General features: G+C 65.2%; 51 protein-coding genes (1 of these 51 running past the window's edge). 31 read left to right on the forward strand and 20 right to left on the reverse strand.

From position 1 onward, the window contains the following. A partial coding sequence (locus QCM77_RS29430; RefSeq protein ID WP_279685938.1) for a hypothetical protein occupies positions 1-495 on the forward strand: 495 nt, incomplete at its 5' end. A gap of 193 nt (positions 496-688) precedes the next feature. Here the strand turns inward: QCM77_RS29430 and QCM77_RS29435 are convergent. Beyond that, entirely contained in the window at positions 689-1,972 is a 1,284-nt protein-coding gene (locus QCM77_RS29435) for a flavin-dependent oxidoreductase (RefSeq protein WP_279685939.1), read from the reverse strand. Between the two features lie 126 nt (positions 1,973-2,098). Here QCM77_RS29435 and QCM77_RS29440 point away from each other — a divergent pair, with 126 nt between their 5' ends. After that, on the forward strand, positions 2,099-2,719 hold the full coding sequence (locus QCM77_RS29440; protein WP_279666709.1) for a glutathione S-transferase family protein: 621 nt from the start codon (positions 2,099-2,101) through the stop codon (positions 2,717-2,719). A gap of 42 nt (positions 2,720-2,761) precedes the next feature. Here the strand turns inward: QCM77_RS29440 and QCM77_RS29445 are convergent, their stop codons facing one another. After that, complete coding sequence (locus tag QCM77_RS29445) at positions 2,762-3,679, reverse strand: LysR family transcriptional regulator (protein ID WP_279685940.1); 918 nt, start codon at positions 3,677-3,679, stop codon at positions 2,762-2,764. A gap of 92 nt (positions 3,680-3,771) precedes the next feature. Here QCM77_RS29445 and QCM77_RS29450 point away from each other — a divergent pair, with 92 nt between their 5' ends. From QCM77_RS29450 to QCM77_RS29460, 3 genes are all read left to right on the forward strand, one after another. Then, entirely contained in the window at positions 3,772-4,215 is a 444-nt protein-coding gene (locus tag QCM77_RS29450; protein WP_279685942.1) for a nuclear transport factor 2 family protein, read from the forward strand. Between the two features lie 89 nt (positions 4,216-4,304). Next, positions 4,305-4,505, forward strand: coding sequence for a YjiS-like domain-containing protein (locus QCM77_RS29455; protein ID WP_279666745.1), 201 nt, complete (start codon positions 4,305-4,307; stop codon positions 4,503-4,505). Between the two features lie 290 nt (positions 4,506-4,795). Next, complete coding sequence (locus tag QCM77_RS29460) at positions 4,796-6,805, forward strand: methyl-accepting chemotaxis protein (RefSeq protein ID WP_279685943.1); 2,010 nt, start codon at positions 4,796-4,798, stop codon at positions 6,803-6,805. A 57-nt stretch (positions 6,806-6,862) separates the two neighbouring features. Here the strand turns inward: QCM77_RS29460 and QCM77_RS29465 are convergent, their stop codons facing one another. From QCM77_RS29465 to QCM77_RS29475, 3 genes are all read right to left on the reverse strand, one after another. Next, positions 6,863-7,549, reverse strand: coding sequence for a glutathione S-transferase family protein (locus tag QCM77_RS29465; RefSeq protein ID WP_279685944.1), 687 nt, complete (start codon positions 7,547-7,549; stop codon positions 6,863-6,865). Positions 7,550-7,669: 120 nt separating this feature from the next. Then, positions 7,670-7,996 (reverse strand): hypothetical protein, encoded by a 327-nt coding sequence (locus QCM77_RS29470; RefSeq protein ID WP_279666703.1) that lies wholly within the window; start codon positions 7,994-7,996, stop codon positions 7,670-7,672. 92 nt (positions 7,997-8,088) lie between these two features. Further along, positions 8,089-9,219: a site-specific DNA-methyltransferase gene (locus QCM77_RS29475; protein ID WP_279685945.1), complete on the reverse strand. Its 1,131-nt coding sequence runs from the start codon at positions 9,217-9,219 to the stop codon at positions 8,089-8,091. Between the two features lie 410 nt (positions 9,220-9,629). On the opposite strand from QCM77_RS29475, the gene ypfJ reads away from it, so the two are divergent. Next, positions 9,630-10,571 (forward strand): KPN_02809 family neutral zinc metallopeptidase, encoded by a 942-nt coding sequence (gene ypfJ, locus QCM77_RS29480; protein ID WP_279666700.1) that lies wholly within the window; start codon positions 9,630-9,632, stop codon positions 10,569-10,571. A gap of 198 nt (positions 10,572-10,769) precedes the next feature. Beyond that, on the forward strand, positions 10,770-11,333 hold the full coding sequence (moaB, locus tag QCM77_RS29485; protein WP_279666697.1) for a molybdenum cofactor biosynthesis protein B: 564 nt from the start codon (positions 10,770-10,772) through the stop codon (positions 11,331-11,333). Between the two features lie 230 nt (positions 11,334-11,563). On the opposite strand, the gene QCM77_RS29490 is transcribed toward moaB, so the two are convergent. Beyond that, positions 11,564-12,538 (reverse strand): bifunctional helix-turn-helix transcriptional regulator/GNAT family N-acetyltransferase, encoded by a 975-nt coding sequence (locus tag QCM77_RS29490; protein ID WP_279666695.1) that lies wholly within the window; start codon positions 12,536-12,538, stop codon positions 11,564-11,566. A 64-nt stretch (positions 12,539-12,602) separates the two neighbouring features. Continuing rightward, positions 12,603-13,178, reverse strand: coding sequence for a glycosyltransferase family protein (locus QCM77_RS29495; protein ID WP_279685947.1), 576 nt, complete (start codon positions 13,176-13,178; stop codon positions 12,603-12,605). A gap of 330 nt (positions 13,179-13,508) precedes the next feature. On the opposite strand from QCM77_RS29495, the gene QCM77_RS29500 reads away from it, so the two are divergent. Then, positions 13,509-14,348 carry an RMD1 family protein gene (locus QCM77_RS29500; RefSeq protein ID WP_279666692.1) on the forward strand — a complete coding sequence of 280 codons (840 nt, stop codon included), beginning with the start codon at positions 13,509-13,511 and terminating at the stop codon, positions 14,346-14,348. Between the two features lie 80 nt (positions 14,349-14,428). Here QCM77_RS29500 and QCM77_RS29505 read toward each other — a convergent pair whose 3' ends face one another. Together QCM77_RS29505 and QCM77_RS29510 are read right to left on the reverse strand one after the other, a co-directional pair. Next, positions 14,429-15,619, reverse strand: a complete 1,191-nt coding sequence (locus QCM77_RS29505; RefSeq protein ID WP_279666691.1) for an acetate/propionate family kinase — start codon at positions 15,617-15,619, stop codon at positions 14,429-14,431. 8 nt (positions 15,620-15,627) lie between these two features. Next, positions 15,628-18,042 carry a phosphoketolase family protein gene (locus QCM77_RS29510; protein ID WP_279685964.1) on the reverse strand — a complete coding sequence of 805 codons (2,415 nt, stop codon included), beginning with the start codon at positions 18,040-18,042 and terminating at the stop codon, positions 15,628-15,630. 210 nt (positions 18,043-18,252) lie between these two features. On the opposite strand from QCM77_RS29510, the gene QCM77_RS29515 reads away from it, so the two are divergent. From QCM77_RS29515 to QCM77_RS29530, 4 genes are all read left to right on the forward strand, one after another. Then, positions 18,253-19,428 (forward strand): PA0069 family radical SAM protein, encoded by a 1,176-nt coding sequence (locus tag QCM77_RS29515; RefSeq protein ID WP_279666690.1) that lies wholly within the window; start codon positions 18,253-18,255, stop codon positions 19,426-19,428. Between the two features lie 24 nt (positions 19,429-19,452). Beyond that, positions 19,453-19,908, forward strand: coding sequence for a VOC family protein (locus QCM77_RS29520; RefSeq protein ID WP_279666689.1), 456 nt, complete (start codon positions 19,453-19,455; stop codon positions 19,906-19,908). A 77-nt stretch (positions 19,909-19,985) separates the two neighbouring features. Next, positions 19,986-20,813, forward strand: a complete 828-nt coding sequence (rnhB, locus tag QCM77_RS29525) for a ribonuclease HII (protein WP_279685949.1) — start codon at positions 19,986-19,988, stop codon at positions 20,811-20,813. A gap of 98 nt (positions 20,814-20,911) precedes the next feature. Then, positions 20,912-22,420, forward strand: coding sequence for a glycosyltransferase family 39 protein (locus QCM77_RS29530; protein ID WP_279666685.1), 1,509 nt, complete (start codon positions 20,912-20,914; stop codon positions 22,418-22,420). Between the two features lie 166 nt (positions 22,421-22,586). Here the strand turns inward: QCM77_RS29530 and QCM77_RS29535 are convergent, their stop codons facing one another. Continuing rightward, on the reverse strand, positions 22,587-23,393 hold the full coding sequence (locus QCM77_RS29535; RefSeq protein WP_279666683.1) for a uracil-DNA glycosylase: 807 nt from the start codon (positions 23,391-23,393) through the stop codon (positions 22,587-22,589). Positions 23,394-23,528: 135 nt separating this feature from the next. Between QCM77_RS29535 and QCM77_RS29540 the strand changes: the two genes are divergently transcribed. From QCM77_RS29540 to QCM77_RS29550, 3 genes are all read left to right on the forward strand, one after another. Continuing rightward, positions 23,529-25,190 (forward strand): electron transfer flavoprotein-ubiquinone oxidoreductase, encoded by a 1,662-nt coding sequence (locus QCM77_RS29540; RefSeq protein ID WP_279666681.1) that lies wholly within the window; start codon positions 23,529-23,531, stop codon positions 25,188-25,190. Between the two features lie 338 nt (positions 25,191-25,528). Beyond that, complete coding sequence (locus QCM77_RS29545; RefSeq protein WP_279666679.1) at positions 25,529-27,331, forward strand: tetratricopeptide repeat protein; 1,803 nt, start codon at positions 25,529-25,531, stop codon at positions 27,329-27,331. An 86-nt stretch (positions 27,332-27,417) separates the two neighbouring features. Further along, positions 27,418-28,302: a 4-(cytidine 5'-diphospho)-2-C-methyl-D-erythritol kinase gene (locus QCM77_RS29550; protein WP_279666677.1), complete on the forward strand. Its 885-nt coding sequence runs from the start codon at positions 27,418-27,420 to the stop codon at positions 28,300-28,302. Positions 28,303-28,379: 77 nt separating this feature from the next. Here the strand turns inward: QCM77_RS29550 and QCM77_RS29555 are convergent, their stop codons facing one another. The 5 genes from QCM77_RS29555 to QCM77_RS29575 all read right to left on the reverse strand — a co-directional run bounded on the left by QCM77_RS29555 (position 28,380) and on the right by QCM77_RS29575 (position 33,038). Further along, entirely contained in the window at positions 28,380-29,252 is an 873-nt protein-coding gene (locus QCM77_RS29555; RefSeq protein WP_279666675.1) for an alpha/beta fold hydrolase, read from the reverse strand. A gap of 7 nt (positions 29,253-29,259) precedes the next feature. Further along, complete coding sequence (locus QCM77_RS29560; RefSeq protein WP_279666674.1) at positions 29,260-29,892, reverse strand: LysE family translocator; 633 nt, start codon at positions 29,890-29,892, stop codon at positions 29,260-29,262. Between the two features lie 44 nt (positions 29,893-29,936). Continuing rightward, entirely contained in the window at positions 29,937-31,199 is a 1,263-nt protein-coding gene (fabF, locus tag QCM77_RS29565; protein ID WP_279666672.1) for a beta-ketoacyl-ACP synthase II, read from the reverse strand. 1 nt (position 31,200) lies between these two features. Next, entirely contained in the window at positions 31,201-31,716 is a 516-nt protein-coding gene (locus QCM77_RS29570) for a winged helix-turn-helix transcriptional regulator (protein ID WP_279666670.1), read from the reverse strand. A 314-nt stretch (positions 31,717-32,030) separates the two neighbouring features. Continuing rightward, positions 32,031-33,038 (reverse strand): polyprenyl synthetase family protein, encoded by a 1,008-nt coding sequence (locus tag QCM77_RS29575; RefSeq protein WP_007594965.1) that lies wholly within the window; start codon positions 33,036-33,038, stop codon positions 32,031-32,033. 131 nt (positions 33,039-33,169) lie between these two features. On the opposite strand from QCM77_RS29575, the gene QCM77_RS29580 reads away from it, so the two are divergent. From QCM77_RS29580 to glyS, 6 genes are all read left to right on the forward strand, one after another. Then, positions 33,170-33,397, forward strand: coding sequence for a putative signal transducing protein (locus tag QCM77_RS29580; RefSeq protein WP_007594964.1), 228 nt, complete (start codon positions 33,170-33,172; stop codon positions 33,395-33,397). Further along, complete coding sequence (locus QCM77_RS29585) at positions 33,390-34,157, forward strand: tRNA1(Val) (adenine(37)-N6)-methyltransferase (RefSeq protein ID WP_279666664.1); 768 nt, start codon at positions 33,390-33,392, stop codon at positions 34,155-34,157. The genes QCM77_RS29580 and QCM77_RS29585 overlap by 8 nt, the downstream gene beginning before the upstream one ends. 214 nt (positions 34,158-34,371) lie before the next feature. Next, on the forward strand, positions 34,372-35,280 hold the full coding sequence (locus tag QCM77_RS29590) for a S49 family peptidase (protein ID WP_279666662.1): 909 nt from the start codon (positions 34,372-34,374) through the stop codon (positions 35,278-35,280). A gap of 116 nt (positions 35,281-35,396) precedes the next feature. After that, positions 35,397-35,588: a hypothetical protein gene (locus tag QCM77_RS29595; RefSeq protein ID WP_279666742.1), complete on the forward strand. Its 192-nt coding sequence runs from the start codon at positions 35,397-35,399 to the stop codon at positions 35,586-35,588. 264 nt (positions 35,589-35,852) lie between these two features. After that, the gene (locus tag QCM77_RS29600) at positions 35,853-36,800 is read left to right on the forward strand and encodes a glycine--tRNA ligase subunit alpha (RefSeq protein ID WP_279666661.1); all 948 of its coding nucleotides are present in this window, start codon (positions 35,853-35,855) and stop codon (positions 36,798-36,800) included. Beyond that, positions 36,800-38,899, forward strand: coding sequence for a glycine--tRNA ligase subunit beta (gene glyS, locus QCM77_RS29605; protein WP_279666659.1), 2,100 nt, complete (start codon positions 36,800-36,802; stop codon positions 38,897-38,899). Before QCM77_RS29600 ends, glyS begins: the two co-directional genes overlap by 1 nt. A 255-nt stretch (positions 38,900-39,154) precedes the next feature. Here the strand turns inward: glyS and QCM77_RS29610 are convergent, their stop codons facing one another. After that, positions 39,155-39,508 (reverse strand): DUF1236 domain-containing protein, encoded by a 354-nt coding sequence (locus QCM77_RS29610; protein ID WP_279666658.1) that lies wholly within the window; start codon positions 39,506-39,508, stop codon positions 39,155-39,157. Positions 39,509-39,732: 224 nt separating this feature from the next. On the opposite strand from QCM77_RS29610, the gene QCM77_RS29615 reads away from it, so the two are divergent. Beyond that, positions 39,733-39,888: a DUF3096 domain-containing protein gene (locus QCM77_RS29615; RefSeq protein WP_007594951.1), complete on the forward strand. Its 156-nt coding sequence runs from the start codon at positions 39,733-39,735 to the stop codon at positions 39,886-39,888. On the opposite strand, the gene QCM77_RS29620 is transcribed toward QCM77_RS29615, so the two are convergent. Next, complete coding sequence (locus QCM77_RS29620; protein ID WP_279666657.1) at positions 39,885-40,247, reverse strand: hypothetical protein; 363 nt, start codon at positions 40,245-40,247, stop codon at positions 39,885-39,887. The genes QCM77_RS29615 and QCM77_RS29620 overlap by 4 nt on opposite strands. Between QCM77_RS29620 and ppdK the strand changes: the two genes are divergently transcribed. From ppdK to QCM77_RS29635, 3 genes are all read left to right on the forward strand, one after another. Further along, a complete protein-coding gene (gene ppdK / locus QCM77_RS29625) occupies positions 40,228-42,978 on the forward strand; it encodes a pyruvate, phosphate dikinase (protein ID WP_279666656.1) in 2,751 nt (916 codons plus the stop codon). The genes QCM77_RS29620 and ppdK overlap by 20 nt on opposite strands. 21 nt (positions 42,979-42,999) lie before the next feature. After that, a complete protein-coding gene (locus tag QCM77_RS29630; protein ID WP_279666655.1) occupies positions 43,000-43,380 on the forward strand; it encodes a hypothetical protein in 381 nt (126 codons plus the stop codon). Between the two features lie 99 nt (positions 43,381-43,479). Continuing rightward, complete coding sequence (locus QCM77_RS29635) at positions 43,480-44,934, forward strand: cell wall hydrolase (protein WP_279685950.1); 1,455 nt, start codon at positions 43,480-43,482, stop codon at positions 44,932-44,934. 150 nt (positions 44,935-45,084) lie between these two features. On the opposite strand, the gene nadC is transcribed toward QCM77_RS29635, so the two are convergent. From nadC to nadA, 3 genes are all read right to left on the reverse strand, one after another. Next, positions 45,085-45,963, reverse strand: coding sequence for a carboxylating nicotinate-nucleotide diphosphorylase (nadC, locus tag QCM77_RS29640; protein WP_279663375.1), 879 nt, complete (start codon positions 45,961-45,963; stop codon positions 45,085-45,087). 11 nt (positions 45,964-45,974) lie between these two features. Then, on the reverse strand, positions 45,975-47,582 hold the full coding sequence (locus QCM77_RS29645; protein ID WP_279685951.1) for an L-aspartate oxidase: 1,608 nt from the start codon (positions 47,580-47,582) through the stop codon (positions 45,975-45,977). Between the two features lie 192 nt (positions 47,583-47,774). Then, positions 47,775-48,881 (reverse strand): quinolinate synthase NadA, encoded by a 1,107-nt coding sequence (nadA, locus tag QCM77_RS29650; protein ID WP_279685952.1) that lies wholly within the window; start codon positions 48,879-48,881, stop codon positions 47,775-47,777. A 331-nt stretch (positions 48,882-49,212) separates the two neighbouring features. Here nadA and QCM77_RS29655 point away from each other — a divergent pair, with 331 nt between their 5' ends. From QCM77_RS29655 to QCM77_RS29680, 6 genes are all read left to right on the forward strand, one after another. Next, a complete protein-coding gene (locus tag QCM77_RS29655; RefSeq protein ID WP_279685954.1) occupies positions 49,213-50,466 on the forward strand; it encodes an MFS transporter in 1,254 nt (417 codons plus the stop codon). A 40-nt stretch (positions 50,467-50,506) separates the two neighbouring features. Then, on the forward strand, positions 50,507-51,493 hold the full coding sequence (acuI, locus tag QCM77_RS29660) for an acrylyl-CoA reductase (NADPH) (RefSeq protein WP_279685955.1): 987 nt from the start codon (positions 50,507-50,509) through the stop codon (positions 51,491-51,493). A 112-nt stretch (positions 51,494-51,605) separates the two neighbouring features. Beyond that, positions 51,606-52,205 carry a hypothetical protein gene (locus QCM77_RS29665; RefSeq protein ID WP_279685956.1) on the forward strand — a complete coding sequence of 200 codons (600 nt, stop codon included), beginning with the start codon at positions 51,606-51,608 and terminating at the stop codon, positions 52,203-52,205. Between the two features lie 164 nt (positions 52,206-52,369). Next, positions 52,370-52,621 (forward strand): DUF6894 family protein, encoded by a 252-nt coding sequence (locus tag QCM77_RS29670; protein ID WP_279685957.1) that lies wholly within the window; start codon positions 52,370-52,372, stop codon positions 52,619-52,621. A 448-nt stretch (positions 52,622-53,069) separates the two neighbouring features. Next, a complete protein-coding gene (locus tag QCM77_RS29675; protein WP_279685958.1) occupies positions 53,070-55,226 on the forward strand; it encodes a methyl-accepting chemotaxis protein in 2,157 nt (718 codons plus the stop codon). A 284-nt stretch (positions 55,227-55,510) separates the two neighbouring features. Continuing rightward, a protein-coding gene (locus tag QCM77_RS29680; protein ID WP_279685959.1) for a methyl-accepting chemotaxis protein crosses the window boundary here: on the forward strand, positions 55,511-56,711 show its 5' portion. It continues 542 nt past the right edge of the window; only the first 1,201 of its 1,743 coding nucleotides appear in the window; the start codon lies at positions 55,511-55,513; its stop codon lies beyond the right edge, outside the window.

The raw sequence follows: 56,711 nt of genomic DNA on the forward strand, positions 1-56,711 counted from the left end.
CTCCACCACCAGCATCCCAACCTCGGCTTCCATGACTCGATGGAAGCCACTGTGGACCCTTATCCCGGGGTCCCGATTGGATGCCGATCACCCCGAAAACGGGGTCCTTATTCCATGCCGAAACACATATTCGACGATCACGCGCCATATGATTGCCTGCAGCTTACCGTCAGCGATGGGTCTGATTGTGCCTATGTCGTGGTGAAGCGCCGCATTCACCGGCTTGCAAGGAGACGGCTGGGGGTGCCGCTGCCAATCCCGTATTCGGACATCCTGCATTGCAGTGCGCCGGAGCTGCTCGCTCGGCATCTTGAGCACATCAAACTTGCGATCCTGTGGCGGCAGCGGACCGCGGCGCTGGTCGCAGACGCGCGACTCTTTCCGGTCCAGCCCCGGGGCTTACTTCTCCCAATGCCAACCTGCTATCGCTCCCGGCTGCCGGCGCCCGACAACCTCGACACGCTGTATTCGGAAATCGTACTTCTGCCCATCTGAGCCGAGCCGCAGAAGCTCCTCGACGGCTTATGAGGAACACGACCGCCGCGCCAACTTCTTCAGGAGTGCCGAGGCGGGCCACCGGCTCAGCTGATTTACCTTCGGCGGCGAGGCGCGTGCGGCAACTTACGGAAGCTCCTTATGCTGGTGGGCGAGATGAAGCGGAGCTTACGGCTCGATGATCAGCTAACTCTCAAGCGCTCGCGCGCTTTCCGTCCGCCTCCGATACGATCGCAGGTTTGGCATTCAGCGCCTCGACCTGGAACCCCGCGACGCGCTTGTAGTTCGCGGCGACATCTTCCAGCTCCTGCTGCGACAGCACGTCGGTGACGACGTCGTAGCCGTCGGGCGCGCGCTCCTCGACGAGCTGCATCACCTGTTCGGGGCCGTTCTTGCGGTTGAGCAGGACGAGGTCGGTGGTCGCAGGCCGCCGCTCGGCCTCATAGGCCAGCAGCGCCGCTTGCGTCGGGCCGTGGGCCAGGATCTCGCGGGTGATGGTGCGGGCATCGAGGATCGCCTGCGAGGCGCCGTTGGAGCCGATCGGGTACATCGGATGCGCGGCGTCGCCCATCAGCGTGACGCGGCCAAAGGTCCATTGCGACACCGGATCGCGGTCGACCAGCGGATATTCGTAGGCGTGCGGGCAGTTCTTGATCAGGCCGGGCACGTCGAGCCAATCGAACTGCCAGCTCTCGAACCAGGGCAAAAATTCCTCCAGCCGCGCGGTGCGGTTATAGTCCTCGCGCCGCCATTGATAGGTCGGCGGCATGTGGCGCTCGGCGACCCAGTTGATCAAATGGTTGCCCGCGGCGTCCGGCGCCTTCGAGATCGGATAGCAGACGAATTTCAGGATCTCGTGGCCGGCCATGATCATGGTGCGGCCGCTGAGGAAGGCTTTTGCAGGCGTGACGCCGCGCCAGAGGATGCGGCCGTTCCAGATCGGTAGGCCTTCGTCGGGATAAAGTTTTTCTCGCGCGGCCGAATGGATGCCGTCGGCGGCGATCAGGATCGTGCCGTCGCAGGTCCCCGCGGCCTTGCCGGTCGCCTTGTCGATGAAATCGGCGCGCACGCCGTCAGCGGTTTCGCTCCAGCCGGTCAGATGATGGCTGGTCAGGATGTTGTCGCGGCCGAGGCGCTCGATCGCGGTGTCGAGCAGGAGTTGCTGGAGCGTGCCGCGATGGATCGAAAATTGCGGCCATTTATAACCGGCCTCCAGCCCGCGCGGCTCGCTCCAGATCGGCTTGCCGTGCTTGGAGAAATAGGCAAGCTCGCGGGTGCGTACGCCGCTGGCATCGAGCTTGTCCATCAGGCCGAGTTCGATCAGCTCGCGTACCGCATGCGGCAGCACGTTGATGCCGACACCGAGCGGCCGCAGTTCGGCGACGCTCTCGAACACTTTTACGGGAACGCCGATTCCGTGCAGGCTGAGCGCAAGCGTCAGCCCGCCGATGCCGCCACCGGCGATGAGTACGGTCATGAAAACCCCTCCAATTGAGGGCGTCTTGGCACAGCCTGGCGCCGGTGGGCAACTGCGAAGAGGAGGTCGTGCTATGGACCCCGGGGCCCGCAGCCGTTAACTTCCGGTTTTCCCATGAGGTCCGACATGCTCAAGCTGTACTACGCCACCGGCACCTGCGCGCTCGCCACCTACATCACCCTCGAAGAGGCCGGCGCCGACTACGCGGCTGAACGGCTGAGCTTCAAGGACAACCAGCAGAACAGCGCGGATTATCTCGCGATCAACCCAAAGGGCCGCGTGCCCGCCTTGGTGACCGATCGTGGCGTCCTCACCGAGACGCCGGCGATGCTGGCCTATCTCGCGCAGACCTTCCCCAAGGCGAAACTCGCGCCGCTCGACGATCCCTTCGACTTCGCCCAGGTGCAGTCCTTCAACTCCTACCTCTGCTCGACCGTGCACATCAACCATGCCCACAAGATGCGCGGCGCGCGCTGGGCGAGCGAAGAGAGCTCGTTCGCCGACATGAAGCAGATGATCCCGAAGACCATGGGCGCCTGCTTCTCCCTGATCGAGCAGAAGATGTACAAGGGACCCTGGGTGATGGGCGAGCAGTATACGATCTGCGATCCCTATCTTTACACCCTGTCGACCTGGCTCGAAGGCGACAGCGTCGACATCAACGCGACGCCGAAGATCGCCGATCATTTCAAGCGCATGTCCGACCGCCCCGCCGTGCGCAAGGTGATGGACGCGCAGAAGGCGTAGGAGTGCGGGAGCGTAGAGGTGGGTTACGCTTCGCCAACCCACCTACGAAGCTTTCCGCTTCTCCAATTCCCGTCCCGTCTCCAGCATCAGCCGCCGCAACCAGATCGAGCCGGGATCCATCTGTGCGCGGGTCGGGTAGAACATGAACTGCTCGTCGATGCCGGGGTCGAGCGGCGGCGTCACCGTGACGAGGCCGAACTGCTTCGACAGCGCCGCGATCAGCCGGCGCGGCACGAAGGCGACGAGGTCAGTGCGGGCGGCGACGTGCAGCGCTTCGAGATAACCCGGGACGACCAGTGAAATGTGCCGGTCGATGCCCTTGGTGCGCAGCCAGGTGTCGATCAGATCCTCCGCGCTGCCGCGGATGATGACGCCGACATGGCGTGCGGCGAGGAACGTTTCGCGCCGTTTCAGCTTCGTGCCCATCGGATGGCCGCGCCGCACCGCCAGCGCGTCGCTGTCGGTGTAGAGGAGGTGGCGGTGGAATCCCTTGAAGGCGTTGCCGATCGAGATCACCAGATCGATGGTGCGGGCGAACTCGGTGTTGAAGATCGCAGGTCCCCGCCACGGTACGATTTCGATGCGGACATTGGGCGCAAGGCGCGTCACCTTCTCCATCAAGGGCGGCATCAGGAGCTCGACCGCGAGATCCGGCATCATCAGGCGGAATTGCCGTTCGCTGCGACCGGCGTCGAAATCGTCAGGCACGAACAGCCCGCGCACCTGGTCGAGCGCCTGCGCCAGCGGCGCGCGCAAGGCTTGCGCCCGCAGCGTCAGCTCCATCCGCGCACCTGTGCGTACCAGGAGCGGATCGCCAAAGATGTCGCGCAGGCGCTGCAGCGCATGGCTCGCCGCCGGCTGCGACAGTCCGATCCGCAAGGCGGCGCGGCTGACGCTGGCCTCGCGCAGCAGTGCGTCGAGCGCGGTCAGGAGATTGAGGTCGAGCAAATTCAAATTCATGAGGCGAATAGATATCATATCCGCTATCGATTTGAAGAATTCTCGATCATTGCCGATGATCTCCAGTAATGTCACCAAACGGAGATGCCGCCATGAGCGCCGCAGCCAACAAGAAACTGATGCAGGACATTTTCGCCGCCGCCGCGAACCCGGATCCGGAGGCGCGCGACCGCGCGTTGTTCACCGCAAGCCTTGCCGATGATGCCAAATGGGTCGTGACCGGGCAATATTCCTGGTCGCGCACCTTCTCGGGGAAGCAGTCGATCCTCAACGATCTGCACGGCTATGTCCGCACGCGGCTCGTCGACCGCACCCGCACGGTCGCCCACCGCATCATCGCCGACGGCGACATCGTCGTGGTGGAAGCCAAGGGCGACAATGTCACGCCCGAGGGCATCCGCTACGACAACGACTACTGCCTGGTGTTTCGCCTGGAGGACGGCAGGATCAAGGAGATCAGGGAATATTGCGACTCGATCCTGACCGAGAAGGCGCTCGGCCCGTTTCCACCAACGGCCGTGAGGGCCGCGAGCTGAGCGGATTGAGCGGCGTCGCGTCCGCCGACCGGTGCCGTCCGCCGCGGTCGGCGATCGTCGTGCAAGCCTGGCGGATGCTCATAGATATCATGCGGGCCCGGCGAGATCGCTCCCGCGCCCGGCTTCAGCTCGCTGCCATGACCGAGCGGGAGCTTCAGGACTTCGGGATGTCCCGGTCGGAGATTGCCTACGAGCTGCATAAGCCCGCCGGCGAAAATAGAGAACGGTGGGGGCGGGGCACGTTGCCTCGCCTCCGCTGGAAGTGGTCGAGAACGCGCTCGGCAAATTGACGCAGGCGAGCGCCTGACAGGCGTCATCCGGATAAGCTGCAGCGGCCTGCACGCCGCTGCGGGCTTCGCGCCAAAACCTTGCTCACCTGCCGATAAAATCAGCAGATGTTGTGCCATCTGACGCATGCGCGCGCGAAAAATTTGAAGGTTCAATTAACGAGTGTCCCCCATTGTGTCGCGGTGCAGCGTGGGTCGCGAAAGACGCGATGTGCGGCTGCCAGGGTGGCCGGTGACGATCGCCGGATTCGGCCGGCCGCTCGAATTGACATGCATCTGGGTGGATAGTGGGAATGCCGAAACTTCGTTTGCGGATCAGGGGACGCCTGTACGCAGGCTTCATGGCCCTGGTGGCCGTCGGTCTCGTGATGGCGGTGGTTGCCGTCTGGAATTTGTGGGCGGTCCAGGATCAGGTCGGAAGACAATCGGCGCTTTCAGACAGCACCGCGCGGGTGCTGGAGATATCGACCCATCTTCAGGCCATCCAGCGCGCCAATCTGCGTTATATCTACGACGCCAGCGAGCCCGCGATGAAGGAGGCCGCGGAACGGGAGGCGGCGGCAAACGAGCTTTTACAGGTCGGGGCAAAGGGCACGCTCTCGGAAGAGCGCCGAAAGCTTTACGACGGCCTCATCGCCGACATCGCCAAGATGAAAAGCCTGCGTGACAATCTCGGCGACGCCGTCAACGACGCGAGGACGGGCAAGGCGACGCTGCTGCCGAGCGGCGACGAACTGACCGTCAAGATGGGCAAGTTGGTCGATACGGCGCGCGCAGCCGTCGACGAAGACACCGCGGCCCTCGTGGCGGACCTCGAATCCAGGCTGCTTCTCGTCCAAATCGCGAACTGGCGTTTCCTGGCCTTGCGCGACGTCAAGGGACCCGCGAACTTCAGGACCAATGTGGACAGGGCATCACAGCGCCTCGCGGCGATCGAAAAGAGTCCTCAGGCCGCGGAATTGCGGACCACGCTCGCGCCGGTGAAGACTTCGCTCGGAATCTACAAATCCGCGTTCGAGACGACGTCGGCCGCGATGCTCCAGGCCGACGAAATCTATCACAAGAACCTCGCGCCGCTGATCGTCGAGAGCATCGGCAAGCTCAAGGTCGCGGAAACCACCTTGAAGAAGGACTACAAGGATTCGCGCGCCAATGCCGAAGCCGTGATTGCCGGAACGACGTCAATTCAGGAAATCGCCGGCGGCGTTGCCACCCTGTTCGGATTGATCGTCGCCTTCCTGATCGCCCGCAGCATCGTGGGTCCCCTGACATCGATGACGCACGCGATGGGGCTGCTTGCCGGCGGCGATCTCGAGGTCGCGATTCCCGGCCGCGGCAGAGCCGACGAGATCGGCGACATGGCGATGGCGATCCAGGTGTTCAAGGACAACATGGTCGAGACCGAGCGCCTGCGCCATGAGCAGACCGAGGTCGAGGCGCGGCAGGCCGAGAGCCGCAAAGCCGACATGGTCAAACTGGCCGACCAGTTCGAGCAGGCGGTGGGCGAGATCGTCGACACCGTGTCGTCGGCCTCGCACGAGCTCGAAGCGTCCGCCGGCACCCTGACCACGACCGCTTCGCGGGCCCAGGATCTATCGACGGAAGTCGCCTCCGCGTCGCAGGAAGCCACGGCAAATGTGCAGGCCGTCGCCTCGGCGACGGAACAGCTGTCCTCGTCGGTGACGGGGATCGCGCGCCAGGTGCAGGAATCGGCCCGAATCGCCGGCGAAGCCGTCGGTCAGGCGAGCAGGACCAACGCGCGCGTCGGCGAGCTCTCGAAGGCTGCGGCCCGCATCGGCGACGTGGTCGAGCTGATCAGCACCATTGCCGGCCAGACCAACCTCCTGGCGCTGAACGCCACCATCGAGGCGGCGCGCGCGGGAGAAGCCGGCCGCGGCTTTGCGGTGGTGGCCTCGGAGGTCAAGGCGCTGGCCGAGCAGACCGCGAAGGCCACCGGCGAAATCGCCCAGCAGGTCTCGGGCATCCAGGCCGCAACGGAGGAGTCGGTCGGCTCGATCAGGGAAATCAGCGGCACCATCGAGCGTCTGTCTGAGATCTCGTCGACGGTCGCCGCTGCCGTGGAACAGCAGGGTGCGGCCACGCAGGAGATCTCCCGCAACGTCCAGCAGGCGGCCCATGGCACGCAGCTTGTGTCGTCCAACATCGGCGACGTGCAGCGCGGCGCCTCCGAGACCGGCTCGGCCTCCTCGCAGGTGCTTTCGGCGGCGCGCTCGCTGTCGGCCGACAGCAACCGGCTGCAGCAAGAGGTCAGGAAGTTCCTGAACTCGGTCCACGCCGCCTGAGCCCCGAAGCAAAAGGCCACGCGCATGCGCGTGGCCTCGAACAGCGGCGTGGCGCGATCAGGCCACTTTCGTCGTCATGTGCTTGAACATGTTGCCGCGGGCCTCGTCGTCCATCTCCGCCTTGAAGGTGAACTTGTCCTTCAGCGCGATCGCCCGCGCCGCCGCAGGCCGCGCCGATATCTCGTCCACCAGCCGCTTCACATTCGGGTATCGCGCAAAGGCGTCGTCGCCGAGCTTGAACGGCACCATCCGTGCCCAACCCCACAGCGCCATGTCGACGATCGAATAGCTGTCGCCGACCACATAGCGGCGGTCGGCGAGGTGACCGTCGAGAATCCTGTAGTGGCGATCGGTCTCGAACTGGTAGCGGTTATGCGCGTAGTCGTGGTTCTGGTCCTTCGGCGCAAAATGCTTGAAGTGCACGGCCTGACCCGAATAGGGCCCGACGCCGGTGGCGATGAACATCAGCCATGACAGCGTCTCGCCGCGAAAATTGGCGGCGGGCAGGAATTTGCCGGTCTTCTCGGCGAGATAGAGCAGGATGGCGTTGCTGTCGAAAACAATGGTGCCGCCATCGTCGATCGCCGGCACCTTGCCGTTTGGATTGATCTTCAGATAGTCCGGCGTGAACTGCTCGCCCGTGCGGGTGTCGATCTTGACCGGCTCGAAGGGCAGGCCGGACTCTTCGAGATAGAGCGCGACCTTGGTCGGGTTCGGCGACCCGTTGAAATAGAATTTGAGCATGTTTGTCTCCCCATTTCCCTTTTTAGAGAATGAACGCAGCGTCGAGGCTCTCTCTTGCCTGAACCTGGTCCGGGGGCGCAACCGGCGAGTTTGCCGTGAGGTACCTGCGCGACGCGCAGATCAGCCGGCGTAACAAAGGCCGATCGCCGCCGTAATGACCATCGCCGCACCAACCGCTTCGAGACGCAGCCCAAGCCGCGCGGCGAGGTGCATGTCGGAAGCCCGCGCCGCGCGCTCCGATCCGCGCGCGTAGCCGTGCACGATGACGTCGTGATTGAAATTGTCGTGGGCCTCGTTGCTGCTGGCGAGCCCGACGCAGATTACGAGCACGCCGAACAAGGCCAGGCCGAAAAATCCCAACAGCGCGATCAAAAACATCGGAAACATGCCGAGCAGGAAGATCGGCAGCAGCGGCACCAGCAGCAATGTCTCGGACTGTCGTCGCATGGGAGCCAACCGGTCAGGACGGGCTGATCGGCTAAACCTAGTCCTGGCGACGGCCGAGTTCAACCACGCCCGTCATTCCGTGGCGGGGGATCTTACCCCGCCGCCATGCCGGCGCGGATCTCGGCACGCAGCTCATCGATCAGCTTGAGTCCCTTTTTGGTCTCGATGTGCCAGAAGGTCCAGCCGTTGCAGGCTTGTGCGCCTTGCGCCACCGCGCCCATGCGATGGATCGAGCCGACCTTGTCGCCGAACATGATGGCGCCGTCGGCGCGGACCAGTGCGCCGAGCTTCTTCTTGGCGTCGAACAGCTTGGTGCCGGGCATGATCATGCCGCGCTCGATCAGCTCGGAGAATGCCACCCGCGGCGCTTCGCGCGCGGTCATGAACGGAGCGAGGCTTGCCTCCGGCAGCGGCTCGACCGCGGCGATGCGCGCTTCGGCCGCTTTCGCGTAGACCTTGTCGCGCTCGAAGCCGATATAGGAGCGGCCGAGGCGTTTTGCGACCGCGCCGGTGGTGCCGGTGCCGTTGAAGGGATCGATCACGAGATCGCCCGGTTTCGACGATGACAGCAGCACGCGCGCGAGCAGGCCTTCCGGCTTCTGCGTCGGGTGCACTTTCTTGCCGTCGGCGCCCTTGAGGCGCTCGTCGCCGGTGCAGAGCGGGATCAGCCAGTCGGACCGTGCCTGCACGTCCTCGTTGGCGGCCTTCAGTGCCTCGTAGTTGAACGTGTAGCCCTTGGCCTTCTCGTCGCGCGCGGCCCAGATCATGGTTTCGTGCGCGTTGGTGAAGCGGCGGCCGCGGAAATTCGGCATCGGGTTGGACTTGCGCCAGACGATGTCGTTCAGGAGCCAGAAGCCGAGGTCCTGCATGATCGCGCCGACGCGGAAGATGTTGTGATAGGAGCCGATCACCCAGATCGTCGCCGATGGCTTCATCGCGCGGCGGGCGGCAAGCAGCCATGCGCGGGTGAAATCGTCATAGGCGGAGAACGAATCGAACTTGTCCCAGTCGTCGTTGACCGCATCGACATGGGATTCGTCGGGGCGTTTGAGATCGCCCTTGAGCTGGAGATTGTAGGGCGGATCGGCGAACACCAGGTCGACCGAACCAGCCTGAAGCTTCGACATCTCGGCGACGCAATCGCCGAGGACGATGCTGTGCGAAGGCGATTCAAAGTTTGTGCGGGGCGCCCTTGCAGACGCCCCGCGACGCGACTCTACCATGACTCAAGAACTCTGACTCAGGCGACGCTGTCGGCGACGCGGGACCAAACAACCGACTGACCGTTACATTGAAGCGGCAAAGTAAAAATCGACTTAACCCGCCGCTTTCGTGAGCAGCCCTCACATCGCGCATTGCACGCGGTTCGCTCTGCGCATTCGCCGTGTTTTGCAGTGTATTTCGCGTTTCTTCGCGTTGCGGGAGTGGCCGGAGCGCAAAAAGACTCCAAATTTCTCTCGGAAAAAATTGCTCGATGCCCGGAAAAAATTGCTGGCATTGCCATGCTGTCGCACTAGGCAATAATTGCCGAGCGGGATATTGATTAACGCAATGGAAATTTTATGCGTGTGGCGCGTTGAGCTTTGGCGTCTCTGCGCCCAAATGATGCCATCCAGGACCGAGGGAAGCCGCCATGCGCTACGATGATTTCCGCCGCAGCGACGACATCGAGGATCGTCGCGACGATGGTGGCGGCGGCGGTGGAGGAGGAGGCGGGTTCGGTCTGCCCATGGGCGGCGGCGGGCTCGGCATCGGCACCATCATCGTGCTCGGCCTGGTCGGCTACGCCTTCGGGATCGATCCGCGCATCCTGATCGGCGGCGCCGAGATCCTCACCGGCGGCGGCCAGGCGCCGTCCTACCAGACCGATCGCCAGTCGTCCTCCAACGCCAAGCGCGGCGCGCCGACCGACGAGATGGGCAGCATGATCTCCGGCATCCTCGGCGAGATCGACGATCGCTGGAGCGAGATCTTCCAGGCCTCGGGCCAGTCCTACACCGGTCCGAAGGTCGTGCTGTTCCGCAACGTCACCAATGGCGGCCGCTGCGGCCGGGCAGAGTCGGCGATGGGACCGTTCTATTGTCCGCCCGACAGGACCATCTTCCTCGACACCGGTTTCTTCCGCGAGGTCGAGACGCGCTTTCGCGGCTGCTCCGGCAAGTCCGCCTGTAACTTCACCACCGCCTACATCATCGCGCATGAGGCCGGCCATCACATCCAGAACCTGCTCGGCATCATTCCGCGCGTGACGCGGCTGCAGCAGCAGGCCGGCAGCAAGGCGGAGTCGAATGCGCTCCAGGTGAAGGTCGAATTGCAGGCCGACTGCCTGTCCGGCGTCTGGGTCAATCGCGAGGCGAAGAAGCGGCCGAACTTCCTGGAGCCGGGCGACATCGACGCCGCGCTCACCACGGCGAGCGCGATCGGCGACGACACGCTGCAGCGCCAGGCCACGGGCCGCGTCGTGCCCGATTCCTTCACCCACGGCTCGGCGGCGCAACGCAAGCAGTGGTTCATGACCGGCTACCAGCAGGGCACGGTCCAGGCCTGCAACACGTTCGGCGGCGGGGCGTTGTAGCTATCCGTCATTCCGAGGCGCAGCGCGAACTATGATGCGCAATTGCGCATCTGGGAATGCAAGAGTAGCGGCGTCATCCTGAGGTGCTCGCCTCTTGGCGAGCCTCGAAGGATGGCGAGCGCCCGTCCCATCCTTCGAGGCGCGCAAGGGCGCGCACCTCAGGATGACGGCGGTGGTTGGTGAAGCAGGAGTGAAGTCGTGGCCTCCATCGACGAAACAAAACAGTTCATCCCGCTCAATATCGCGGTGCTCACCGTCTCCGATACGCGCGCGCTCGCCGATGACAAGTCTGGCCAGACGCTTGCCGACCGCCTCCTTGCAGCCGGACATCATCTCGCCGCGCGCGAGATCGTCACCGACGACGTCGAGGCGATCCGCGCCGTCATCCGCCGCTGGATTGCGGACGCGGGCGTCGACGTCGTGATCACCACCGGCGGCACCGGCTTCACCGGGCGCGACGTCACGCCGGAGGCGATCGAGCCCTTGTTCGAGAAGCGCATGGACGGTTTCTCGATCGCATTCCACATGCTGAGCCACGCCAAGATCGGCACGTCGACGATCCAGAGCCGCGCCACTGCGGGCGTCGCGGGCGCAACCTACATCTTCTGCCTCCCAGGTTCGCCCGGTGCCTGCCGCGACGGCTGGGACGGCATCCTCGCAAGCCAGCTCGACTACCGCACGCGTCCCTGCAATTTCGTCGAGATCATGCCGCGGCTGGATGAGCATCTGCGGCGCACGAAGGCGCAAGGCGCGACGGTGTAAGCATGCGCTTCTTCCCTTCTCCCTCATGTCCGCCGAAGCCTTGGCGAAGGCGGATGTGGGGGAAGGTGGCGCGAAGCGCCGGATGAGGGGTTCTCTCCGCGCGCACATTGCGAGAGAGTCGTCCTCGGAGACAACCCCCTCACCCAAGTGAGCTCGTGTTTACCTGCGTCGCTGCCCTCTCCCACAAGGGGCGAGGGCACAGTAATGCGCATCCGCTCGCTGCGAGACCGTCAGAGATCCCGTTCCCAGGTCTCGCCGACCAAATTTTGCCCGAAGCTGCGGTGCGGTTCGGTCGCGGTCATCCTGAAGCCGGCATCGTCGTAAATCTTGCGCGCGGCGATCAGGTTGCTCTGCGTCCACAGCGTCATCCGCCGATAGCCGCAGGCGCGCGCGAAGGAGACGCATTCGGCGACCAGCCGCTGGCCGAGGCCCTGGCCGCGCGCCGCCGGATCGAGCAGCAACAGGCGCAGCTTGGCGACGTCGTCGCTTGCCTTGACCAGGAACACCGAGCCGACCGGGCCACCCTCGATGTCGGCGATCCAGCAGCGTTCGCGCGAGGGATCGTAGGAGGTCATGTATTTGGCGACGATCTCGGCCACCAGCGCCTCGAAGCCGGAATCGAAGCCGTATTCGCTGGCATAGAGCGCGCCATGGCTTTGCACCACCCAGCCCATGTCGCCAGGGCGGGGATCGCGCAAGGTCGCACGCGGGGCCGGCGCGCGCGGCAGCGCGAGCAGGCGCTCGATCGTCTCCATCGCGCCGGTGAGCTTCCTGCGCTCGTCGCCCAGCAGCGGCCGCAGCATCGCGGCAACGTCGTCCTGCGTCACGCGTTCGAGCCTGGCAAACGCCTGGCGCCCCTTCGCCGTGAGGCTCAGCTGGACCTGCCGGCGGTCGCTCGCAAGCGGCTTGCGCGCGATCAGGCCGCTCTCGTCGAAACTCTGTACGATGCGGCTGAGATAGCCGGCGTCGAGCCCGAGCGCGATGCCGATCTCCTTGGCCGATTGCTCGCCGCCAGTTTGCTCGCCACCTCGGGCGAGCTCGTAGAGCACGCGCGCCTCGCTCAGCGAGAACGGGGTTTTCAGGAGCTGCTGGTCGAGCACGCCGAGCTTGTGGGTGTAGAAGCGGTTGAAGGCGCGAACCGCCCGAACCTGGTCGTCGGCGACCTGGTCGGTCGCAGTGCTTGATGGCGAAGGGATTGCTGGCATGGGAATCACCTCGATAATTGCCATTGTCAAATAATTATTTGACTTTGGCAAGTATCTGGTGGCTTCACCCGACCATGACGATCCGGCTGCGCAGCATGATCCGGGACGAGCGGCCGAGCCGCCGGAGCAGCCGCGCCTCGGAACGGCGGGCCTGGGGCGGGTAGCCGCCGATCCGGTCGTAGTGATCACGCGCGATCAAAAGTCCCTGATCGCCGAACGGGCCGACGAGCTTGCGCGTCACGGCCCGGAGGATGTCGCGGAATCCGGCATTGGCGTATGGCGAGCGCGCATAGCGGAAAACGGCCGCACGGTTCCGGCCGCTGGACGAGACGGCCTGGATGAACTGGGTGGTCTCCTCGATCCAGCCGGTTTCCAGCACGGCGCCTGCGGGAAGGAACATCAACCAGGGCGAACGGGCCTGGAGTGCGCCGGCGGCGAGCGCGGCGCCTTGCGAGGATCCCTCGAAGCCGATGAAACGGCAGCCCGCGACGTCGGCAACGCGCTCGATGACGCCGTTGCGGGTGCCGTCGACCAGGAGCACTTCCCGGACCACGCCCGCCGCGGCACCCGGTACCAGCGCGGCCAGAGTTGCGACCGTCGTCTGCTCGACGCCTTCCGTCGGTATGATGACGCTCAGCATGATTGAGGCTTCGGTGTCTGCGCTTCGGGAGAAGCGTAGCTCGTTATGATGTTGTCATAAACATGCGGCGCTGCCGAGTGCAACTTTTCGGCCGCGCCTCGGTCTACGATGGTAAACCGCTGGAGCCATCGCATCCAAATATGTCCCATGCGGGTTGGCGATATTGCCGAATGTTTCGGCGCCGGCCTGTCCTGACCGTATTAATCCGGAGGTTAGCCGCGATATTGCGCGACGTGCCAGCCGTTCGCAATCCTGCAAGAAGAGGATGCGATAGCGGATGAGCCCGGGAACGGGAAAAACGTGCAATCGCGCTGCTGACGAGGGCTTCGAATGAACGCCGATCAACTTGCTGTTAACACGCCGGCAACATCTCCCAGGCCGGACGGCGCGCCGACCTTGCGGATTCGCGCCGTGATGCTGGGTGAACGCATCAATCCCTCCGGCCTCGAGCTGGGTGCGACTGTCTCCTCGACGCCGGCCGCCTTCCGCGTCCATGCCGGCCTTGCGGTGATCTTCCGCTACGGCGTCGTGGTGCTGATCGGTCTCCTCCCTTCGGAGGAGAAGGTGCTGATCGACGGCCTGAAGCCCCGCGTGATCGGCGAGTTCAGCCCCCATGAGGAGGAGATCGCGCAGGCCCAGCTCTGCAAGGACGAAAGCGCCGAGGCGATCCTGCCGGGCGGTCCGATCTGCCTCGCCAAATTCTCCGACGACCGGCTGCTGCTGATTGCGGATGCGCTCGCCAAGAGCACCTCGCTCGCGCGCGACGAGCGCCGCGTCGCTGCGGTCTTCGACGTGATCGAGCCCTTTGCGCGCAAGCTCGCCGAGCAGGGCCGCACGCCGCCCCGGCGCAAGGGCATCTTGCAACTGATCGGCAATGCGCTTCTCGTCCAGCAGCGCGTCGCCGGCCGTGTTGCTGTGGCCGAGAAGCCGGACGTGCTCTGGGAGAAGCCCGAGCTCGACCGGCTCTATGCCCGCCTGGAAGACGAGTACGAATTGAAAGAGCGCCTCGACACGCTCGAGCGCAAGCTCACCGCCGTGTCCGAGACCGCCAACGCGCTCACCGACATCATCGACACCCAGCGCTCGCTGCGCCTCGAAATCGCGGTGGTGGTGCTGATCGTGATCGAGGTCGCGATCGGGTGTTTTCAGATTTGGTCGGGGACGCACTGACTCTGCGTCCTTGGCCGTGTGGTTCGAGACGCGCCGTAAGGCGGCGCTCTGCCACGCATTCTCAAAATGCGCACATTCTCTCAAATGCGATTGTCTTGTCGCAGCACCGCCGCACAATGCCGTGCGATCATCAGTTCCTCATTCGTCGGAATGACGAAGACATCGATGGCGCTATCGTCACCGCTGATACGCTCGCGCGCCGCATCATTCGCAGCGGCATCGATCCGCACACCGAGCCAGTCGAGACGTTCACCGATCGCGCTGCGGATTTCGCTGGCATGCTCGCCGATGCCGCCGGTGAAGACCAGGCAGTCCAGCCCGCCAAGCGTGGTCGCCATCACCGCGACTTCCTGCGCGGCACGAAACGTGAAGAGCTCGACCGCCTCCCGCGCCGCGGCCTCGCGGCTCGCAAGCAGCACGCGCATGTCCGAGGAGATGCCGGAGACACCGTGCAGGCCTGACTCGTGATAGAGCAGGTGCTGGACATCCTCGACAGACATTCTCTCGTGCTGTTGCAGATAGAGCAGCACGCCAGGGTCGATCGCGCCGCAGCGCGTGCCCATCACCAGCCCGTCGAGCGGCGTCAGTCCCATCGTGGTGTCGATGCTGCGGCCGTCGCGCAAGCCGCACAGGCTCGCACCGTTGCCGAGATGCGCGATCACGGTGCGCTTCGCTGCAAGCTGCGGCGCGATCTCGGCGAGACGGCCCGCGACGTATTCGAAGGAGAGGCCGTGAAATCCGTAGCGCCGGACGCCGCGCTCTTCATAGCGCCTCGGGAGGGCGAAGCGGCTCGCGGGCGGCGCCAGGCCGTGATGGAAGGCGGTGTCGAAACAGGCGATCTGCGTCAGGTCGGGCCGGATCGCCCTGATGGTGCGGATCGGCTCGATACAACGCGGCTGGTGTAGCGGCGCAAGCGGTGTCAGCGCCTCCAGCTTCGCGTAAACGTCGTCCGTCAGTCCGACCGGCCCTGAATAATCCGGCCCGCCGTGAACGATGCGGTGCCCCACCGCGCGCAGGCGGTGCTGGCTAAAATGGTCCTTGATGAAGGCGAGCACGTCGGCGAACAGATGACCACCGTCGGCGTTCGGCGCCTCTCTCTGCGCCTCGAACAGGTCTTCGCCCGCGGGGCTCTTCACGACGAGCCGCGGCTTCGTCTCGTGCTCGTCGAGCAGGCCCTTGCAGAGCAGGGTGGGCTCGGCCGCCGAGATATCGAACAGGCCGAACTTGATGCTCGACGATCCCGAGTTGAGAACGAGAACCGTGTTCGACATGGCTGCCCTCAGTCGCCTGGCTCCGCCGGAGTGTTGCCGCCTGCGCTGTTCGGCCAGACCCAGCCCTGCACTTCCGGCATGTCCTCACCGTGCTCGCGCACATAGTGCGAATGCTCGATCAGCTTGTCTCGGAATTGCTGCTTCACCTGCGCCGCCTTGGCCGCGAGCCCCGGCACGCGCTCGATCGCCTCGATCGCGAGGTGATAGCGGTCGAGCCCGTTGAGCACGACCATATCGAACGGCGTCGTCGTGGTGCCTTCCTCGGCAAAGCCACGCACATGCATGCCGGCATGGTTGGTGCGGTTATAGGTCAGCCGGTGGATCAGGTAGGGGTAGCCGTGATAGGCGAAGATCACCGGCTTGTCGCGTGTGAACAGGCCGTCGAAGTCGCGATCGCTGAGGCCATGCGGATGCTGCTCGTTCGGTTGCAGCGTCATGAGGTCGACGACGTTGACGACGCGGATCTTCAGATCGGGCAGCGCCTTGCGCAGCAGGTCGACGGCCGCAAGCGTCTCCAATGTCGGCACGTCGCCAGCGCAGGCCATCACGACATCGGGCTCGCTATTCGCGTCTTCCGTGCCGGCCCAGCTCCAGATGCCGATGCCGGCATCGCAATGCGTGGCCGCTTCCTGCATCGACAGCCATTGCGGCGCCGGCTGCTTGCCGGCGACGATCACGTTGATGCGGTCATAGGTGCGCAGGCAATGATCGGCGATCCACAGCAGCGTGTTGGCATCCGGTGGGAAGTAGATGCGGACGATGTCGGCCTTCTTGTTGGCGACGAGATCGACGAAACCGGGATCCTGATGGCTGAAGCCGTTGTGGTCCTGACGCCAGACATGCGAGGTCAGCAGATAATTGAGCGAGGCGATCGGGCGCCGCCATGCGAGATGCCGCGTCACCTTCAGCCATTTGGCGTGCTGGTTGAACATGGAATCCACGATGTGGATGAACGCCTCGTAGCAGGAGAAGAGGCCGTGTCGGCCCGTGAGCAGATAGCCCTCTAACCAGCCCTGGCAGAGATGCTCGCTCAGCACCTCCATCACGCGGCCGTCCTGGGCGAGATGCACGTCGTAAGATTCGGTCTTTTCCATCCAGACGCGTTCGGTCGCCTCGAACACCGCATCGAGCCGGTTTGACGCGGTCTCGTCCGGGCCCATGATGCGGAAGTTACGCGCCTCGGCGTTGAGGCGGATGACGTCGCGCAGGAATTTGCCGAGCTCGCGGGTTGCCTCCGCCACGACGCCGCCAGGTTGCGGCACCTCGACGGCGAAGCTGCGGAAGTCCGGCAGCTTCAGCTCCTTCTTCAGAAGTCCGCCATTGGCGTGCGGATTGGCGCCCATGCGGCGATTGCCTTCGGGCGCGAGCGCCTGGAGCTCAGCAATGAGCGCACCGCTCGCGTCGAACAGCTTTTCCGGCTCGTAGCTGCGCATCCAGTCTTCGAGAATCTTCAGATGCGCCGGATTCTCGCGGCAGTTCGCGACGGGCACTTGATGCGCACGCCAAAAACCTTCGACCTTCTTCCCGTCGACCTCCTTCGGGCCGGTCCAGCCCTTCGGGCTGCGCAGCACGATCATCGGCCAGCGCGAGCGTTCGACGCTCTCGCGACTGTGGCGGGCGTGCTGCTGGATCGAGCGGATGCTGGCAAGCGTGACATCGAGCGCGTCCGCCATGGCCTGGTGTATCAATTTGGGGTCGTCGCCCTCGACGAACAGCGGCTCGTGGCCGAACCCGCGGAAAAGATCGCGGATCTCCTCGTCGCGCATCCGCCCGAGCACGGTGGGGTTTGCGATCTTGTAGCCGTTGAGATGCAGGATCGGCAGCACCGCGCCGTCATGCTTGGGATTGAGGAACTTGTTGCAGTGCCAGGACGCCGCGAGCGGGCCGGTCTCGGCCTCGCCGTCGCCGACGACACAGGCGACGATCAGGTCGGGATTGTCGAATGCCGCGCCATAGGCATGCACCAGCGCGTAACCGAGCTCGCCGCCTTCATGGATCGAGCCCGGCGTTTCCGGCGCCGCGTGACTCGGGATGCCGCCGGGGAAGGAGAACTGCCTGAACAGTTTGCGCAATCCGTCCGTATCGCGCGCGATATCGGGATAGATCTCACTGTAGCTGCCTTCGAGATAGGTGTTGGCGACCATGCCTGGGCCGCCATGGCCGGGACCGCAGACATAGATCACGCTCAGGTCCAGCGCGCGGATGACGCGGTTGAGATGGGCATAAATGAAGTTCAAACCGGGCGTTGTGCCCCAATGGCCGAGCAAACGCGGCTTGATGTGCTCGGGCCGCAAGGGCTCGCGCAGCAGCGGGTTGTCGAGCAGGTAGATTTGCCCGACGGAGAGGTAGTTCGCAGCGCGCCAGTAGCGATCGAGCAGATCGAGGTCGCTGCTCGCTACGGCCGCTTGTTGTTGATTTGTCATGTTCTTGCCGACCTTCACCCCAGCGATCGTCACCAACATTGTTCTGCGACGATTGATCCCTGTCCGGGATCAGACGAAATCGTCGCGATGGGCAGGTTGCGTGAGGTCAAAGACGCGCCTGAAATTTGGGCGGCTACGGTGCATGGGGTTGTTTTTCAGGTTTATTGTTTGTGTTCTTGATTTGTTCTTTTGACGTGCTATGTTGGCTTCATGAGTCCAGCATCCTCTCATGCTCTCAAGCACCCGCCGGTCACGGCGCCCTCCGAGCCGGCGGGTGCGCTTTCAGATGTTCCCGCCGATTTCCCCGAGCTTGGCGTCGCCATCGACCGCGCGCGCAGGCGAGGGCGGGGTGCGCAATCCAACGCCAGCGGCCGCTTCGAGGCCGAGGCGCGCGTCGCCTTCGACGATGGCTGGCAGAGCCTTGAAGAGCTGCCGCCGTTCAAGACCACGATCGGGATCGACACCTCGCGCAAGGTGATCACTCGCAACGATTCTCCCGACATCGGCTTCGACCGCTCCATCAATCCCTATCGCGGCTGCGAGCACGGCTGCGTCTATTGCTTCGCACGGCCGACCCATGCCTTTCTCGGCCTGTCGCCGGGGCTCGACTTCGAGTCAAAGCTGTTCGTGAAGCCCGATGCGCCCACGCTGCTCGAGAAGGAGCTCGCGGCGCCCGGCTACGAGCCGCGGATGATCGCGATCGGCACCAACACCGATCCCTATCAGCCGATCGAGCGCGAGCGCAAAATCATGCGCGGCATTCTGGAGGTGCTGGAGCGTGCCGGCCATCCCGTCGGCATCGTCACCAAGTCGGCGCTGGTCGTGCGCGACATCGACATTCTCGCGCGGATGGCCAAGCGCAACCTCGCCAAGGTCGGGATCTCCGTTACCTCGCTCGATCCGAAACTGGCGCGCGCCATGGAGCCGCGGGCGTCGACGCCGCCGAAGCGGCTGGAAGCGCTGAAGCAGCTCTCCGACGCGGGCATTCCGACCACCGTGATGGTCGCGCCCGTCATTCCCGCACTCAACGATTCCGAGATCGAGCGTATTCTGGACGCCGCAGCTCATGCCGGCGTCAAGGAAGCCTCCTACGTGCTGCTGCGGCTGCCGCTGGAGGTGCGCGATCTCTTCCGCGAATGGCTGATGGCGAACTATCCGGACCGCTACCGCCACGTCTTCACGCTGATCCGCGACATGCGCGGCGGCCGCGACTACGACGCGAAATGGGGCGAGCGGATGAAGGGCACCGGCCCGATGGCCTGGACCATCGGCCGCCGCTTCGAGATCGCCTGCGACAGGCTTGGGCTGAACAAGCGGCGCTCCAAGCTGACGACGGATCATTTTGCCAGGCCGAAGCGGAACGGCGATCAGCTCAGCCTGTTCTGAGGGACGAAGTGGGAGAGGTGTCGTATGAGTAAGGAACTGCCAGCTCCAATCCCGCGGCTCACCGTCATCACGCTGGGCGTGAATGACATCCGCGCCAGCATTGCCTTTTACGACGCGCTCGGTTTCTCGCGCCGGCTGAAAGTGACCGGTGAGGCCGTTGCGTTCTATGACACCGGCGGTTCGGTGCTGGCGCTGTTTCCCTGGGATCAGCTCGCGGTCGACGCCAAATTGGCTGATAATCCGAGGCCATCGACGTTCCGCGGCATGACGCTCGCATGGAACTGTCGCGCGCGTGAGGAGGTGGACGCGGTGCTGGCTTTCGCCGTCAGCAAGGGAGCCGCGCTGCTGAAGGCCGCGCATGAGACCGACTATGGCGGCTATTCCGGCTATTTCGCCGACCCCGACGGCCATCCCTGGGAGGTCGTGGTCGCGCCCGGCATCGATGTCGGCGAGGACCGGCGGGTGCATCTGGCGGAATAGGGCGGCTGACTTGAATAACGGGAATTGTCCGAGGTTCCCGGTTGCGCAGGCGAGGCGCCTTGCGCACGATCCCGGCCATGATTCGGGATCAATCCGCAAAAAAGCCGGCCAAAGGCGCGCCTGAGAAGGCTGCGCCCAAAAAATTGGTCAAGGCGGCGCCGGCTGGCAAGAGCGCCATCATTGTCGCCCCGAGCTTCCGCCGCGAGCGCGCGCTGATCAAGCGCGGCGTCTGGCCGGTGGCCGGCTGCGATGAGGCCGGCCGCGGGCCGCTGGCCGGTCCTGTGGTGGCGGCTGCGGTGATTCTCGATCCCGACCGCATCCCGCGCGGCATCGACGATTCCAAGCGCCTGACGGCCGAGGAGCGCGAAAGGCTGTTCGACAAGATCTGCGCCACCGCCCAGGTCTCGGTGGCCGTCGCCTCGCGCTCCCGGATCGACCGCGACAATATCCTGCGCGCCTCGCTGTGGGCCTTGAAGCGCGCCGTGGTGGCGCTGCCTGAGGCGCCCCGGCACGTCTTCGTCGACGGCCGCGACCGCCTCGATACGGAATGCGACTGCGAGGCCGTGATCGGCGGCGACGGCATCGTCCTGTCGATCGCTGCGGCCTCCATCGTCGCCAAGGTGACGCGGGACCGCCTGATGTGCGCGCTGGCGCAGGACTGCCCCGGCTACGGTTTCGAGCAGCACAAGGGCTACGCCGTTCCCGAGCACCTCGACGCGCTCGACCGCCTCGGTCCCACCGTCCACCACCGCAGCTTCTTCGCCCCTGTCGCCGCCGCCCGCGCCAAGCACATGCCCTGGACGGTCGAGCCGGCGCAGGACCTGTTTGCGGTGACTGACGTCGAGGTGCAGGTGGAAGCAAGCGTGGAAGCAAGCGTGGAAGCCGACGCGGCGGCAAATCTCTAGACGAGACTCGGTTGCCACGACGCGTGCCGCCCTCTATCAAAACACTCGTGAGCGATTAGGGCCGGCTGAACGGGTTGGCTGCATCTTTCGGACGTTGCATGCGGTTTACCTCCCTGGTCATCGAGCTCATTCGTGCCCGGCCGCGGCTGATCGTGTGGATCGCCGTGTTGTTGCAGGCCGCGATGTGGCTGTTCGTGGCGCTGGTGTTCTACCGCAGTCCGCCCGGCAGCCTTGCGACCGTGCTGGCGTTCGGCCGCGAATACCAGGTCGGCACCGATCTCGGGCCGCCCTTGCCGGTCTGGCTCGCCGACATCGCCTATCGCGCCGCCGGCGGCCACGTGTTCGGTGTCTACGTCCTGGCCGAGCTCTGCGGAATCGCGACCTTTATCACGCTCTATCATCTGTCCCGCGCGGTGGTCGGCCCCCAGCAGGCGGTGCTGGCGGTGCTGCTCACCATGACGGTGCTGGCGTTCTCGTCGGCCGCACTCGACTTCGGCCCCCTGGTGCTGGCGCGGCCGCTCTGGGCGCTGCTGCTGCTGCATTCCTGGCAGATCATCGGCCAGCGCCGCAGCACCGCCTGGTTCGCCTGGTCGATCGAGGCCGGCCTCTTGCTGCTGACGACGCCGGCTGCGATCTTCCTCCTGCCGCTGCTCATCGTCTTCGCGCTCGCAACCGCGGGCGGCCGCCGCACGTTGCGCGCATTTGATCCGCTGTTTGCGCTGGTGGTCGTCGCCGTGCTGGCATTGCCCTATGCCGTCTGGATGATGCGCGCCGAGGCGCTCGTCCTGCCGGCCCTGCCTGAGGTCGCCGAGCTCAATGCCCGCGCGCTGCACGCGGTCTGGCTGCTCGGAGGGCTCCTGCTCGGCGCGGCGGCGATCCCGGCGCTGACGGTCCTCAACACCGCCCCATTCGTTCCCAAGAGCGAGGAGGCGCCGATCATCTACCGCCCGCCGGTCGAGCCGCTCGCGCGCAACTTCGTCTATTTCTTCGCGCTGGCGCCGGCGCTCGGTGCGGTGCTGATCTCCGGCCTGCTGGGCCTTGACACCGTCGTCGGCGGCGCCGGCGTCGTGCTGGTCATGTCGGGGCTTGCCGTGGTCGTGGTGGCCGGCGATCTCATCGCGATGCGCCGCGCGAAGATGCTGCGGATGGTGTGGGCCGCTGCCGTCGTGGCGCCCGCAATCGGCGTCGTGCTCGCCGTCCTGTTCCTGCCCTGGACCGGTGCCAACGAGATCGCGACCTCGATGCCGGCGCGGGCGATTTCGGACTTCTTCGACGAGAGCTTTGCCCGCCGCACCAATCATCGCCTGCGCGCGGTCGCCGGCGAGACCCAGCTTGCGAGCCTGATCACGCTGCATTCCGGCCGGCCGCATCTCTTCATCGATGCCGAGCCCGCGCGCACACCGTGGATGAATCAGGCAAAATTCAGCGAGACCGGCGGCGTCGTGGTCTGGCGCGCCTCCGATACCGCCGGCACGCCGCCTCCGGACATCCTCGCGCGCTTTCCCGGCATCGTGCCGGAAGTGCCGCGTGCCTTCGAATGGCTGGTGACCGGACGCCAGCAGCTGCTGCGGATCGGCTGGGCCATCGTGCGGCCGAAGGGGACGTAAGCGGCTCTCTGCCCCGGACGCTGCGCGGCACCATAAGCGCGTTTACGCGCGTCTTCGACACGCTATGGTGATGCGCTGCAGAGCCGGGGCCCATGTTGCGGCAGTCTGGGTCCCGGCTCTGCGAAGCAGCGCTATCGCGCTGCATCGCGTCCGGGACACGAGAGGACTATCCCGCCAGCACCTTCGCGACAGCGCGCAGATCCTGCCAGGCCAGCCGCTTGTAGGATGGCGAGCGCAACAGATAGGCCGGATGGAAGGTTGGCAGCGCGCGGATGGTGCGCGCGCCGGTCTCGTAGTCGAACCAGCGCCCGCGGGTGCGCATGATGCCTTCGCGGGTCGAGAGAAGGGTTTGCGTCGAGGGATTGCCGAGCGTCACCAGCATATCCGGATTCACCAGCTCGATCTGGCGCTGGATGAAGGGCAGGCAGATTTGCGTCTCCTGCGGCGTCGGCGTGCGGTTGCCGGGCGGCCGCCAGGGAATCACGTTGGCGATGTAGGCGGTGGTGCGGTTGAGGCCTATGGCTCCTATCATCAAATCGAGCAGCTTGCCGCTGCGCCCGACGAAGGGCAGCCCCTCGATGTCCTCGTCGCGGCCCGGCGCCTCGCCGACGAACATGATGCGCGCCTGCGGATTGCCGTCGGCGAAGACCAATCGTGTCGCCGTGTGCTTCAGCGCGCAGCCGTCAAAACTCTGCATCAACTCGCGCAGCGCCTCCAGCGTCGGCGCGGCGCGCGCAGCCTCGCGCGCCGAGGCGATCGCGATGTCGGGCGCGGGCGCCGCCTCGCCGCGCATCACCGCCGGCGCGGCGACTGGCCGCGGTGCCTCGACCGGAGGTGCCGCGCGCGGGGCCGGAGGCGGGGCGTCCGCCTCGGCCATGCGGTCGAACGGTTCCTCCGCGAGCGCGCAATCGACACCCGCCTCCAGATAGAAGGCGAGAAGGTCTCGGACGGTGGGTGCGGGTTCGGGGATCATTTGGAAAGTCGGACTTTAAATCAGTTTGGGGCGCCGTGCACCCCGGCGGAACGCGATTCCGAGGTTGTCCTACCCGGAAAAATCGGAAACAAGAGGGCGCAATCGACCAAGGACCGTCTCAAGGGCTGAGATCAGATGAGCACCGAAGAACTTCCCCCGCGCGAATCCATGGAATTCGACGTCGTCATCGTCGGCGCCGGCCCCTCGGGCCTGGCGGCGGCGATCCGGCTGAAGCAGCTCAACGCCGATCTCAACGTCGTCGTGGTGGAGAAGGGCTCCGAGGTCGGCGCGCATATTCTCTCCGGCGCCGTGATCGATCCGGCCGGGCTCGACAAACTCGTTCCCGACTGGCGCGAGGATTCCGACTGCCCGCTGAAGACACAGGTGAAGGACGACCGCTTCTACTGGATGACGGGCGGCGGCGCGATCAAGCTGCCGAACTTCATGATGCCGCCGCTGATGGACAATCATCACTGCTATATCGGCTCGCTCGGCAATGTCTGCCGTTGGCTCGCGCGCAAGGCAGAGGCCCTCGGCGTCGAGATCTATCCGGGCTTTGCCGCCGCCGAAGTGCTCTATGACGAGCAGGGCGCGGTGAAGGGCATTGCCACCGGCGACATGGGCATCGGCCGCGACGGCAAGCCGAAGGACTCCTTTACCCGTGGCATGGAATTGCTCGGCAAGTACACGCTGTTCGCCGAAGGCGCCCGCGGCAGCCTGACCAAGCAGCTCATCGCCAAGTTCGCGCTGGACTCCAACAGTGAGCCGGCGAAGTTCGGCATCGGGCTGAAGGAAGTCTGGCAGATCGATCCCGGCAAGCACCAGAAGGGCATGATCCAGCATTCGTTCGGCTGGCCGCTCGATCTGAAGACCGGCGGCGGCTCGTTCCTCTATCACTACGACGACAATCTCGTTGCCGTCGGCTTCGTCGTGCATCTCAACTACGACGATCCGTATCTGTCGCCGTTCGACGAGTTCCAGCGCTTCAAGACGCACCCCTCGATCCGCGGCACCTTCGAGGGCGCCAAGCGGCTCGCCTATGGCGCGCGCGCCATCACCGAGGGCGGCTATCAGTCGGTGCCAAAACTGAGCTTCCCCGGCGGCGCGCTGATCGGCTGCGCAGCCGGCTTCGTCAACGTTCCCCGCATCAAGGGCGTGCACAATGCGATGGGCACCGGCATGCTTGCTGCCGAGCATGTCGCGGCGGCGCTCGCCGCGGAGCGTGCCAACGACGAGATCGTCGACTACGAGAACGCCTGGCGCTCCTCCTCGGTCGGCAAGGATTTGTTTCTGGTCCGCAACGTCAAGCCGCTATGGTCGAAATTCGGCACCGTGCTCGGCGTCGCGCTCGGCGGCTTCGACATGTGGTGCAACACGCTGTTCGGCGCTTCGCTGTTCGGGACCCAGTCGCATGCGAAGCCCGATCGCGCCACGCTCGATCCGGCCAAGAGCCATGCGCCGAAGAACTACCCGAAGCCTGACGGCAAGATCACCTTCGACAAGCTGTCCTCGGTGTTCCTGTCCAACACCAATCATGAGGAGGACCAGCCGGTCCATCTCAAGGTCACGGACATGAACCTCCAGAAGACCTCCGAGCACGACGTGTTCGCCGGCCCCTCGAATCGCTATTGCCCGGCCGGCGTCTACGAGTGGATCGAGGAGGGTTCGAGCCCGCGCTTCCAGATCAACGCCCAGAATTGCGTCCACTGCAAAACCTGCGACGTGAAGGACCCCAACGGCAACATCACCTGGGTTCCCCCGGAGGGCGGCGGCGGCCCGAACTACGAGGCGATGTAAGCGGGGTCGCCAAGCCACGACCGATGTGACCAAGGCTCAATGTGACTAAGGTTACGTGACCGAAGCATTGTGACGCACGATCGCGTGAGGACCGGGCCGCGGTTGCGGTCCGCGGCCACGATAAGGCCATACTAGCAGCGTCTTGGGGCGCTCTTGACCGGTCACTTGGCCGATTTGGGGCGGGCGGAGGCGATCGCCCGGCCCGAATCCTTGCGGTGAAGCGCCAAAAGCGGCATTGTCGGCCTGACGGTTCCGGGTCCCGATGCCACCGGCCGCGTTCGCATGCGATACGGCCTTTTGCTGCAAACCCAGGCACTACCAACTCAAGGCGAGCCCTGATGCTTTCAAATCGTTTCAACCGCTGGACTGTTGCCGCCATCGCCCTCATGGGCACAGCGATCGCGACGGTCCCCGGCGCGGTCCTGGCGCAGACGCCGGATCATCCGTCCGACACGGCGGCGCAGTTTCCGACCCGAAACGATTTGAAGGCGCTGACCACCTCCGGCAGCTATCTCGCCGCCCGCCATGCCAGCGTCGAGCGCGACGCGGCCTCCGCCGCCGCGTTCTACCGCTCCGCTCTGCGTTCCGATCCAAAGAACAATGAGCTGCTCGACCGCGCCTTCATCTCCTCGGTCGCCGACGGTGACATCGACGAGGCCGTCAAGCTCGCCGAGCGCATCCTCACCATCGACAAGACCAACCGCGTTGCGCGCCTCGTCGTCGGCGTGCACGATCTCAAGTTCAAGAAGTACGCGACCGCGCAGACCAACATCAACCAGTCGATCCGCGGCCCGATCACCGATCTCGTCGCCACGCTGCTGTCGGGCTGGGCCGCCTATGGTGCCGGCGATGCCAAGGGCGGCGTCGCCACCATCGACAAGCTGGCCGGCCCGGAATGGTATCCGCTGTTCAAGGACCTCCACGCCGGCATGATCCTCGAACTCTCCGGCAAGGAGAAAGACGCGGGCACAAGGTTCGAGCGCGCCTACAAGCTCGACGATTCCATGCTGCGCGTCACCGAGGCCTATGCGCGCTGGCTGTCGCGCAACAAGGACTCGGCCGCCGCGACCACCGTCTACCAGGCGTTCGACAAGAAGCTCGCCCGCCATCCGTTGATCGTGGAAGGCCTGCGCGACACCAAGGCCGGCAAGAAGATGCCGCCGTTGGCCGATTCCGCGCAAGCCGGCGCCGCCGAAGCGCTCTACGGCATTGGCGCCACGCTGACCCGCCGCGGCGGCGAGGATCTGGCGCTGGTCTATCTCCAGCTCTCGCTCTACCTCCAGCCCACCCATCCCCTGGCGCTGCTCTCGCTCGCCGATCTCTATGAATCGGTGAAGCGGCCGCAGATGGCGATCAAGGTCTATGAGCGGGTGCCGTCGTCCTCGCCGCTCAAGCGCAACGCGCAGATCCAGCTCGCCATCGATCTGGATTCCGCAGACCGCACCGACGAGGCGATCAAGATCCTCAAGGGCGTCACCACTGAGGATTCCAAGGATCTCGAAGCCATTATGGCGCTCGGCAACATCGAGCGCGGCCGCAAGAAGTTCGGCGAATGCGGCGCGACCTATTCGCAAGGCGTCGACGTGCTGCCGGCCGGCAACGACAAGGCCAACAGCGTCTGGTACTATTATCGCGGCATCTGCGAGGAGCGCTCCAAGCAATGGGGCAAGGCCGAAGCCGACATGAAGAAGGCGCTCGAGCTGCAGCCCGACCAGCCGCACGTCCTCAACTATCTCGGCTATTCCTGGATCGACCAGGGCGTCAATCTCGACGAAGGCATGAAGATGATCAAGCGGGCCGTCGAGCAGCGCCCGGACGACGGCTACATCGTCGACTCCCTCGGCTGGGCCTATTACCGCATCGGCAATTACGAGGATGCGGTGAAGAACCTCGAGCGCGCGATCGACCTCAAGCCCGAGGATCCCACCATCAACGACCACCTTGGCGACGCCTATTGGCGCGTCGGCCGCACGCTGGAAGCCAAGTTCCAGTGGGCGCACGCCCGCGATCTCAAGCCCGAGCCGGATGAGCTTCCGAAGATCGAGGCCAAGATCGCAAACGGTATGACCGACGACAATTCGAACTCCTCGGCTGCGCAGGCGGAGAAGGAGAAGAAGAAGGACGACGGCAAGGGCGGCTGAGCTGAGGGCATGATCCGGAACTGTGTGTAGCGGTTTTCCGGTAAGATCGTGCGAAGGAAGAATTAAGTTCTGGGGGCGTGTCGCCAATGCCGGCGTTCATTGAAGAAGGGCGCGCGAAGGTCAATCTGAGCCTTCGCGTGGTTGGCCGTCGTGCCGACGGCTATCATGATCTCGAAAGCGTCGTCGCCTTTGCCGACTGCGCCGACCGGCTGACGCTGGAGCCCGGCGGCGAGCTGAAGCTCACCACTACGGGGCCACTGGCGGCGGCCTGCGGCGATATGGCCGACAATCTCGTATTCAAGGCAGCCAAGCTCCTGGCCGACGCCGTGCCGAACCTGAAGCTGGGCGCCTTCGCGCTCGACAAGGTGCTCCCCGTCGCGGCCGGCATCGGCGGCGGCTCGGCTGACGCCGCGGCGGCGCTGCGGCTGCTGGCGCGTCTCAACAATCTGTCGCTCGACGATCCGCGGCTCCAGAAGGTCGCGCTCGCGACCGGCGCCGACGTGCCGGTGTGTCTGTTCTCGCGCGCCTGCGACATGACCGGTGTTGGCGAGCAGCTGCTGCCCTTGATGCTGCCGAGCATGCCCTGCGTGATGGTGAATCCGCGCGTGCCGGTCGCGACCAAGGATGTGTTCAAGGCGCTGGGCCTGCGCAACGGCGAACTTTTGGTCGGCGCCACCTCCGTCCTCGACGCTCCGGCCTGGCCGGACGAGGGCGCCTCCATTGCCGATTGGGTCGACACGCTCGAGACCGTCGCCAACGATCTCGAAGCCCCCGCGATGCGCATCGAGCCGGTGATCGGCGACGTGCTGGAAGCCTTGCGTGGCTCCGCCGGCGTCAAGCTCGCGCGCATGTCCGGCTCGGGTGCGACGTGCTTTGCGATCTATGGCGCGGCCGCCGAGGCGCATGCCGCTGCCGAAAAGATCCGCAGGGATCACTCCGGCTGGTGGGTGCACGCGGGGACGTTGAGCTAAATATTTCCTCGGCGACGAATCGTAGTCCGGATCAGCGAAGCGATATCCGGGATTCTTCGTCGGGCTACGAGTCTGAGCTAACCGCCCTCATCGGCCAGCCCGAGAAACTTCCGGATCTCAGCCAACACTTCCTGCGGCTTGTCATGTTGCAGCCAGTGTCCGGCGCCAGCGATGGTCTCGACGCGCGCCTGCGGGAAATAGCGCTCCAGGCCCGTGGCCCTCGCGCCAGCCAGGAAGCTTTCGCCGGCATTCAAGAGCAGCGTCGGACAGGTGATGCGCGACCACAACGCGATGTGATCGTCCGGCCAGAGCCGGTGCGGCGCAGAGGCGCGCTGGTAGGGATCGAACTTCCAGCTATAGGTGCCGTCCTCGTTCTGCCGCGCGCCGTGGGTGGCGAGATGCAGCGCGAGGTCGCGGGACAGCCGCTTGTTGTGAAGGACCATCTGCGCCGCCGCGTCTTCGAGGGTCGAATAGCGGCGCGGTGCGCGGTCGTGCAGCTTGTCGAGCTGGCCGACCCATTTGCTGATGCGCTCATGCGCCGGCGGTTTTGATGTATCCGGCAACATTGTCACACCGTCGAGCACGACCAGCTTCGAGACCTGTTCGGGGAATGACCCTGTAAAGATCAGGCTGACCATGCCGCCCATGGAATGACCGATGAGAGTCACTTGAGGCGCTGCGATGGCACCGACGAGCTGGGCGAGATCGTAGACATACTCCGTCAGCGCGTAGCTTCCGCCCCTGGTCCAGTCGGAATCGCCGTGACCGCGCAGGTCGGGTGCGAGCACGTGAAAATGCGGCTGCAGCGACCGGGCGATGAGGTCCCAGCTCCGGCCATGATCGCGGCCGCCATGGACCAGGACGGCGACGGGGGCGCTGTCGTTGCCCCAGTCGGCATAGTGCAGCCGCAGGCCGTGCGATTCATAGAAGCGGCTTTGCGGGGCGGGCATCGTGGAGCTATCCATTCACGGGCCGCCGCGCCAGCGCGAGCGACAGGCCGAGGCCCGCGATGAAGACGCCGGAGCCCTGCGTGAGACGCCGCATCAGATGCGGCCGTCCGATCAGTTGCGTGCGTGTCGCGGAGGCCATCAGCACCACCACGATATCGGCGAGCGTGTTCAGCGTCACCGAGGTCGCACCCAACATGATGAATTGCAGCGTCGGGTTCGATCCCGCCGGGTCAAGGAACTGCGGAATGAAGGCGAGGAAGAATGCGGCGGTCTTCGGGTTCAGCGCCTCGACCAGCACGCCGTCGCGAAAGGCGCGCTTGTCGCCGACGGGCTCGCTGTCGAATGACAGCGCGCGGCTGGCGCTGCGAAAAGTCCTGATGCCGAGCCAGACCAGATAGAGCGCGCCGACAAATTTCACGGCGGCAAACAGCTCGGCGCTGGCAAGGATGATCGCGGAGATGCCGAGGCTGCCCGCGACCACATGAAACAGCCCGCCGAGCGCGGTGCCCGCGGTCGATGCAAAACCGCTGGCGCGCCCTTCCGACAAGGTCCGTGCCGCGACGTAGAAAATGCCGGGGCCGGGAACGGCGGCAATGAGGAAAGCTGCGGCCAGGAACAGCCAGAAATTCGTTTCGATCATCCTGTTTTCGTAGCGCAGCTTGCCGCGATTGCAAGCCCTCTTGCCTAGCCGATCCTGCGGAAGATCACGCTGGCATTCACGCCGCCGAAGCCGAACCCGTTGGAGATGGCGTTGAGCATCGGCATCGGCCGGGCCGCGCCGGAGACGATGTTGATGCCGTCCGCCCCCGGATCAGGGTTTTCGAGATTGAGGGTCGGCGGCGCGATCTGGTCGCGCAAGGCGAGCACGGTGAAGATCGCCTCGAGCCCTCCGGCGGCGCCGAGCAGATGGCCGGTGGCCGATTTGGTCGCGCTCACGGCAATGCCGCGGCTACGGCCGAACAGCGCGGCAATCGCGCCAAGCTCGCTCTCGTCGCCGGCCGGCGTCGACGTCGCGTGCGCGTTCAGGTGCTGCAAATCCGCGGGCGCAAGCTTCGCCTGCCGGAGCGCGATCTCCATGGCGCGCCGAGCGCCGTCGCCATCGGGCGGACCCGATGTCATGTGATAGGCGTCCGCGGTCGTGCCGTATCCGACGATCTCCGCGATCGGCGTCGCGCCGCGCGCCAATGCATGCTCCAGCTCCTCGATCACCAGGATGCCGGCGCCTTCGCCCATGACAAAACCGTCGCGGTCGCGATCGAACGGGCGCGAGGCGCGCGCCGGCTCGTCGTTGAAGGAGCTCGACAGTGCGCGGGCCGCAGCAAAGCCGCCGAGGCTGACGATGTCGATGCAGGCCTCCGCGCCGCCGCAGATCGCCACATCAATCTCGCCCGCGCGGATCATGCGCGCGGCATCGCCGATCGCCTGAACGCCGGCGGCGCAGGCCGTGACCGGTGTGCCCAGCGCACCCTTGTAGCCGTATTTGATCGAGACGTGGCCGGCCGCGAGATTGGCGAGGAAGGCGGGGATCGTGAACGGCGACAGCCGGCGCGGGCCGCGCTGTTCGGTGATGCGCACCGCCTCCGCCATCGCCGGAAAACCGCCGACGCCGGAGGCGATGATCGTCGCGGTTCGTTCCTGCGCCGCCGCGTCCTGCGGCGTCCATCCGGCCTGCGCAACCGCTTCCGCGGTGGCGAGCAGCGCGAACAGGATGAAGCGGTCCATCTTGCGCTGGTCTTTCGGCGCGGCGGCCTGCGCGGGATCGAAGCCGCCGTCCGCGTCATCGGCCTTGCCGGGCACGAGGCCGGCAATGCGCGCGGGCAGCGCCTGCGACCATTCCGGCAGCGGGCGCAGCCCGCTTTGGCCGGCGAGCAGCCGGCGCCAGGACAGTTCGACACCGCAGCCGAGCGGCGACACCGCGCCCATTCCCGTCACGACGATACGACGCATGTCAGTCTCCCACCGGCGCGATGGCCGGGTTCATGGCCTTGAGCAAAGTGAGCCGTTGGCGCATCCCGCGGCTGGCGCGGGGACCAGCGATGACGACCGCATTGGCGAGCGTGATCGGCCGCATGTCGGCAGCGTCGACCACGACAGGATCGAACGGATGAATATCGTCGCGATTCGCCAGCAGGATGGATTCGCCCTTCGGCGCGAGATGCTTGTTGCCCCAGGCGAGCAGCGCGACGATCACGGGAAAGAAATCCCGCGCCTTGTCCGTCAGCACATATTCGTAACGCGGCGGCCGCTGGTGATAGCGGCGGCGGACGAACATGCCGCTCTGGGTGAGATGGGCAAGACGCCGCGACAGGATGTTTGGCGCGATCCCGAGGCTTTGCGAAAATTCGTCGAACTTTGTTGCGCCCTGGAACGCATCCCGCAGGATCAAAAGGCTCCACCATTCGCCGACCGTCTCCACGGCGCGGCCGACCGGGCATTCCAGGATGGAGGGGGATTTGGGCTGCATGGTGGGAAGGTAGGGAGCTAACTTGCAAAATGCAAGTCAGTGGGCGGCAGCAGGTGCGGGGGAGAGTTGACCGCAAGAGGACCGACCTGGGTCCCTGAGTGCAGCGAGCTCTTGCGTATCACCGTCACCCTGAGGTGTGAGGCGAGCGACGCAACAGCGTCGCTCGCCGGGCCTCGAAGGGCGACGGCCCCGGCTGCATCTCGGCCGTTCATCCTTCGAGGCTGCCGGCGCGATGCTGTGCATCGCGCCATTCGCGCCTTAGGATGACGGAGCTGGCGGTGGTGCGAAAATCAGAAACGGCGTCAGGCTGTCGCCTAATGCGACCGTGCCAGACAGAACGCCACGACCTGCTCCAGCGCGCTCTTCATCGGCGAGGACGGGAACAGCGCCAGCGCATCCACCGCCATGGCGCCGTAGTGCTGGGCGCGGCTCCGCGTGTCTTCGAGCGCACGATGCTTGTTCATCAGCCCGATGGCGTGGTCGAGGTCGGTGTCGCCGATCTCGCCGCGCTCAAGCGCGCGGATCCAGAAGGCGCGCTCGGTGTCGTTGCCGCGGCGGAAGGCGAGCACGACGGGCAGCGTGATCTTGCCCTCGCGGAAATCGTCGCCGGTGTTCTTGCCGAGCTTGGCACTCTTGCCGCCATAGTCGAGCACGTCGTCGACGAGCTGGAACGCGATGCCGAGATTCATGCCGACCGAGCGGCAGGCGGTCTGTTCCGCCTTCGGGCGGTTGGCGATCACGGGGCCGACCTCGCAAGCGGCGGCGAACAGCTCGGCGGTCTTGCCGCGGATCACGGCGAGATATTCGTCTTCGGTGGTCGCGGTGTTCTTGGCGGCGGCAAGCTGCATCACCTCGCCCTCGGCGATGGTCGCAGCGGCCGCGGAGAGAATGTCGAGCGCACGGAGCGAGCCGACCTCGACCATCATGCGGAAGGCCTGGCCGAGCAGGAAGTCGCCGACCAGCACGCTCGCCTCATTGCCCCAGAGCATGCGCGCCGACAATTTGCCGCGGCGCATCTCGCTCTCGTCGACGACGTCGTCATGGAGCAGGGTGGCGGTATGCATGAACTCGACGCTTGCCGCGAGCTTGATATGGCCGTCGCCGGTGTAGCCCGCGAGGTTGGCCATGGCCAGCGTCAGCATCGGCCGCAGTCGTTTGCCCCCGGAGGAGATCAAATGGTTGGCGACCTCCGGGATCATGGTCACGTCCGAACCGGTCCGCGACAGGATCGTGGCGTTGACGCGCTCCATGTCACCGGCGACAAGGGCAACCAGCTCTTCGATCGACGCGCCGGGAGTTTCGAAAGGTACGATGACGGCCACGCCGGTCTCCAATATTTGCCCCGGAAGGGCTATTCTGATGGAAAGACAATAGAAACTGGACGGGGATGCGGCAAGGGCCGTGGAACCATTGACATTGCCGCTCAACCCCCGTCAGGCAGGAGGCCTGTATTTTGCGAGAACTGGTTCGGACCAACGATATGGTGCTGGTGTCGGCGATCGGCGCGCTGCTCGACGGCGCCAACATCCATCATCTGGTGCTGGACCAGAACATGAGCATCATCGAGGGCTCGCTCGGCATTTTGCCGCGGCGGATCCTGGTGCATGAGGACGACGCCCTCGAGGCCCGACAGCTTCTGACCGAGGCCGGCCTCAGCCACGAACTGCGCGGCGATGAGTGAAGCGCTGGCAGACCTCACCGAGGACGCCTTTCTCGGCGGGCAATTGCGGCTGAAGCAGAAGCGGTCCGGCCATCGCGCCGGGCACGACGCCATTTTGCTCGCGGCGGCGACGGAGGCGAGGGCGGGCGACCGCGTGGTCGACCTTGGCGCCGGCATCGGCACGGCTGGGCTGGCGCTCGCCCGGCGCGTGGCGGGGATCAGGCTCGGCCTGGTCGAGATCGATCCGGAGCTGGCGGTGCTCGCGCGCGCCAATGCGGCGGCGAATGCGATTGCCGCCGAGACGATCGTGCTCGACGTCACGGCGGATGCGCAGGCCTTCGCGGCGAGCGGGCTCGCGCCCGACAGCGTCGACGTGGTGCTGATGAATCCGCCTTTCAACGATCCCGCTCGCCATCGCGGCTCGCCCGATCAGGCGCGCCAGATCGCGCATGTAGCGACCGAGGAGACGTTGAATGCGTGGGTGCATGCGGCGCGGCGCATCCTCCGATCGGATGGCGCGCTGACCCTGATCTGGCGCGCAGATGGGATCGCCGAAGTTTTGGCAGCGCTGTCACGCGGCTTCGGAAGTCTCGCGATCCTGCCGCTTCATGGCGAGGCGGCACGGCCGGCGATCCGCGTGTTGGTGCGCGCAGTCAAGGGCGGCCGGGCTCCGACGCGCGTGCTGCCGGGGCTCATGCTCAACGACGGGCCAGGCGCGCCGAACAACGAGGTGAGGGATATCCTGGAGGGAAGGGCGGTGTTGCCGCTGGCTGAGTCGTGACGGCTTACTGGGGAAGCGATTCCGACTGCTGCTCTTGCGGAGACGTCAGGCGGATCGCCATGAACAGCGCACCGATCAGCAGCAACAGCAGATAGATTTTCATGGTGTTCTCCGCTGGCCCATTGCAGCCTCTCAACGGAGTTTCTGCAAAACACGTTCCGGGCCCTTCCAATGACAGTCGCGTGATAAGAAATGGTTAATCAGAGGTAACGGCATGGCCGAACAATTGAACGATCGTGAGAGTTCCGGCCTGGCCGACAAGCTCATGCAATATCTGCCGGCGCGCTTCCGTCCCGGCACGCCCGTGGTGCCGGTGGTGCGGCTGTCCGGTGTGATCGGCGCGGTGACGCCGTTGCGCCCGGGCATGACGCTCGCGACCCTCGCGCGGGTGCTTGAGCGGGCGTTTTCGATGCGCAACGCCAAGGCGGTGGCGCTGGTGATCAATTCGCCCGGCGGCTCGCCGGTGCAGTCGCGCCAGATCTATCTGCGCATCAAGCAGCTCGCGGCGGAGAAGAAGCTGCCGGTGCTGGTATTCGTCGAGGACGTCGCGGCGTCCGGCGGCTACATGATCGCCTGCGCCGGCGACGAGATCATCTGCGATCCATCCTCGATCCTCGGCTCGATCGGCGTGGTCGGCGGCAGTTTTGGTTTCCAGGAGGCGATCAAGCGGCTCGGTATCGAGCGGCGCCTCTACACCGCCGGCGTGCACAAGGCGATGCTCGACCCGTTCCTTCCTGAAAACCCCGACGACGTCGCCAAGCTGAAAGCGCTCCAGCGCGAGATCCACCAGATCTTCATCGCGCTGGTGAAGGAGAGCCGCGGCGCGCGGTTGAAGGGCAACGACGACACCCTGTTCACGGGCGAATACTGGGCCGGCGAGAGCTCGATCGCGCTGGGGCTCGCCGACAGTATCGGCGATCTCCGCTCAACTCTTCGTGCCCGCTATGGCGAGCAGGTTCTCACCCCCGTGATTGCCCAGCCGACCGGTCTGCTCTCCAGCCTTTTGGGCCGGAAATCGCCCGGCGCGGGGCAGCTTTCGGCCCTGGAATCATTGGCCGGTCTGCCGGACGATTTGATCTCGGCGGTCGAGACGCGCGCGATTTGGGCGAAATTCGGGTTCTAGGCGGCGCCCTCCCGCGCCATTTGGTCCCAAGGAGACTTGAAGCTGAGCCAATTGCGGCGCGGCCCGGTCTGCGCAAGAATGCGCGTGGGGGCTGAGCATTGAACAAGGATCGACCGATGCCGCCGTTCGTCGCATTCGCGGGCGTTCTGGGCGGGCTTGCCGTGGTCCGCTGGGCCTACAAGACCGCTGTCAGGATCAACCAGGAGCTCGAGGAGATGCGCCTCTCGCGCGTCGCCGAGGCCGCCCATAGCGGGGCCATCCAGACGCTGAAACAGGACCCCGTCACCGGAGCCTATCGGCCGGGTTAGCTCTCTCCGCAGTCACGGTGCGCCCCCTCTCCCGCTTGCTTGCGGGGGAGGGTTGGGGAGGGGGTGTCTCCACAAGCGAGACCGCCCCTGAGGATGGAGCCCTCACCCGGCGCTCTCGGGACGATGCTTCGCATCGCCCGGCGAGCGCCGACCTCTCCCGCAAGCAAGCGGGAGAGGCTAAGAACCCAGCCGTGCCTTGATTCCCACCCCTGCCGTCGATACGGTCCCGCGCGATTCAAACCCCCGCGAGAGCCTGATCTGACGATGGACGCCTCCTTGCCCGCCCATATGCGCCCGGAACGCTCGTTCCAGGGCTTTATCCTCGCGCTCCAGCGGTTCTGGGCCGAGCAGGGCTGCGTGATTCTGCAGCCCTACGACATGGAGATGGGTGCGGGTACCTTCCATCCGGCGACCACGCTGCGCGCACTCGGGCCAAAGCCCTGGAACGCGGCCTATGTGCAGCCCTCGCGCCGGCCCAAGGACGGCCGCTACGGCGAGAACCCGAACCGGATGCAGCACTACTACCAGTTCCAGGTGATCATGAAGCCGTCGCCGCCGAACCTTCAGGAGCTGTACCTGAAGTCGCTCGCCGCGATCGGCATCGATTCCGCCGTGCACGACATCCGCTTCGTCGAGGACGACTGGGAGAGCCCGACGCTGGGCGCCTGGGGCCTCGGCTGGGAGTGCTGGTGCGACGGCATGGAAGTCAGCCAGTTCACCTATTTCCAGCAGGTCGCGGGTGTCGAATGCGCGCCGGTCGCGGGCGAGCTCACCTACGGGCTCGAGCGCCTCGCGATGTATGTGCAGGGCGTCGATCGGGTCTACGACCTCAACTTCAACGGCCGCGACGGTGACGCCAGGGTCACCTATGGCGATGTGTTCCTGCAGGCCGAGCGGGAATATTCGAAGCACAATTTCGAAGTCGCGGACACCGCGATGCTGTTCGAGCAGTTCAAGATGGCGGAATCTGCCTGCAGGAAATATCTCGACGCAGGTTGGCAAAAAAATTCGGAGTCCGGCAAGCGCGAGGCGCATCTGATGGCGCTTCCGGCCTATGACCAGTGCATCAAGGCGAGCCACGTCTTCAACCTGCTCGACGCGCGCGGCGTGATCTCGGTGACGGAGCGGCAGAGCTATATTCTTCGCGTGCGCGACCTGGCAAAGGCTTGCGGCGAGGCCTGGATACACACCGAAGCCGGTGGAGCGGCCTGATGCCTGATTTGTTGCTCGAACTGTTCTCGGAAGAAATCCCCGCGCGGATGCAGGCCAAGGCGGCGGACGATCTGCGGCGCATGGTCACCGACAAGCTGGTTGCCGAAGGCCTCGTTTACGAGGGCGCCAAGGCGTTCGCGACGCCGCGGCGTCTTGCGCTCACCGTGCACGGCATCCCCGCGCGCCAGCCCGATCTGAAGACCGAACGCCGCGGACCGAAAATCGGCGCGGCCGATGCGGCCGTGCAGGGGTTCCTGAAAGCGACGGGTCTGACATCGCTCGACGAGGCCAAGATCCAGCGCGACCCGAAGGGCGACTTCTACATCGCGCTGATCGAAAAGTCCGGCCGCGATGCGATCGACGTGCTCGCGGAAATCCTCCCCGTGATCATCCGCACCTTCCCCTGGCCGAAATCGATGCGCTGGGGCGCGCGCTCCGGAAAACCGGGATCGCTGAGCTGGGTGCGCCCGCTGCACGCGATCACCGCGACGTTCGGGCCCGAGACCGAAGAGCCAGACGTCGTCAAATTCTCGGTGGACGGCATCGAGACGGGCCAGACCACCTACGGCCATCGCTTCATGGCGCCTGACGCGATTCCTGTACGCCGCTTCGAAGACTACGAAGCGAAGCTGAAGGCTGCCAAGGTCATTCTCGATCCGCAGGCGCGCAAGGACATCATATTTGCCGACGCCAAGGAGCTGACGTTCGCGCAGGGGTTCGAACTGGTCGAGGATCAGGTGCTGCTGGACGAAGTTTCCGGCCTGGTCGAATGGCCGGTCGTCATGATGGGATCGTTCGAAGAAGAGTATCTCGCGATCCCGGAAGAGGTGATCCGCGCCACCATCCGCAACAACCAGAAGTGCTTCGTCGTCAGGGATTCCAAGACGGGCAAGCTGACCAACAAGTTCGTCCTCACCGCCAATATCGAGGCGGCCGACGGCGGCAAGACCATCGTCGCCGGCAACGAGCGCGTGATCCGCCCGCGCCTGTCGGATGCGAAGTTCTTCTATGAGACGGATCTGAAGACCAAGCTGGAAGATCGCCTGCCGAAGTTCGAGCAGATTGTGTTCCACGAGAAGCTCGGCACCCAGGCCGCGCGCATCAAGCGGATCGAGCGGCTGGCCGCCGAGATCGCGCCGCTGGTCGGCGCCGATGTCGCCAAGGCGACGCGCGCTGCACATCTGGCGAAGGCGGACTTGCTGACCGAAGTCGTCGGCGAGTTTCCGGAAGTGCAGGGCCTGATGGGCAAGTACTACGCGCTCGCGCAGGGCGAGGACGCCTCGGTCGCCGCCGCCTGCGAGGAGCACTACAAGCCGCAAGGCCCCGCTGATCGCGTGCCGACCGATCCGGTGAGCGTCGCAGTGGCGCTCGCGGACAAGCTCGACACGCTCGTTGGCTTCTGGGCGATTGATGAGAAGCCGACGGGGTCGAAGGATCCGTATGCGTTGCGTCGCGCGGCGTTGGGCGTGATCCGGTTGATTGTCGAGAATGCGCTTCGGCTGTCGCTGATGAAGGTGGCTGCGTCCGCGCTAGCTGGCTCGTCGGTGAAGCCTGCGGATGCGCAGAAGCTCCCGAGCGATCTGCTCGCCTTCTTCGCCGACCGCCTGAAGGTCCAGCTACGCGAGCAGGGCGCGCGGCACGATCTCGTCGACGCCGTGTTCGCGCTCGGCGGCCAGGACGACTTGCTCATGATTGTCCGCCGCGTCGAGGCGCTGGGCAAATTCCTCGAGTCTGACGACGGCAAGAACCTGCTCGCCGGCATCAAGCGCGCGAGCAACATCCTTGGCATCGAGGAGAAGAAGGACAAGCGGACATTCGAGGGCGCCCCGGATGCTGCGCTCTACAGCCTTGGCGAGGAGAAGGCGCTGGCCAAGGCGATCGGCGAGGTGGCGGCGGAAGCCAGTGCCGCCGTCGCGAAGGAAGACTTTGCCGCCGCGATGAGCGCGATGGCGAAGCTGCGCCCGCCGGTCGATGCGTTCTTCGACAAGGTCCGCGTCAATGACGACGATGCGAAGGTGCGCGAGAACCGCCTGAAGCTGCTCAACGAAATCCGCAGCGCCACGCGCGCGGTGGCGGATTTTTCGAAGATCCAGGATTGATCTCGTGCCCCGGACGCAGCGCAGCGCTTCTTAGCGGTGCGCTGCTGAGCCGGGGCCCATGCCGCCGCAAAAAGATTCTGGGTCCCGGCTCTGCGCCGCAACGCTACGCGCTGCGTCGCGTCCGGGACACGAGAGCACCCGCACACGAAGCACAAAGGAAACCCCGCCCGGCGGGGGGAAGACCGGACGGGGCCTGATGTCCGATAACACTGCTCGCGCCAGCCTGATATGACGCGCCGGACATCTAGAGCGTTGTTAGTCCATCACCTCGACGATGCGCCGCGAGCGCGGCTCGACCAGCACGGTCTCGCCGTTCACGACGGTGTAGCGATAGGTGGTGGCGCCAAAACGTTGCGGCACGTCATAATAGGTGACGCCGCTTTCGGGTAAAGTGGCACCGACCACCACGCGATCCGGGATACGGAACGTCGGCACACGTTGTTCGACGACATAGTCACGGAAAGCCGGCCGCTGTTCGACCGCAATCGTCGGGCCGCTGTCGACTACGACGGGCGCGCGTCCCACCGTGACGCTGCTTTGCGCCTGCGCCGCAAGGGGCGAGCCGATCGCGGCCGCGAGCGCTGCAAGAGCAAGAATCCTGTTCCGCATGGGCAACTCCTTCGAGAAGGTTTTCGGGAAGCGCGAGTGGCGCGACCGGTTGCCAATGCATGCGTCCTCGCGATGTTCCGGAAAAGACCTGCCGCATTCGCGGCATTTTCGGGCAGTTTTCGCGGAGCCGGGAACTCGCGCATCCCCCAGTGCGTCTCTACCCGCGGAACCCGGTCCGCTATGATCCCGCCGCGATTCGCCCCCACCCCACGGAAAGACAGTTCATGCACATCACCGTCGCCCACATCTCGCCAATCCTGTCGCTGCTTGCGGGTGTGCTCATCCTGATCATGCCGCGCCTCCTGAACCTGATCGTCGCGATTTTTCTCATCATAAATGGTGCGATCGGGCTCGGATTATTGAAGTGGCTCCATCTCTAGGCCTTCATTCTGCGGAACTCTTCGACTTGCGCGGGCCTGCCCAAAGTGGTGTAAGGCGCGCAATTACCCATTCCTCTCGCAGGTTGTGTGCAAGCTATGGCCAAAGCCGCCTCGAAAATACCAGCGAAATCAAAGTCCTCCCCCAAGACGAAAGCCGCGCCGGCGGCCCGTAAGGCACTTGCCAAGAGCGCCCCGAAGCCGGTGGTCAAGGCCGTTGCCAAGGCCGCTGTGAAATCCGCTGCCAAGCCGGCTGTGAAGCCTGCCGCCAGGACTGTTTCCAAGTCTGCTTCCAAGGCTGTTTCAAAGACACCGACGAAGCCGGTTGCGCCGAAGGTCGCCGTGAAGCCGGCACCGAGCAAGGCTGCGCCAGCCAAAGCTGCACCAACCAAGGCCGCGCCTGTTACGGCCAAGGCCGGCAAGTGGGTGTTCACGTTCGGGGACGGCAAGGCCGAGGGCAAGGCGGAGATGCGCGACCTGCTCGGCGGCAAGGGCGCCAACCTCGCCGAGATGGCCAATCTCGGCCTGCCGGTGCCTCCGGGCTTCACCATCCCGACCTCGGTCTGCACGTATTTCTACGCGCACGACAAGTCCTACCCGAAGGAATTGCAGTCGCAGGTTGAGAAAGCGCTCGACCATGTCGGCAAGTTGACCGGCAAGATCTTTGGCGATTCCAGGAACCCGCTGCTCGTCTCCGTGCGCTCCGGCGGCCGCGCCTCGATGCCGGGCATGATGGACACCGTGCTCAATCTCGGCCTCAACGACGAGACCGTGGAAGCGCTGTCGGAGCTGTCGGGCGATCGCCGCTTCGCCTATGACAGCTATCGCCGCTTCATCACCATGTATTCGGACGTGGTGCTCGGCTTCGAGCATCATCACTTCGAGGAGATCCTCGACACCTTCAAGGACAGCCAGGGCTACACGCTCGACACGGATCTCTCCGCCGACGACTGGGTCGATCTGGTCGGCAAGTACAAGGACGCAGTCGCGCGCGAAACCGGCAGGGATTTTCCGCAGGATCCGCACGACCAGCTCTGGGGCGCGATTGGCGCGGTGTTTTCATCCTGGATGAACGCCCGCGCGGTAACCTACCGCAGGCTGCACGACATTCCGGAATCCTGGGGCACCGCGGTCAACGTGCAGGCCATGGTGTTCGGCAACATGGGCGAGACCTCGGCGACCGGCGTTGCCTTCACCCGCAATCCCTCGACCGGCGAGAGCAAGCTCTACGGCGAGTTCCTGATCAACGCGCAAGGCGAGGACGTGGTGGCGGGCATCCGCACGCCGCAGGACATCACCGAGGAGGCCCGGAAGGACTCCGGCTCCGACAAGGCGTCGATGGAATCGGCGATGCCGGAGGCCTTCAAGGAGCTGACGCGGATCTACACGCTGCTCGAGAAGCACTATCGCGACATGCAGGACATGGAGTTCACGGTCGAGCAGGGCAAGCTCTGGATGCTGCAGACCCGCGGCGGCAAGCGCACCGCCAAGGCGGCGCTGCGCATCGCGGTCGAGCTCGCCAATGAAGGCCTGATCACCAAGAAGGAAGCGGTGGCGCGGATCGACCCCGCCTCGCTCGACCAGCTGCTGCATCCGACCATCGATCCCAACGCCAGGCGCGACGTGATCGCGACCGGCCTGCCGGCCTCGCCGGGTGCGGCCTCCGGCGAGATCGTGTTCTCCTCGGACGAGGCGGCCAAGCTTCAAGCCGACGGACGCAAGGTGATTCTGGTCCGGATCGAGACCAGCCCCGAAGACATCCACGGCATGCACGCCGCCGAAGGCATTTTGACCACCCGCGGCGGCATGACCTCGCATGCTGCGGTGGTCGCACGCGGCATGGGCAAGCCCTGCGTCTCCGGCTGCGGCACTGTCCGTGTCGATTACGGCCGCGGCACCATGAGCATCGGCTCGCGCAGCTTCAAGACCGGCGACGTCATCACCATCGACGGCTCGCTCGGCCAGGTGCTCGCCGGCCGCATGCCGATGATCGAGCCGGAGCTGTCCGGCGAGTTCGGCACGCTGATGAAATGGGCCGACCAGGTCCGCAAGCTCGGCGTGCGCGTCAACGCCGACACGCCGGAGGACGCGCACACCGCGATCAAGTTCGGCGCGGAAGGCATCGGGCTCTGCCGTACCGAGCACATGTTCTTCGAGGAGACGCGCATCCGCACGGTGCGCGAGATGATCCTCTCCGAGGACGAGCAGTCGCGCCGCGCTGCGCTGGCAAAACTGCTGCCGATGCAGCGCGCCGACTTCGTCGAGCTGTTCGAGATCATGAAGGGCCTGCCCGTCACGATCCGACTTTTGGATCCTCCCCTCCATGAATTCCTGCCGCACACCCATGCCGAGGTCGAGGAAGTGGCGCGCGCCATGAACACCGACCCGCGGCGCCTGGCAGACCGCGCGCGCGAGCTCTCGGAGTTCAATCCGATGCTCGGCTTCCGCGGCTGCCGCATCGCGATCGCGTACCCCGAGATCGCCGAGATGCAGGCACGCGCGATCTTCGAGGCGGCGGTCGAGGCCGAGAAGCGCACCGGCAAGGCCGTAGGCCTCGAGGTGATGGTGCCGCTGATCGCCACCAAGATGGAGCTCGACCTCGTCAAGGCGCGCATCGACGCCACCGCAAAGGCGGTGATGCGCGACACCAACACCAAGCTGGCCTATCAGGTCGGTACCATGATCGAGCTGCCGCGCGCCTGCCTGCTCGCGGCCGAGATCGCGGAGAGTGCCGAGTTCTTCTCGTTCGGCACCAACGACCTCACGCAGACGACCTATGGCATCAGCCGCGACGACGCGGCGAGCTTCCTCGGTCCCTACGTGACGAAGGGCATCATGTCGGTCGATCCCTTTGTGGCGCTCGACCAGGAAGGCGTCGGCGAGCTCGTCAAGATCGGCGTCGCGCGCGGCCGCAAGACGCGCGCCTCGCTCAAGGTCGGCATCTGCGGCGAGCACGGCGGCGATCCCGCCTCCGTCGCCTTCTGCCACGCGATCGGCCTCGACTACGTCTCCTGCTCGCCCTATCGCGTCCCGATCGCCCGCCTCGCCGCCGCGCAAGCCGCGCTCGGCAAGGCGATCGCGAGCCAGGCGTAAGCTAAGCGGCGAGTTGAAATATTGAGAGCGAAAGAGGCGGGGCAAACCCCGCCTCTTTCATTGGAAGCGATGCTCTCGCCACACAGTCATTGCGATCACCACACACTCGCTGTCATCGCCCGGCTTGACCGGGCGATCCAGTACGCCGAGACGTTAGTGCTTGAACGCAGAAGCCGCGGCGTACTGGATGCCCCGCCTTCGCGGGGCATGACAGTGTTGTTGCCGCAACGACGGGAACCTATTTCGCCTTCCGTATTGATACGTGCGCGCAAGAGTTCCTTCACCATTCGCGTTGACCAATTGTTTACCCCGTCGCGTGAGGGCGCATTTACCAACGCGCATCATCACCCCGTGAAAACACCTGCGATTGCTTGCGTGTGCCGCATGCGCAACGCCGATTAACGCCCCGGCAACCTAAATTAGATACTCACGATAAAGATCGAATTGCACGGATGTACTGCGGCTCGATTTTTCTAGCGTAAGCGTAGCGTGAGCGTATCGATGTTTTTGTTGCGTAACCATCCGAAGGGCGCGCGGTTCGCGTCCTTCGGCATCGGTCTCTGCATCTTCGCATTGATGCCGAGAGAGACCGGCTATCAGGACATTGCCTCGCTGCTGGCGCGTCAACCCGGCGTCGCTGAGCGCTGGCAGAAGCAGGTGTTCTCTGCGGCGTCCTCCATACAGCTCGCCACCTACAGCTTTTCCCGGCCGATCGGCACTTCGGTTCCGCTGAGCGCGATGGTTCGCCTCGCGAGCCTCGATGGCCGCGACGTCACCGGCGCGATCGGCCGCAATCCGGCGCTTCAGGCGCCGCCGCGCTACCAGGCCGCCGACTTTCCCAAGGTCGATCGCTCGATGAAGGGCGATCGCCTCGCAACGATCACGCCGACGCAGGCTCCCGAGGCGGGCGCGTCGACGGCAGCGCCCGCGCAGGAAGATCCCGCGACGTCGAACAGCTCGGTGTTCGGCGCCAAGACCGTCGCGTTGCCGCAAGCCATGTCGCCGGAGTCCGCAGCCGCGCTCGATCCCGAGCTCGCGGAAGCGTTGCGTGCGCCGCCGCTTCCGCAATACACCAATGCGCCACAAGCCAGTGACGCTGCGCGCTCGCTCGCGCTCCAGCCGCTCGAAGCGCTGAAGCAGGCCACTATTCCGGCTGCACCGCCGCGCGATCCATTCCGCGTCAAGACCTCGAACCTGTTCTTCGGCAGCTCCTCGCTGGGCGGCAATGTCGAGAGCATCGAGAGCTGGCAGCCCGGTGCCGAGCCGCTGATCGTGATGCCCGACCCCGACATGAAGGTGACGGCCTCGCTGTCGCCGCCGTCGGAGGATATCGCCAGGGACATCGAGAGCGGCGAGAGCGTCGCGCCGAAGGGCGAGGTCAACGCCGACAACCAGCGCGCCAGATCGCCGGCGGAGCGGCTCGCACTCGACGACAAGTCGCGCGCGAAGTCTGAAAAGTGCCTCGCGGAAGCCGTCTATTTCGAGTCCCGCGGCGAGGCCGTGCGCGGCCAGATGGCGGTTGCGCAGGTGGTGATGAACCGCGTGTTCTCCGGCAAATATCCGGACACGGTGTGCGGCGCGGTCTATCAGAACAAGCACCGCCATCTCGCCTGCCAGTTCACCTTTGCCTGCGACAACAATGCCGACGTGATCCGCGAGCCCGAAATGTGGGAGCGTGCGAAAAAGATATCGAAGGCCATGCTCGACGGCCAGATCTGGCTGCCCGAGGTCGGCAAGTCCACGCACTACCACGCCTACTGGGTGCGTCCGTCCTGGGTCGCCGAGATGAAGAAGATGTACAAGACCGGCGTGCACACCTTCTATCGCCCGCGCGCCTGGGGCGACGGCAGCGAGGAACCGAGCTGGGGCACCCCGGCGCAGACCGCCGCGCTCTCCGCCGAGCTCACCCAGGAAGCCAAGAGCTCCGCCGAGATGGGCGCGAGCGAGCGGCGGTAGCCTTTCTTACCTCGCCCCGCTTGCGGGGAGAGGTCGGATCGCTCTTGCGATCCGGGTGAGGGGGTACAGGTCTCTCGACGGTCACGCATGTGGAGAGGCCCCTCACCCCAACCCTCTCCCCGTAAGAACGGGGAGAGGGAGTAGACCGCCTCACGCCTCGATATCCAGCGCGCAGTCGAAATTCGGCGCCGAATGCGTCAGCGCGCCCGCCGACGCGTAGTCAACGCCGGTCGCCGCAATCGCCGCGATCGAGTCCAGAGTGACGCCGCCGGAGGCTTCCAGCTTGAGACGGCCCTCGTTAAGCCTGACCGCCTCACGCAGCGTTGCGAGGTCCATGTTGTCGAGCAACACGGCGTCGGCGAGGCCGGTGTCGAGCACCTCGCGCAACTGCGGAAGCGTGTCGACCTCGATCTCGAGCTTGACGAGATGGCCGGCATGGGCGCGGGCGCGCTCCAGCACGGCGCGGATGCCGCCGGCGACCGCGATGTGATTGTCCTTGATCAGGATCGCGTCGTCGAGACCGAAGCGGTGATTGAAGCCGCCGCCGCAGCGCACCGCGTATTTCTCCAACGCGCGCAGCCCTGGCGTGGTTTTTCGCGTGCAGCAGATCCGCATCTGGGTGCCCTCGGTGCGCGCAACGTAGTCCGCGGTGAGCGTCGCAATTCCCGACAGGCGGCCGACGAAATTCAGCGCGGTCCGCTCCGCCGTGAGAATGGCGCGTGCAGGCCCCGAGATTGTCAGCACCTGCTGCCCGCGGGCGACGCGCGCGGCGTCACGGACATGTGCGCGCACGTCGATGTCGAGTGAGAGCTTTTGCAAGGTCGCGAGCGCCAGCGGCAAGCCGGCGATCACGCCGGGCTGCCGCGCGACCAGGATCGCTTGCGCCTTCGTTGCTTCGGGAATCGTCGCAAGCGAAGTGATGTCGCCGGCGCGGCCGAGATCCTCGTCGAGCGCGCGCAGCACGGCCTCGTCGATCGCGAGCGGGGAGAGGAAGGCGTCGGGATAGAGCAGAGAGGTCGGGGTGATCATGGCAGGCTCCGTCAGGCGATCATGGGTTGTGCGGTTCGCGGTGTCGGGCGTTCGGTCAGGCTGTCCGCGATCTCGCGCGCCGACGTGAGCAGGGTCATGGTGCGTTGCGCGAGTGCGGGGACGTCCGCGGAATGGTCGGAGCGGAAATGCGCGCCGCGGCTCTCGCGCCGGCTCCAGGCCGAGGCCGCCACGAGCAGGGCTGCCGTTGCCATGTTGCTGACCTCGATGCTCGTGGCCTCGCGTTCGAGCGCGGCGAAGCTGCGCACGGCTTCCAAGAGGTCGTGGCCGTCGCGGATCACGCCGACATGCGCGCTCATCATCGTCCGCAGCCGCTTCACGGCCGCAGCATCCGGCGCGCCGCCGCGCGGCGTCACCAGCGCATCGGGAAGCCGGGCGGGCGAGGGGACGGCGCGGCCTGCGATGTCGTCGGCGATGCGCGCGGCGTAGACCACGGCCTCCAACAGCGAATTCGAGGCGAGGCGATTGGCACCATGCGCGCCGGTGGACGACACTTCGCCGCCGGCCCAGAGCCCGTTGATCGAACTGCGGCCGCGGTCGTCCACCGCGATGCCGCCCATGTGATAGTGCGCCGCCGGCGCGATCGGGATGGCCTGCGTGGCGGGATCGATGCCGGCGGCGATACAGCTCGCATGCACGGTTGGAAATTTTTCGGCGAAGCGTGTACCCAGCGCCTGCCTCGCATCGAGGAAGGCGCCGCGCCCGGCCGCAATCTCCGCGAATACGCCGCGGGCCACGATGTCGCGCGGAGCGAGCTCGGCAAGCGGGTGGCGCGCCGCCATGAAGCGCTCGCCATGGCCGTTGATCAGCGTCGCACCTTCGCCGCGCAGCGCTTCTGTGGCGAGCGGCGCGGGATCGCGGCCGACCATGATGGCGGTCGGGTGAAACTGCACGAACTCGGGATCTGCAATCACCGCGCCCGCGCGTGCGGCGATCGCAAGACCAGATCCGCTGGCCTCGCGCGGATTGGTGGTCGCGGCATAGAGATGGCCGATGCCGCCAGTGGCGAGCACCACCGTGCGCGCGGCGAGCAGCATCGGCCGTGCGGCGAAATTGCCGGCTTCGCGCAATTGAAGGCCGGTGACGGCGCCATCCTCGGTCAACAGGGCTTCGGCGACGAAACCTTCGATCAGCCGGATCGACGGCGTGCGCCGCACGGCATCGCTCAGCGCTGCGATGATGGCGGCGCCCGCGCCATCGCCACGCACATGCACGATGCGCCGCGCCGAGTGTGCGGCTTCGCGCCCGACTGCGAGCCTGCCTTCGAGATCGCGGTCGAACGGCACGCCATAGCCGAGGAGATCATGAATTCGCGGTGCGGCCTCGCGCGCGATCCCCAGTGCGACAGCTGCGTCGACGATGCCGCCGCCGACGGCAATCGTATCCGCGGCGTGCGCTTCCGGCGTATCGCCCTCGGCCATTGCCGCGGCGATGCCGCCTTGCGCCCATGCGGACGACGCGCCCTGTCCGAGCGGCGCGGCCGAGATCAGCGTCACCGGCCGCGGCGCGAGCTTGAGCGCGCAGAACAATCCGGCGAGGCCGCCGCCGACGATGACGACGTCGTCAGGGCGGGTGAGGGTGTTGATGGTGTTTGTTGTCATAGCTTTCTCCAAGCTCTCAACTGTCGTCCCCGGCGAAGGCCGGGACCCATAACCCCGACTGCGGGTTGTTGCGGCAGGCTGGGGCCACCAGCGTGCCAATACCCACGTCCTGTGGTTATGGGTCCCGGATCTGCGCTCCGCTTCGCTGCGCTTGTCCGGGACGACGATTGTGTTTGTGGTTGGGTGTTGCCTTCAGTTCTTCAAATTGATCATCCGCTCGACCGAACGCCGCGCGCGTTCCGCAAGCGCGGGATCGATCGTCACTTCCTCGCGGAGCGTCAGCAGGCTCTCCAGAATGTTGGCGAGCGTGATGCGCTTCATGTGCGGGCAGATATTGCAGGGGCGCAGCATTTCCACGTCGGGCAGCTCGGCGCGAACATTGTCGGCCATCGAGCATTCCGTGATCATCACGAGCCGACGTGGCCGCCGCTCGCGCACCCAGTTGATCATGTGCGCTGTCGAACCCGTGAAATCGGCTTCCGCCAGCACATCCGGTGGACATTCGGGATGGGCGATGATCTGCACGGAGGGATCGGCCTCGCGGTAGCTGCGCAGCTCCTCGCCCGTAAAGCGCTCGTGCACCTCGCAGGCGCCCTTCCAGGCGATGATCTTCACATCGGTCTTCGAGGCCACGTAAGTGGCGAGATAGCGGTCGGGCAGGAAGATCACGCTTGGCGCGCCGAGGCTCTCGACCACCTGCACCGCGTTCGACGAGGTGCAGCAGATATCGACCTCGGCCTTCACCTCCGCGGAGGTGTTGACATAGGCAACGACAGGCACGCCGGGAAATTTTTCGCGGAGCAGGCGAACGTCGGCGCCGGTGATGCTGGCGGCGAGCGAGCAGCCGGCGCGCGTATCAGGGATCAGCACCGTCTTGTCCGGATTGAGCAGTTTTGACGTCTCCGCCATGAAGTGCACGCCGCACTGGACGATGATGTCGGCCTTGACCTTGGTGGCTTCGACCGCGAGCTGGAGCGAATCGCCGCCGATGTCGGCGACGCAGTGGAAGATCTCCGGCGCCTGGTAATTGTGCGCGAGGATCACCGCGCCCCGCGCCCGCTTCAGCTCGTTGATCGCCTTGATGGTCGGCGCCATCAGCGGCCACTCGATTGGCGGGATGACATGTTTCACGCGGTCATAGAGCGGCGCGGTGGCGCGCTCGACCTCCGGCGTCCATTCCAGCGAAGGCATCGGCAGCGGAGATCCGGTTCGCGCCGGCGCGGCCCTGGGCGAGGTGATGACCTTGCCCTGCGGCCGGTTGGCAAAGTCGTCGGGGCCGTAAATTGCAGTTAGCGGCATCGAAGCCTCCCGTGCGTGTTAATTATACTCACTGTGAGCATATATGGAGCCTGAGAAATCCGGCCGAGAGGCCGGGCAGATCATTAAATATACTCACTCTGAGCAAATCAAAGATAACACGCCGCGGAGTGGGCCGCTAGATCCTGCCGCACACATTCCCGTTAAGTCGCAACTCGGCCTCGCCCAAGGAGGTCTCGGCGAAATGCAATGCTCCGGCGGCAGCCCTTCGTGGAACGCAATCATTTTTGATTTGGGATTTTCATGCATCTGCATTAAACGCCTCTTTCGCGGCTGCCTATTCCGGCTCCGCCAACGACAGACGAGGAACACCATGTCGACGCAAGCGGGTGAGCTCGGTCCGGTTTCGCGTTCCTCCTCCTGGCGCACGCCGGCGATCATCATTCTCTGCGGTTGCGCGATCGGGATGCTCGGCTTCGGCCCGCGCTCGGCGCTGGGCTTCTTCGTGCAGCCGATGAGCCATGAATATGCCTGGGGCCGCGACGTGTTCGGCCTCGCGATCGCCTTTCAGAATTTGCTGTGGGGACTGGGTCAGCCCGTTGCCGGCGCGGTCGCCGATCGCTTCGGCCTGTTCCGGGTGATGTGCGTCGGCGCTCTGCTCTATGCCGGCGGCTTGCTCCTGATGCGCTATTCCTCGACGCCGCTGTCGCTGAACATCGGCGCGGGCGTCATGGTCGGCTTCGGTCTCGCCGGTTGCTCGTTCAACCTGGTGCTGTCGGCGTTCACCAAGCTGCTGCCGGCGGAGAAGCGCGGCCTTGCGCTCGGCGCCGGAACTGCGGCGGGCTCGTTCGGGCAGTTTCTGTTCGCACCGATCGGCGTGGCGCTGATCGACAATTTCGGCTGGCAACAGGCGCTCAGCGTGTTCGGCTTCCTGATGTTGCTGATCATCCCGCTGTCGCTGGCGCTCTCGACGCCGCCGGTCTCAACCACCGCCAGCGCAACGCCAGCGGACGAGCAGACCTTCACCAAGGCGCTCGCGGAAGCCTTCGGCCACCGCTCTTACGTCCTCCTGGTGCTCGGCTTCTTCACCTGCGGCTTCCAGCTCGCCTTCATCACAGTGCATCTGCCGGCCTTCCTGGTCGATAGCGGCATCTCCACGCAAACCGGGGGCTGGGTGATCGCGGCGATCGGCCTGTTCAACATCATGGGATCGCTGAGCGTCGGCTATCTCCAGAACAGCCTGCCCAAGCGCTACATCCTCTCGACCATCTATTTCACCCGCGCGCTTGCGACGCTTGCCTTCATCTCGTTCCCGATCACGCCGTTCTCGGCGATTGCGTTCGGCGCGGTCTCCGGCCTGACCTGGCTGTCGACGGTGCCGCCGACCTCGGCGCTGGTCGCACTGATGTTCGGCACACGCTGGTTCGCCACCCTCTACGGCTTCGCCTTCGTCAGCCATCAGGTCGGCGGCTTCCTCGGCGTCTGGCTCGGCGGCATCGTGTTCGAGCGGTTCGGTTCCTACACGCCGATCTGGTGGCTCTCGATCCTGTTCGGCGTGCTCTCCGCGCTGATCAATCTTCCGATCGTGGAGAAACCGATCCAGCGGGCGGTTGCGCAGCCCGCCTGATCGGCTAAACATCCCCTGAAACAAGTCAGGGAGTTTTGCCGTGGCCAATTTCAAGGCGATCCGGATCGACAAGGCGGACAAGGGTACCATCGCGCAGCTCACGCAGTTCGACGAAGCCGAACTGATGGAGGGCGACGTCACCGTCCGCGTGGAATGGTCGACGCTGAACTACAAGGACGGCCTCGCGCTCACCGGCAACGCGCCGGTGGTGCGCCGCTTCCCGATGATCGCCGGCATCGATTTCGCCGGGACGGTCGAGCAGTCCTCGCATCCGCAATGGAAGGCGGGCGACAAGGTCGTCTGCACCGGCTGGGGCATGGGCGAAACCCATCTCGGCGCCTATGCCGAGAAGGCGCGGGTGAAGGGCGACTGGCTGGTCGCCTTGCCGCAGGGCCTGTCGGCGCGCGACGCCATGGCGATCGGCACCGCCGGCTTCACCGCGATGCTGTCCGTGCTGGCGCTGGAGAAGCACGGACTGTCGCCGAAGAGTGGTCCGGTTGTGGTGACGGGCGCGGCCGGCGGCGTCGGCTCGGTTGCGACCGCCGTGCTCTCGAAGCTCGGCTATCACGTCATCGCGTCTACCGGACGTGCCTCGGAAGCGGACTATCTGAAAGAGATCGGCGCGACTGAGGTGATCGACCGCAACGAATTGTCGGCGGCCGCCAAGCCCATTGCGAGGGAGCGCTGGGCGGGCGGCGTCGACAGCGTCGGCTCGACCACGCTCGCCAATCTCCTGTCGATGACGAAATACGGCGGCGCGATCGCGGCGTGCGGCTTGGCCGCCGGCATGGACCTGCCGTCTTCTGTCGCACCCTTCATTTTGCGCGGGGTGTGCCTTCTCGGCATCGATTCCGTGATGTGCCCGATCGAGCCGCGGAAAGCCGCCTGGCAACGCCTGGCGTCCGATCTGGATCGGACAAAACTAGCTGAAATCACTCACGAAATTCCACTTTCCGAAGTTTCGGAGTGGGGCGCGAAAATCCTGGCCGGCCAGGTCCGCGGTCGCATCGTGGTAAAAATTGTCTAACGGCGTTCAGACTTTACCAACCAACCTGCTTCAATGTTGCCTTGGTTAGTATGGTAAGCAGCGGGTAAAGAGATAAGGCATAGCCCGCTGCGGGGTTGGTTCGGAGTTGAGCATGCTTGCGCGTATTGTGTTGGGGGCGGTCACGGCGGCAGCGACGCTTGCGCCGGCCATTGCTGGAAGCATGAACGCCGACGAGGCGCGCCGCTTCGTCGCCGGGAAGGTGTTTGCTTTCACCTGTTTTGACGGAACCCGCGGCGCGGGCCGTATCATGGACGACCTCGGCGCCGCCGGCGCCGTGCAGTTCTCGGGCGCAGGTCCGGTGAAACATCTCCGCCTGCCCGGCAACACGCTTCAGATCCGCGGCCAGAACGTCTGCGCCTCGATCAAGGGCATTCCGTTCGAGCCCTGTTTCAACCTTGAAAAGACCGACGATCGCAGTTTCCGCGGCTCGGTGTCGGGGATGGGCTTCGCCTATTGCGACTTCCATCACCAGGGCGGCAACCAGATGCTGATGGCACGCGCCGTCGCGCGGCCGCGCTCGCTACGCACCTCGGAACACACGGGTTCGGTCGGTGCGTCCAACACCGAAGTCGCCGCGCGTGTCGAGACCCCGCGCGTCGAGAGCAGCCGGCTCGAGCCGGTGAAGCCGGAAGCCAAATCGGAGCCCGCCAGGAACGACGCCCCGCTGGAGCTGCGCCGCTCGACCCAGTGAGTTGACTGCGCGGGACAGTCCGCGCACTTTGTCGTTGAGAGCTGCCATCGAACACGAAGCCGCCGCGCCGTAGTCATACGGACGGCGGCTTTCATGCGTTGGTAGCTGTTCGCGTCCCAGTTTGCGTACGGCCGGGGGGCGCGGCCCGATAAAAGGGTTCAACGATGTCGCTGTACTTCTTCCGTATCAGCACGGGCCGCTATTCCGGCGCTGCCGACCAGCCATATGAGTTCGAGGATCGCGCCGCGGCCTGGACCGAGATGACCGAGGTCTGCGCCAATTTGCTCGGCGACATCTCGCGCAGCCTGAAGCCGAACGCCGAATGGCGCATGGAGCTGCTCGACGAGAACAAGAAGCCGGTCTTTCGTATCAGTCTCGTCGGCGAGAGCCATCCGCTTCCCAACCGCATCGACTGAGGCCGGGCTTCTACGGCTCGGTTTCTTAAGGACCTGGGAATTCTTCGGAGAGGCGGCCGTCGGTGAGGTCATCGCAACCGTGAGCTCGGCGTCCACCGAGCTTGAGGCGTCCGCGACGACGCTGAACCTCGACCGCCGAGGACGCGCAACAGCTCGCGACCGTGGTTGCAGCAGCCTCGGAGGAAGCCTCGACGCAGCGCCATGGGCGAGACCGAAGCGAGTCGGCAGCTGCATAGGCGAACAGTGGCCACCTCAAGCTGAAATTTACAACCTTTTCGCGAAATCAGTATTTGAGCTTCAACTATTTGGCCCAAAATCTCGGTATTACTCCGAGGGCGCTCGTTAATCAGAACAGGGTCTCTGGCCGCTAACTTCCCTAGCAAGGGCGATCAACGTCCATGCGGCCGGCAAGGACTTGGCTGCGTGTTTCCTATGGGGGAAACGGACCATGTTGAGCCTCGCCCAGAGCGAACAAGCTCGAAACAATGTCGCCGGCGGCTTGAGCCGGCTTGGATACGTTCGGATCGGCACGATTTTGCCAACCATCATCACAGCGCTCGTGCTGCTGGGGTTGGCCTCGGCTGGCTTCGTCGCCTACCAAGCGATCGTCAAGAGGCAGGAGTCCGAAGCATTCCTGAAGGTCAATCGAGCTGCGCAACTGCTGCTGCGCAGTGCTGGACAATGGGCGGTCGAACGCGGCATGACCAACGCGGCGCTGAAGTCTGCCGATGCCGTGACCTCCGAGCGCCGTGCCGAAATCGAGAAGGCGCGCGCGATAGCGGACGAGGCCTTTCGCGAAGCCGTGCTCGATATTCGCGCGATTGCCGAAATGGCGACGGAGCAAAGACAGGTTGCGGACGCCGCGGCGAAGTTCGAGGCATTGCGCGTGTTGCGCGAGAAGGTCGATGGAAGCCTCGCGCGTCCGCGCGCCGAACGCGCGCCCGACGTGATTGATGACTTCGTTCCGATGATTACCGACGTGATCGACGTTGCGAGCAACCGCTTGCGGCTGACGCTTGAAACTCTCACCAGTCCACCTGTGGCAAGGCTGGCGCAACTGATCGGCTTGCGACATCTTGCAGCTCAGATGGCCGAGAATGCCGGAAGAGAGCGCGCCTTGCTGGCTGGGGCCGTCGGGGCGCACGCGAAGCTCGGCACGGAAGGCTTTGAGCGCCTGTCTGCGCTACGGGCGAAGGTGGAGCTCGCATGGGATACGGTATTGCCGGTGCGGCTGCGCCCGGATCTGCCGGCGCAGGTCGGGGACGCGATGGCCGAGGTCGAGAAGATCTATTTTGGTCTCTATGGTGAAACGCGCGCGATCACGCTCGCCTCGGGCGAAAGCGGAGACTACAAGATCACCGGTTCCGAATACTTCGCGCGGGCCACTGCCGGCATCAATGCGGTGCTGAAGCTCGGCGAGGCCATTGGCGCGACCGCCGGCCGCGAAGCCGCCATGCAGGCGGAAGCCAGCGCGCGCAATTTCATTCTTACGGTTCTGTTGCTTTGTGCCTCTCTGGTGCTCGCCGGCCTCAGCTTCTGGATCACCTTCTCGCGGATTCTCAATCCGCTTTCAGCTATTTCGGGCGCGATGCGCCGGCTCGCCAACGGCGACCTTGGCACCACGATACCTGGCACCAGCCGAGCGGATGAGGTCGGTGAAATGGCGCGTACGGTCGAAGTCTTCAAGCAGCACGGTCTCGAGGTCGAACGCATGCGCAGCGAGCAGACGGAGGCCGAGAAGCGCGCCATAGCGCAACGCAAGGCCGAGATGCACAAGCTCGCAACCGGGTTCGAGGCCGCCGTTGGCGAGATCGTCGACACGGTCTCCTCAGCTGCGACAGAGCTCGAGGCTTCGGCGTCGACGCTGACCTCGACGGCGGAGCGTGCTCAGGAACTGACGACGATGGTGGCTGCGGCCTCCGAGGAAGCCTCGACCAACGTGCAGTCGGTGGCTTCTGCGACCGAAGAGCTGTCGTCATCGATCACCGAGATCAGCCGCCAGGTGCAGGAATCCGCACGTGTGGCAAGCGAGGCCGTCGGCCAGGCCCGCACCACGACTGAGCGCGTCAGCGAACTGTCGAAGGCGGCGACGCGGATCGGCGACGTGGTCGAGTTGATCAACACCATCGCCGGCCAGACCAACCTGCTGGCGCTCAATGCCACCATCGAGGCGGCGCGCGCCGGCGAGGCCGGCCGCGGCTTTGCCGTGGTCGCTTCCGAGGTCAAGGCGCTGGCCGAGCAGACCGCGAAGGCGACGGGCGAGATCGGCCAGCAGATCTCCGGCATCCAGGCGGCGACGCAGGACTCGGTCAGAGCCATCAGCGCCATCAGCAACACCATCGAAAAGCTGTCGGAGATATCGTCCACGATCGCGGCGGCCGTCGAGGAGCAGGGCGCGGCGACGCAGGAGATTTCCCGCAACGTGCAGCAGGCGGCGGCGGGCACCCATCAGGTCTCGTCCAACATCACCGACGTGCAGCGCGGTGCGGGCGAAACCGGTTCGGCGTCCTCACAGGTGCTGGCGGCGGCGCAGTCGCTGTCGAGCGACAGCAACCGCCTCAAGCTCGAGGTCGGCAAATTCCTCGACACTGTGCGCGCCGCCTGACGGCGGCATGGCGCGCAGTGCAGGCCGAACGCGAAATCGGCTCCGTCGGCGAAGTGATCACGCGCCCGCGTAAGGAATTAGCTGACGTCACCCTGCAAATTCGCGAGGCATATTTCAATTGCGCGGGATAGTTGTGAAAATCCCGCGACTTGAGCCGCGCATTCAGTATTTCTACTCAAGCGGCATCGCCTCGCGCTTAACGTTAATGGAAAGCTCGCAGGCTAGTCTCCCCGGCTGTTCACGCGCTTCGTCGCGACAATGCGTATCCCGGGGGAATGTTTTCGATGATGTTCATTCAGAATCTGCGAATCGGCACCAAGCTCGCCATCACCTCCGCGCTGACCATCGCGCTCGTCGCGCTGATGATCCTGCTCCAGATGAGCGGAGGCGCCGAGGTCCAGAAGCTCAGCAATGGAGCATCGGGACAGCAGGCGGTCGCGCAAAACGCCGCGGAAGCGAAGGCGTCGGTGCGGGGGATGCAGATCGGCATTCGCGACATCCTGACGTCGAGCTCGCCGACCGAGATGCAGAAGGCCGCCAGCTATTTCAACGACCGGCAGACGGCGGCCCTGAAGTTCTCCGGTGAAATGGCAAGGCTCTCGCAATCGCCGGAGAACCACAAGCGGATCGACCGCCTGACCGTGTTGATCGGCAATTTCCAGAAGGGCGAGCAGCAGATCGAGGCGATCCGCAAGCAGCAGCTTGCGCTCGAGTCGACGAAGGACGGTGAAGCGGCGACGCAATCGGCAAAGCTGGCCCCCGAGATCGACCGCATCCGCAAGGAGACGCTGGTCCCGATCAACGCGGAAATATCGGAACTCGCCGACGAGATCACGAAGTTCGCCAAGCAGAAGAGTGCAGAGGCGCGCACGGCGGCGGAAGCGGAGGCAGCGTCCGTTGCGCGGACGTCGTTCATCGCAGGCGTGCTGGTCGCGCTCGTCCTGATCGGCGCCTGCGTCTTCTCGATCTTCAGCATTGCCCGTCCCATGCGCGCCCTGACTGCCGCGATGGAAAAGCTCGCCGGCGGCGACTTCGCCGTGGTGCTGCCGGGCCTCGGCCGCAAGGACGAGGTCGGCGGCGTTGCCGGCGCCGTCGAAAAATTCAAGACCGTATCCGAGCAGAAGGCGCGCGAGGAAGCGGAAGCCAAGACGCGGCAGGACCAGATCGCGGCCGAGCAGCGCAAGGCCGAGATGCGCAAGCTTGCCGACAGTTTCGAAGGCGCCGTCGGCGAGATCGTCGGAACGGTGTCGTCGGCCTCGACCGAGCTCGAAGCATCGGCCACGACGCTGACCTCGACCGCCGCGCGCACGCAACAGCTCACGACCGTGGTTGCAGCAGCCTCGGAGGAAGCCTCGACCAACGTGCAATCGGTGGCGTCGGCAACGGAAGAGCTGTCGTCTTCAATTACGGAGATCAGCCGGCAAGTGCAGGAATCCGCGCGTGTGGCAAGCGAGGCCGTCGGCCAGGCCCGCACCACGACTGAGC

It is taken from the genome of Bradyrhizobium nivariense (genome assembly GCF_029846695.2).
GTDB lineage: Bacteria > Pseudomonadota > Alphaproteobacteria > Rhizobiales > Xanthobacteraceae > Bradyrhizobium.

Bases quoted from the DNA above. Each gene is read 5' to 3' on its own strand.
- QCM77_RS29435 (WP_279685939.1), bottom strand. From the start codon at position 1,972: ATGACCGTACTCATCGCCGGTGGCGGCATCGGCGGGCTGACGCTTGCG.
- QCM77_RS29440 (WP_279666709.1), top strand. From the start codon at position 2,099: ATGCTCAAGCTGTACTACGCCACCGGCACCTGCGCGCTCGCCACCTAC.
- QCM77_RS29445 (WP_279685940.1), bottom strand. From the start codon at position 3,679: ATGAATTTGAATTTGCTCGACCTCAATCTCCTGACCGCGCTCGACGCA.
- QCM77_RS29450 (WP_279685942.1), top strand. From the start codon at position 3,772: ATGAGCGCCGCAGCCAACAAGAAACTGATGCAGGACATTTTCGCCGCC.
- QCM77_RS29455 (WP_279666745.1), top strand. From the start codon at position 4,305: ATGCGGGCCCGGCGAGATCGCTCCCGCGCCCGGCTTCAGCTCGCTGCC.
- QCM77_RS29460 (WP_279685943.1), top strand. From the start codon at position 4,796: ATGCCGAAACTTCGTTTGCGGATCAGGGGACGCCTGTACGCAGGCTTC.
- QCM77_RS29465 (WP_279685944.1), bottom strand. From the start codon at position 7,549: ATGCTCAAATTCTATTTCAACGGGTCGCCGAACCCGACCAAGGTCGCG.
- QCM77_RS29470 (WP_279666703.1), bottom strand. From the start codon at position 7,996: ATGCGACGACAGTCCGAGACATTGCTGCTGGTGCCGCTGCTGCCGATC.
- QCM77_RS29475 (WP_279685945.1), bottom strand. From the start codon at position 9,219: ATGGTAGAGTCGCGTCGCGGGGCGTCTGCAAGGGCGCCCCGCACAAAC.
- ypfJ (WP_279666700.1), top strand. From the start codon at position 9,630: ATGCGCTACGATGATTTCCGCCGCAGCGACGACATCGAGGATCGTCGC.
- QCM77_RS29490 (WP_279666695.1), bottom strand. From the start codon at position 12,538: ATGCCAGCAATCCCTTCGCCATCAAGCACTGCGACCGACCAGGTCGCC.
- QCM77_RS29495 (WP_279685947.1), bottom strand. From the start codon at position 13,178: ATGCTGAGCGTCATCATACCGACGGAAGGCGTCGAGCAGACGACGGTC.
- QCM77_RS29500 (WP_279666692.1), top strand. From the start codon at position 13,509: ATGAACGCCGATCAACTTGCTGTTAACACGCCGGCAACATCTCCCAGG.
- QCM77_RS29505 (WP_279666691.1), bottom strand. From the start codon at position 15,619: ATGTCGAACACGGTTCTCGTTCTCAACTCGGGATCGTCGAGCATCAAG.
- QCM77_RS29510 (WP_279685964.1), bottom strand. From the start codon at position 18,042: ATGACAAATCAACAACAAGCGGCCGTAGCGAGCAGCGACCTCGATCTG.
- QCM77_RS29515 (WP_279666690.1), top strand. From the start codon at position 18,253: ATGAGTCCAGCATCCTCTCATGCTCTCAAGCACCCGCCGGTCACGGCG.
- QCM77_RS29520 (WP_279666689.1), top strand. From the start codon at position 19,453: ATGAGTAAGGAACTGCCAGCTCCAATCCCGCGGCTCACCGTCATCACG.
- rnhB (WP_279685949.1), top strand. From the start codon at position 19,986: ATGATTCGGGATCAATCCGCAAAAAAGCCGGCCAAAGGCGCGCCTGAG.
- QCM77_RS29530 (WP_279666685.1), top strand. From the start codon at position 20,912: ATGCGGTTTACCTCCCTGGTCATCGAGCTCATTCGTGCCCGGCCGCGG.
- QCM77_RS29535 (WP_279666683.1), bottom strand. From the start codon at position 23,393: ATGATCCCCGAACCCGCACCCACCGTCCGAGACCTTCTCGCCTTCTAT.
- QCM77_RS29540 (WP_279666681.1), top strand. From the start codon at position 23,529: ATGAGCACCGAAGAACTTCCCCCGCGCGAATCCATGGAATTCGACGTC.
- QCM77_RS29545 (WP_279666679.1), top strand. From the start codon at position 25,529: ATGCTTTCAAATCGTTTCAACCGCTGGACTGTTGCCGCCATCGCCCTC.
- QCM77_RS29550 (WP_279666677.1), top strand. From the start codon at position 27,418: ATGCCGGCGTTCATTGAAGAAGGGCGCGCGAAGGTCAATCTGAGCCTT.
- QCM77_RS29555 (WP_279666675.1), bottom strand. From the start codon at position 29,252: ATGCCCGCCCCGCAAAGCCGCTTCTATGAATCGCACGGCCTGCGGCTG.
- QCM77_RS29560 (WP_279666674.1), bottom strand. From the start codon at position 29,892: ATGATCGAAACGAATTTCTGGCTGTTCCTGGCCGCAGCTTTCCTCATT.
- fabF (WP_279666672.1), bottom strand. From the start codon at position 31,199: ATGCGTCGTATCGTCGTGACGGGAATGGGCGCGGTGTCGCCGCTCGGC.
- QCM77_RS29570 (WP_279666670.1), bottom strand. From the start codon at position 31,716: ATGCAGCCCAAATCCCCCTCCATCCTGGAATGCCCGGTCGGCCGCGCC.
- QCM77_RS29585 (WP_279666664.1), top strand. From the start codon at position 33,390: ATGAGTGAAGCGCTGGCAGACCTCACCGAGGACGCCTTTCTCGGCGGG.
- QCM77_RS29590 (WP_279666662.1), top strand. From the start codon at position 34,372: ATGGCCGAACAATTGAACGATCGTGAGAGTTCCGGCCTGGCCGACAAG.
- QCM77_RS29595 (WP_279666742.1), top strand. From the start codon at position 35,397: ATGCCGCCGTTCGTCGCATTCGCGGGCGTTCTGGGCGGGCTTGCCGTG.
- QCM77_RS29600 (WP_279666661.1), top strand. From the start codon at position 35,853: ATGGACGCCTCCTTGCCCGCCCATATGCGCCCGGAACGCTCGTTCCAG.
- glyS (WP_279666659.1), top strand. From the start codon at position 36,800: ATGCCTGATTTGTTGCTCGAACTGTTCTCGGAAGAAATCCCCGCGCGG.
- QCM77_RS29610 (WP_279666658.1), bottom strand. From the start codon at position 39,508: ATGCGGAACAGGATTCTTGCTCTTGCAGCGCTCGCGGCCGCGATCGGC.
- QCM77_RS29615 (WP_007594951.1), top strand. From the start codon at position 39,733: ATGCACATCACCGTCGCCCACATCTCGCCAATCCTGTCGCTGCTTGCG.
- QCM77_RS29635 (WP_279685950.1), top strand. From the start codon at position 43,480: ATGTTTTTGTTGCGTAACCATCCGAAGGGCGCGCGGTTCGCGTCCTTC.
- nadC (WP_279663375.1), bottom strand. From the start codon at position 45,963: ATGATCACCCCGACCTCTCTGCTCTATCCCGACGCCTTCCTCTCCCCG.
- QCM77_RS29645 (WP_279685951.1), bottom strand. From the start codon at position 47,582: ATGACAACAAACACCATCAACACCCTCACCCGCCCTGACGACGTCGTC.
- nadA (WP_279685952.1), bottom strand. From the start codon at position 48,881: ATGCCGCTAACTGCAATTTACGGCCCCGACGACTTTGCCAACCGGCCG.
- QCM77_RS29655 (WP_279685954.1), top strand. From the start codon at position 49,213: ATGTCGACGCAAGCGGGTGAGCTCGGTCCGGTTTCGCGTTCCTCCTCC.
- QCM77_RS29665 (WP_279685956.1), top strand. From the start codon at position 51,606: ATGCTTGCGCGTATTGTGTTGGGGGCGGTCACGGCGGCAGCGACGCTT.
- QCM77_RS29670 (WP_279685957.1), top strand. From the start codon at position 52,370: ATGTCGCTGTACTTCTTCCGTATCAGCACGGGCCGCTATTCCGGCGCT.
- QCM77_RS29675 (WP_279685958.1), top strand. From the start codon at position 53,070: ATGTTGAGCCTCGCCCAGAGCGAACAAGCTCGAAACAATGTCGCCGGC.